Origin of the sequence: Komagataeibacter medellinensis NBRC 3288 (assembly GCF_000182745.2) — a bacterium.
GTDB classification, from domain to species: Bacteria; Pseudomonadota; Alphaproteobacteria; order Acetobacterales; family Acetobacteraceae; genus Komagataeibacter; species Komagataeibacter medellinensis.
Genome location: NC_016027.1, coordinates 2,003,259 through 2,059,868, shown reverse-complemented (window position 1 = coordinate 2,059,868; position 56,610 = coordinate 2,003,259). Strand labels below are relative to the sequence as shown.

The window sequence follows — 56,610 nt, the reverse complement described above, 5'->3', positions numbered from 1 at the left end:
CCTCGTTCGACCATGGTCGCAAGACAGGCCCGCCCAAATAGGACTGGCCCAGTCGGATAAAGAGGTTGGCTTCCATAATAACGGTTACGGCAGTTTTCTACGATCCAGTCTATTGCTTTTTTCATTTCAGGCCGATTAGGTAAAGACCAGATCAGACCATTTTGCAGGGTAGCCCAATTGAGAGTGATAAATGGAACATCACGAAAGGCAGCAAGCCCCTTTGTAATCGGTATATTCCATTTATTCATTAGTCTTATACCAATATCTACATACATTCCTCCTTGTATATACAATATGCATAAACGTGCTAAATCGCATTTGTACGCATAAGGACGAATTTTATCGTAGGCCCAGAGAACGTCCTCTGGGAAATATTCCATTAAAAATTGACGTATTTCCTGCCCAGACCAGATCTTATGCGGAGTATCCGGGTATATTTCTTTAATATAATCTATATTGTTCAAGACAAATTTTGGAAGATTTTTAGGTATATTTCCATCTTCCAAGATTATAATTTGATGTACTCTGTCTATTTCGTGGTATTTTTTCATTGTCTTTCTATCGTTTAATATTTAATGGGAAAGATTTGTTTTTATTATACCCGAAAGACGTCTGTTGTCCATTCCCCATTCCCTTATAAAATATCACGAATAAAAGGCAGATAAATGGCGCCAGGGCCTGTTAGGCCTTGATGTAACCTGCTGTAGCGGCGACAAGGATGATGAAAAGAAAGGATGAAGTTGTTTTCTAGCATCAGGTTGCGATAACCCACTGCATTCTTGAACCTTACCCGTAAATTCTCCCTCAGATGTCAATACCTGTAAACCTAGTACGGGCAGATAACTTCAGGATCATTCTTCCTTAGCAGGATGAAATCCGCAATTCCAAGGATCTTTACGGCATTTATGCGAAGCATACCCATGATTACAGATGATATAGGTCGGTGGGTACGGCAGATCATTAAGTAGGGCATATAGACACACGACAGTTCGTGCGCCTGATGCTCCTTCAGCATCCTAAATATCTGGCTCTATGTAAAACGTGCTGTCTCCGGTGGACAGATCTTACTTCAAATCGAGGATATTTCAGGAGCCACAGATCAGGCCTGAGAGGGCCCTACATTAAGATGAACCGACAATAGTAGAATTTTCTAAATCTAGAAAATATAATTTTATCAAAAATGATAACTGTACATTTACTTTGCCATTCCACCGGCTGACATACCAGGAGAAACAATTGTAGTAATCAAATTAAAGAATTTATAAAATTTATTACTTGATGCATTAGCTACATAAATTAAATCTCTATTATGCATCATAAATCTTTGTGCCAAAAAATAGTTGCTAGGATTCATCATATCCAGTTGATAGACTACCGGTGCAACCGATGCATCATTATCGATTGGCAGCCCAAGGCGACGTAGTATATCCGCTTTTTCATATCGAAACACATACACAGCATTAGGATCAGCCCGTGAATCCAGGGGCCCTCCCAAACGGGCCATCGCCTCTGCCATGCTCAGCGTAGGCAAAGTGAAGCGGGTTTGGGTAATATGACCAGTTGCACCAAATACAGAAAAGGTACGAGGCTGGAATATTACCTGGACTCGATCACCCGGTTGCATGAGAATATTCTGGGCCGGGTCATTTTCAATCATCTTAAGCGGAAGTTCGGCAATCCGCCCATTACGTATGAGTCTAATTGTATAATCTTCATCAGACTGGCTGGTATGATCTTCACCACCGGCCAGAGCAATCACATCAAGAATACGCTCACGATTAGGTGTCAGGGGGATACGGCTTGGCATCCGTACTTCCCCATATACCATGACCGAATTGGCAATATCGGCAACAATCCTGACCACAACTTGTGGCGATTGAGATTTCTGCTTAAGTCGAGTTAGAATGGCATCGGCTACTTGGTTCGTGGTCATGCCGGCTACATGGATTTCCCCGGAAAAGGGCACAAGAATATTGCCCTCTCCATCAACAACCACAGGTGGTAACGTAGAAGAAGACGAGGTAGCAGGCAAGGTACCCGTTCCAGAAGAACTGGACGCGGCCATGGTTACACTACTGGCGCTAAAGAGCGAACTACCCACCTCGTACACTGAAACCTGCAGAACATCACCCGGACCAACCGTATCATTCTTACCATGGTCGATCGACGTATTATCGATATCCAGACTGCTGAAAAGCGCCGGGCTTTCGCTATCCAGCAGCGTAATAAGGTCCGGACTGATTTGGACAATCCCGTAGCCGACGGTATTTTTTTTCGGATTTCGCTGAGCCTGATTGACCTGTGCTTCCGTAGGGCCACTATCCGGCAGGGAGTTACATCCGGCCAAAAGCAGGAGCACCCCACCCATTGCAACCAAGCGACTCCGACTACGAGCACGATGCTGAGTGATACTCAGATCTTTCAGGAAACACGTGATGGTCAATGTAACACCCTGGCTAGAGGTTATGAGCGGGCAGACAATTTGGCTGAGTGAAACACACATCCATAGCGAGAAATAAACTGACAAGCGATCCTTTTATCAGTTCAGATTCTGACTGACCATACACATATTGCCCCACCCTCAATCGGCACGAAGCAGCATTTTGCCGTAAAAAATGGATATAACCGTAACACCGAATGACATAGGTCGACAGGTAGGGCAGATCAATACACAGAGCGAAAGCACGGCGAAGAATGCCCTGCCATAGCCGCTACCACTACCAGATTTCTGCTCTTGGACTTTGATCAGACAGCAGAAAACGTATATCGTGCGCTGCCAACCCGATGAACGGCCACAACGCGATCCAACAGGAAGAAAAATCAATATTTCATCCCCCCTTATAAAATAAAATATTTTATAAATAAGGTGTTTAATGCAAACTATACTTTATATTTATATTGTTATAAAATTTTTTCATACGCGATGCTTGCGAATTAACAGAAAAAAACTTGGCTCTTTCCCTTCCTGATTGACATAGAGCACGCCGCGTATCCATATCCATTTCGTCCAATGCACGAATGGCTTCGCCCATCTGTTCAAGATCCAGTGGATTGACCAGTAATGCAGCCCCACCTGATACTTCTTCGGTGGCTCCGCCGCTAGATGTCATGACGGGAACATTAAGGGACATAGCTTCAATAATAGGAAGACCAAACCCTTCTGCCAAGGAAGGAAAAAGCAATGCCCGCGCTTCCGCTATCGCCCGAAGCAGGGAATGGCGGGCACACCAAGGAACACGGATAACTTGCTGCTGACCATGCACCGGAGACAGATCGGGACGGTCATCTCCATCTGGCCCGATGATAACAAGAGGACGGGTAGTCCTGCTTATGCCGTGGGCGATAACAAGGCGGCGGATATTTTTTCGCGCTTCCACGCGCCCTACACAAACAAATGCATCCGCTGGTGCGACAGGTTCAGCTTTTGGCAGCAACCGCGCTTCCTCGTTAGTTATACCTGCACACTGGTACAAATTCGTAATTAATTTTCCATTTATACCAAGATTTTCAATAATTTGCTGTTTAACTGTTTCTGTGACCGTTATAATATGATCTGAATTTTCTGCAACAGAACGTAATACCTTCTTCATCCTGAGTGGATTTATGCCAGTAAGATCAGAATTAATTATCGGTATTATATCATGTATTGTAGTTATATTGACAGAATTCATGATTTTTATCGGAAGCGGATAAGTCCAGTGCATGATGGTTGGCGGTGCCGGAGTCTTCAAGCACAAAGGCTTGCCAAAACACCGCAAATGCGTGTTGCCCATACGGAACATATAGGGAAGATAAGGATGTCCATCCCGATCCCGCCTTATCTTGACCCATGGCCCCAAGGCCCTCAGAATACAAGAAATGGCTGTAAGAGCATTAGGGCGTGCTGGCGTTGCAACTTCCCCTCCAAGGGTCAACCGCAGGAAATCCGGCGTAATGCCCATCTGTTCAAGCGTGCTGGCAAGCCCTGCGGCATAGGTTGCAACCCCAGTCCCCCCAGACAGTGCTGTGCCACGTGTATCAATCCATACGTCTGGCATATGCCACCCCATATCCGGTATCTGGGTGCATGCCATATTCTAGCTTCAGATAACCTACTCCTGAGCAGTCATTCACCCAATGGAGCAGGTCAATACCCCATCCATACGCCTGTTTACAATGCGGCAGACAAACCTATTTCCCTGCCTGTTCGGTAAAATTGATCTTGCCCCGAACGTGCTCTCAGTTTTAAGTTAGGATCTGTGGGTTATTGACATGCTTCCCGAATCTTGGCCAGCGCGACTGGAATTTTGGGGGGCCAAGGCTCAACCGACAGGAGCGATATTGGCGGCTTAATTACCGATGGTACGGTATGCGGTCCGGACCTCATTATCATCCTAACGCCATGATTCCATTTGTGTCCGGGCGTCGTCAAGGCTCATGAACCAGTGCGTGTTCAGACACTTGCGCCCGTGCTGAAAGGCTATCTGGACCCGACGCAGACCACAGGGTTGCCGTTCACGCGCCTGACCGATTCAATCCTGACCTCCAGCGTGAAGCTGATGCACGCAGAACCCGGTTCAGTGGATGACCAAACGGATATCCAGAACGGAACGTCGCATCCGAAACGCCCGCCTTCCGGCAGACCTCGGCAACAGGCGTACCTCCCCGTCGGCCTGCTTCTATACAAACGCGATCTGCGCTTCAGTAAACTTCGATACCTTCATGAAACTCTTCTCATCCCGGCTACGGGATCAGTAAGTGAAGAATTCTAACTCGCAATGGATGTGTTTTTCGGAGAGCACGTCAAAAATGTACTCAGACTGTCAAAACCCGATCACCGCATCCCCACCAAAGGTGAACATGCCATTGTTCCGCCCGCCATTGAACGGTGTGCTGCCATTGAGCGAACGGTCAAAGCGGATTTCCGGGCGGATCTGGAACACGCGCACATGGTGCCCGAGGTTCGGGCGATAGCTCATGTTCAGCGTCATTTCGCCATAGGTCGTGCCGTGGCTTGAAGAAGATGGCCCGGCCATGACCATCCCACCTGTACCGGCAATGGCTTCCATATAAGAGTTGTTGCCGATGAAGGTGGCAACCATGGAATTGTTGTTATCGCGGTAGATTTCACCACGGTAGTTGAAGGTCAGGCTGTCATTGACCTTGTAGCTCAGGAAACTGACAAAGCTTTCCGCATCCGCCCCCGCAAACTGCCCGCGGGCACCGATGCCGCGCACGCCCTCATCATGCAGGTAATTGAACTCGGCCGTCAGCGTCAGGCGGTCATTGACCTGATAGGTGGCGTTGATGTCGTTCCAGAAGCGGTTGGCGTGGTTGGCTTCGTAGTGACCGACCAGACGCCATGAATCCTCCGGCCCCACGCGGCTCAGTTCCACGATCTTCAGCTTGCCATGGGCCAAGTTGTTCAGGTTGAAGCCGAAATAGCCAGCAGGCGCATTGTTGTTGTCCGACCGGCCAAAGGTTGTCTGGTTACCGGTATCAATGCCGAAGGTCACATCCACCATAGGGGTTACGTGCCAGTTGAACATCGCCCCCACATGCTGGAACGGCACGGAATATTCGGATGTATAGGCCAGTGTGTAGAACGCGCGGGAGGCGGGATCGAGCCCTTCAACCCCCATCGGGGCCTGCAGGATGCCCGCCTGCATGTCCAGCCCCCCCTTTGTTACCCACGGCAGGTGCACATCCATATGCGCCTGTGCGGGGATGAGTTGGTAGCGGTTGCTCCATTCCCGGTCACTGATACCCACCAGATGGTAGTAACGGGCATCGGAGCCGTACATCGCTTCAAGCGTAAAGCCGACCTGGTATTTGTTAACGCTGGAGTCGATCGCCTTGCTCAGGGTGAATTCCAATTGGTTCAATTGTACCTGATTGGCATGGTCGGCAAAGAAGTCGCCAAAGTTGTAGCCGGGCTGGGGGCGGGCGGGGTTAGCCATGATGCCGCCTTCGATCTGGCCGGTCAGGGTAATGTCCTTGAGCCAGCGCGTAACCCCGCTATCGGGCTTCAGCCCGGAGAAGACCTGCACCTGTGCTTTTGCGGCAGAAGAGAGTGCCGTCAATCCCGTGGTGACGGCCAGGATATACCCAATCTTGCAACCTGGTTTCATGGCAACCGCTCCCCTGTATGGCAGACCCGGATTGCATCCCAATTGATGCATATTCCTGACAAAATATGAACTTTATTTTATGTTATTTCATCCTCCTGAGAAAACGAAATCCACCGGAATAATTCTTTATCCGCATCGTATTGCAATTAAGCAACGTCTACTGGTTCTTGCCCAGCCACCCCCGACGCCAGAACCAGAGCAGTGGCAGGACCACTGTTGCTGCCATAAGAGCAAGGGAATACCAGTAGCCGTATTTCCAGTTCAGTTCCGGTATATCATGGAAGTTCATGCCATAGATTCCCGCTACCAGCGTGGGAGCCACGCCAATGAAGCTGACCACGGTCAGGATCTTCATGCCGTTATTCTGCTCGATACTGATAAAGCCCAGCGTGGCATCCAGCAGGAACTGCACCTTATTTGCCGTCTGTGAGACAAAATCGTTCAGGGACCGGATATCACGCTCCACAGTACCCAGCCGTGCCTGCAACCGATCGGACAGGTCATGGCGCTTGTTCTCGCCCAGAAAGATCGAGATCCGCTCCAGTCCCAGCAGGCTGTCCCGTACGGAAGACCCCAGATCGCCCGATCGCCCCACCCGGCGCAGCATATTGCGCAACAAAGTCGCTGCCTGCGCCTGGCCCGGCTGCTCGGACTGGAACACATCACGCGACATGCCATCAAGCGACTGACCCAGATGCTCCAGAATATCGGCCAGCCGGTCCACCACAGCCTCCAGCAGCAGGATTCCGGCTTCGTTGGCGCTTAATGGCGTAGTCTGGCCAGCCACCTGCCGGGCCACCACGTCAAACGCGCTGAATCCGGTATAGCGGATGGTCAGCAGCCGCTCGTGCATGAGCACAAACCCAACGGGGGAGACAAAGAAATCATCCGGTGTCTTGCGCACCAGAGGCGTAGAGAGATAAACGGCATCGCCTTCCATGAACAGGCGCGATGAACTCTCGATCTCATCGAGCTGGGAACGGGTGGGAATGCGCAGGCCGGTCACCTCGGCGGCAAGAGCTTCCTCCTCTGGCGTGGGGTTGAGCAGGTCAAGCCAGGCAGCACCTGCGCCATCGGCTGCTGTGCTCACGGTCCGAGCCGGAGCGCCCGGGCGATGCGCTAGAAACATGGGCTGTCTTTCGTCTGTTCCTGTAAGATGTCCATCCATCACGCGGCAGAAAACATGTCAAATCATGACACGCGCCGCGCATGGCCGGGGGGCTGGTATTTTGCCGCTATTGGGTTCAAAACCGGCAGGCGGCCCGGGACGGCTGCATGAAACTGTAGCACAAAGCCACGCCCCTATTTCCTGCGGAGTAGCGAAGTTGAGCGCAACACAGACACCGGCAGGCACCAACAGCCTGCGCAGCGGCCCTGACCATCGCGGCCGTTTTGGCATTTTTGGCGGCCGTTTCGTGGCCGAGACCCTGATGCCGCTGCTGGCCGAACTGGAAACCGCCTACCGGGCCACCCAGGCGGACCCCGAATTCCGTCGCGAGCTTGATTACTACCTGAAAGATTACGTAGGCCGTCCCAGCCCGCTGTGGTTCGCACGCCGCATGACCGAAGAACTTGGCGGCGCCAAAATCTACATGAAGCGCGAGGAGCTGAACCATACCGGCTCCCACAAGCTCAACAACGTCATGGGGCAGATCCTGCTGGCCCGCCGCATGGGCCGCACCCGCATCGTGGCCGAGACGGGCGCAGGCCAGCATGGTGTGGCCACCGCCACCGTGTGCGCGCTGTTTGGCATGAAATGCGCGATCTACATGGGGGCGACCGATGTGGAGCGACAGAAGCCCAACGTATTCCGCATGAAGCTGCTTGGTGCCGAAGTGGTGCCGGTTACCGCAGGTGCCGGCACGCTGAAGGATGCAATGAACGAGGCCATGCGCGACTGGGTAACCAATGTGCATGACACCTACTTCCTTGTCGGCACGGTAGCCGGTCCGCACCCCTATCCCGAGATGGTACGCGACTTCCAGTCCATCATCGGCGTGGAAACGAAAGAACAGATCATGGAAGCCGAAGGCCGCCTGCCCGATGCGATCGTGGCGGCCATTGGTGGCGGGTCGAATGCCATGGGCATCTTTCACCCGTTCCTTGATGACCCCGAGGTGAAGCTGATCGGCGTGGAAGCCGCAGGCTGCGGGCTTGACAGTGGTCTTACCGCCGCCTCCATCGAACGCGGGCGCCCCGGCGTGCTGCACGGCAACCGCACCTACCTGATGCAGGATGAAGACGGACAGGTGACCGAGGCGCACTCCATCAGCGCCGGCCTCGACTACCCCGGCGTTGGGCCCGAACATTCATGGCTCAACGATATCGGTCGTGCGGAATATGTGGGGGCAACCGATCAGGATGCTCTGGACGCCTTTCAGCTGTGTACCCGCACCGAAGGCATCATTCCCGCGCTGGAAAGTGCGCATGCCATCGCCTATGCCGCGAAGATCGCGCCGGACATGGCGAAGGACAAAATCCTCGTGGTCAACATTTCCGGCCGGGGGGACAAGGACATCTTCACCGTAGCCGAACGCCTGGGAGTAAAACTGTGAGCCGCATCGCCCGCCGCTTTGCCAGCCTGCGCCAGCAGGGCCGTGGCGCCCTGATCCCCTATGTCGAGGCCTGCGACCCCGATTACGATACCGCGCTTGCCATCCTGCGCGGCATGCCGGGCGCGGGTGCCGACCTGATCGAGGTGGGCGTGCCCTTCTCCGACCCGTCCGCCGATGGCCCGACCATCCAGAAGGCCGCCCTGCGCGGGCTGAAGGGCGGCTCGAACATGAAGCGCGTGCTGGAAATGGTGCGCGCCTTCCGCGAAGGCAATGACGAGACGCCGATCATCCTGATGGGCTACACCAACCCGATCGAAGCCTACGGGCCGGAACGCTTCTGCGTGGATGCACACAAAGCGGGCGTGGACGGGCTGATCGTGGTCGACCTACCGCCGGAAGAAGCCGACCTGCTGGCAGGACCAGCAGCGGCAGTCGGGCTAGACATCATCCGCCTTGTCGCCCCCACCACGCCGGATGCGCGGCTGCCGGTCGTATTCAACGGCGCATCGGGGTTTGTGTATTACGTCAGCATTACCGGCGTAACCGGCACCCGCACCGCCAGCACCGATGAACTGGCCCACGCTCTGCCGCGCCTACGCAAGGCGACGGACCTGCCGATTGCCATCGGTTTTGGCATCCGCACGCCGGAACTTGCCGCCAATGCCGTGCGCGTGGCTGATGCCGCCGTTGTGGCCTCCGCCCTGCTCAACACGCTTGAGGGCACGCTGGACGCAGAGGGGAAGGCGACCGCCCGCACCATACCCGCCGTGCTGAACCAGTTGCGCGGCCTGGCCGATGCTGTGCATGCTGTCAGCAAGACCGCCTCAGAATAGTAAAAGTTTTTGGGTGCCGCCTTTTTCAAAAAGGCGGTGTCTTTTTGAAGTTTTTTGAAAAAAGCTTCACCAAGAACTTTCTTATGACCTGCAGGACGTTTCACCGGCAACTTTCCGGGAGACGCCCTGCAATGACAATCTGGCCCAATCGTTCATCTGCCTGTATGGAACAGGCCTCCAGAAAGCTTAAGGGAGAGGCAAAATGAGCTGGCTGACCGAATATGTCCGTCCCAAGATCCGCGGCCTGCTCAAGCGGGAAGTGCCGGACAACCTGTGGACCAACTGCGAATCATGCGAGCAGATGATCCTGACCAAGGACCTGCACAAGGCGCTGAACGTGTGCCCGCATTGCGGTCATCACATGCGTGCCAGCGTGGCAGAGCGGCTGGAATGGACCTTCGATAACGGGGAATACACCCGCATCGAACTGCCCAAGGTTGCGGTTGATCCTCTCTCCTTTCGTGACCGCAAACGCTACACCGACCGACTGAAGGACGAGCGCGCCAAGTCGCAGCTGGACGAATCCATGGTCGTGGCCCATGGCCAGATCGGTGGCCACAGCGCGGTTGTCGCCGTCATGGCGTTCGAGTTCATTGCGGGCACGATGGGCGCGGCATTGGGTGAGGCATTCATCGCCGCCGTCCGCCTGGCCATCCTGCAGCAGGCTCCGCTGGTGGTGTTCACCGCATCAGGTGGGGCGCGCATGCAGGAAGGCATGATCAGCCTGATGCAGATGCCGCGCACCACCGTGGCGGTAGACATGCTGCGCGATGCCGGGCTGCCCTATATCGTGGTGATGACCAACCCGACCACGGGCGGCGTTTCCGCATCGTTCGCCATGCTAGGCGACATACAGATTGCCGAACCCAATGCACTGATCGGCTTTGCGGGCCAGCGCGTGATTGAGGATACGGTGCGCGAAAAGCTGCCCGAAGGCTTCCAGCGCGCGGAATACCTGCTTGATCACGGCATGCTGGACATGGTGGTCAAGCGTGGTGACCTGCACGAGACGCTGGGCCGCCTGATCGGCCAGCTCAACTACCGCCACATCACGCAGCACGCTGCCGCCTGATCCCAAACCTGGGCTTTCCTGCATGAACGCACGCACCCTCGGGCCGGAATTCGTTGGCCGGACCGGGCAGATCCTTGAACGGCTGAACCGGCTGTACCCGGCGCTGATCGACCTGTCTCTCACGCGGCTGGAAAACCTTCTGGCCCGCCTTGGCCACCCTGAACGCCACATGCCCCCCGTGGTGCATGTGGCGGGCACAAACGGCAAGGGCAGTACCTGCGCCTTCATGCGCGCTATTGCCGAAGCGGCAGGGTGGCGGGTGCATGTACTTACATCCCCCCACCTTGTGCATGTGACCGAGCGCTTTCGCATTGCAGGCCAGATCGTGCCCGAGCAGGAACTGGCAGCGGTGCTGGAGGAAATCGAGCAGATCAACGCCGATGCCCCGATTACCGTGTTCGAGGTGCTGACGGCGGCGGGTTTCATGCTATGCGCGCGCCACCCGGCGGAACTGGCCATTGTGGAAGTAGGGCTGGGGGGGCGGTACGATGCCACCAACGTGCTTCAGCACCCGGCGGCCTGTGCCATTACCGCCATTTCGATGGACCATGAGGCCTTTCTGGGCAACACGCTTACGGCCATTGCCACCGAGAAGGCCGGGATCATCAAGCCCGGCGTGCCCGTAGCCACCGGCCGCCAGCCTGCCGAGGTGATGGACGTGCTGGTCCGCACGGCAGATGAAAAGGCCAGTCCCCTGTACCGGCGGGACCATGACTGGTCGATTACCCCACATGCGGAGGGAACTGGCCTGCAGTATCGCGACGCTCATGGCACGCTTGACCTGCCGCTGCCCGGCCTGCCGGGTGCCCACCAGATTGACAATGCAGGGCTGGCCATTGCCACCCTGCGCGCCAGCGGTCTGGCCCTGCCCGATAAGGCATGGGCCGGCATTGCACAGGCAAGCTGGCCCGCGCGCATGCAGCGCCTGATGGGCAAACTGGCAGCGCTCCTGCCCGATAGCTGGGAGTTGTGGCTGGATGGCGGCCATAACCCCGGTGCGGGCGAAGTGCTGGCCCACGTCATGGCGGCATGGCCGGACCGGCCCACGCATCTTGTCATTGGCATGAAGCAGACAAAAGATGTCACCGGCTTCCTGGCCCCACTGCTGCCGGGTGCGGCCAGCATTCAGGCCGTGGCCGAAGAAGGCCAGCATCTGGCCCAGCCAGTGGCAGATATTGTGGCCGCATCAGGTGGCAAGGCCACTGCTGGCCCCACGCTGCATGCGGCACTGGCTCATCTGGCGGCGAGCGCAGGCCCCAATCCTGCTCCGGCGCGGGTCATCATATGCGGCAGCCTGTATCTGGCCGGCGTGGCGCTACAGCTTGATGGCTGGCAGCCGCACTAACTACTTAACAAAACAGAATAAAAGTTTTTGGGTGCCGCCTTTTCCCAAAAAGGCGGCGTTCTTTAAAGCTTTTTGAAAAAAGCTTCACCAGAAACTTCTTTACTGGTTATCGGGCAGCGGCCTGCCGCGACCGATCTCGCGCAGCGGCAGGCCAGCCATCAGGCGCTGCTCGATCTTTTCAAGCGGCATGTCCCGTGTTTCGGGAATGAAGCGCCATGTCACCAGCACGAAGAACAGGTTGAACCCGGCAAAAAGCCAGAAGGTCGGGCCGTTACCCAGCCATTGCAGCAGTGACAGGAAGCTCGCGCCCACGATCATATTGGCGATCCAGTTTGTGAGCGTGGAAATGGAAATGCCAAGGTCGCGGCCCTGCAACGGCTGCACCTCCGAACACAGCACCCAGATCAGGGGACCGGCCGACATGGCAAAGCCGGAGATGTAGATCAACAGCATGAACACCGCGATAATCTGCTCAGTCTGCCCCAGATGGGGCCGGTTGAGCATGAGCCCAAGGCAGCCCATGCCCACTGCCATGATCAGGAAGCCGGTATACAGGATCGGCTTGCGGCCCCAGCGGTCCACCAGCCCAATGGCGATGAAGGTGGCCAGCATGTTCACCAGCCCCACCATGGCCGTGCACCACAACTGCGCCGGGCCGACATAGCCCGCCAGCGCGAAGATCTTGGGCGCGTAGTACATCACCACATTCACGCCAGCGAGTTGCTGCATGACCTGAAGTATCATGCCCAGGAAGATGGAGCGGCGAAAATTGGCGTTGTTGCGCAAAAGACTCCAGCCGCGCTGCTTCTGCTGGAGCTGGCGGCTGATGTTCTGGATTTCCTGCATGGCCACGCCATGGTCGTTGCGCAGGTCCTCCAGCACAGCAAGCGCTTCCTTACGGCGGCCACGCATCATGAGCCAGCGCGGGCTATAGGGCAGGAACAACACGCCGACCAGGAACAGCACGCCCGGCACGGCGGCAACTGCAAACATGCCGCGCCAGTTGCCGGAATAGCTGAACATGGTGTTGCTGAGGAAGGCGATGAAGATGCCTGCCGTGATCATGAGCTGGTAGGTCGAGATCATGGCCCCGCGCGTCTGCTCGCTGGCAATCTCGGACAGGTAGAGCGGCGCAGTAAAGGCCGCAACGCCAATGGCCAGCCCCATGATCAGTCGGCCTGCAATCATGGACGGGACGGACCATGCCAGCGCGCAGGCCAACGAACCCGCAACGAACACGGCAGCTCCCACTAGCAGCGCGTGCTTGCGCCCGATCTGGTGCGACATCCACCCCCCGCACAGCGACCCTACGGCGGCCCCCGCCATCATGGCGCTGACAATCCATTCCTGCTGGAACGTCGTGGCATGGAAGTTCTTGGCCAGCAGATCCAGCGCACCGGAGATGACCCCGATATCCAGCCCGGACATGAGGCCCGCAAGCGCTGCCAGGCAGCCGATTATCAATGTGCGCAGCCGGGCCGTATCGAAACTGGCGGTGGCGGCTGTCTGATTGTCCATTATGGCCGGTCCTTTAAATATTTTTCTTGTTGCCGATGATCGTATCATTCGGAGCGGGTCAGGCCCGTCAGCAGAAAAAACGATACACCATATCTTCGCGTCCGGTCTGGATCTGATTCCAGCAGTTCATCGATTAAAAATCGTTTTACCCGAAAAACAACCAGGATTTCGCCACTATGCCCTGAAACGCCATCCGGTTCCATGACTTCCATCATGTTTGCAAGCCATGGCGCAACCCCGGGGCGTTCCGTCAGCACCAATGGCGCACGGGGGGAAAACACGACCGTGCCACGGGCCTCGATCGTCTCCATCTCGTCATGTTGGGTTACATGGTACAGGTAGCTGTCCGGGCCAACATCCGGCCGCCACCCCCGCATGTTGACCCGTGCCAGCCCCAAAGCTGCATTATCGAGATAGGTGAGCCTGCGCCCGGTTGCCGCAGGGGTGGCAAACAGGTCGGGCTGGGGCAGGGCGGACGACACGGGTGGGGGCGTGGCGTCCGGCCGCGATGGGCGCCGCCGTGCCCTGCGGGCGCGCGGCAGGGGCGCAAAAGGCAGCTCCCCCATCCCACCTTTTCGGCGTTGCGCCATGTCCGTGCCTCAATCCATGCCCGAAAACGGTTATGATCCGACCGGCCGGAAAGAACCGGTCAGGCGCAGGCGGCGCACACGCCTTCCGCCTCGATCGTGCTCTGCCTGACCGTAAAGCCGCGCGCACGCGTGACCTCGACCAGGGCTTTGAGGATATGCGGGTCATCCAGCTCCGTTACCCGCCCACACTGGCTGCAGATCAGAAACTGGGCGGCATGGACATGGTCGTGCCCGTGGCAGACATACCCCGATTCCAGCATGTGTCGGCAGCCCACAAAGGCAGACAGGCGTTCGATCTTGTGGATTAGCCCCTGCTCCATCAGGAAATCCAGTGCCCGGTAGACCGTGGGCGGAGCCACCGGCTTGCCCCGGCTTACCCGCAGCTGCTCCAGCAGGTCATAGGCCCCCAGCGGGCGATCAGCCACCAGCACCAGATCCAGCACAAGGCGACGCATTTCGGTCAACCGCACACCGCGCTCGTGGCACAAAAGGGCGGCCTGGTCGAGCAGGGCCTGCGTGCCCGCTTTGGCCCGGGAGCCAGCCGTATCCATCTGTATCGCACGGGTCACTGCACGCCCTCCTGTATCCGGTTGCCAGCAGGCCCCTGCGCGGGGGTGCAGGGATCAATCTGGCAGGTGATCCACCCACATGGCCATCAGCGCCACGAACAGGGCAAGCCCTGCATGTATCCAGATCAGCCCGCGCAGCGTCAAGACAGGAACCCTGCCCGCCTGCGTGCCCTGTGTATCCTGCATGCTCCACGTCCCCCAATCTGGTGTTCCGGTTGAGCCTACGCAGGAAGGCTGGATTTTCCCTTAAGAAGGAAGCAGGACATAAATCCCTGATAAGGAATAGAATTTTTTGGGTGCCCCCTTTTTTCAAAAAGGCGGCATTCTTCAAAGCTTTTTGAAAAAAGCTTCACCAAAAACTTCTTTATGATTGACCTGCGTTATTCGTGGGGCAGGGTGTGGTAGGTGCGATTGAAATAGACCAGTCCGCCGCGCGGCGTGCTGCTACGCAGGCTTTCCACCACGCCAAACATCACGCTGTGGGTGCCCACCTCCACAATACGTTCGATCCGGCAGTCCAGTGACAGCACGGATTCCTCCAGCACCGGGGCACCACTGGTCAGCGTGGACCAATGGCCAGAGCGAAAGCGCTCTGCCTGCTCCACAGGGCTTGCGAACACGCCCGAGATATCCTGCTGATCGCCTGCCAGCACGTTGATGCACATGGCCCCATCCACCCGAAAACGATCCCGCACACGCGAAGAGCGATTGAGGCAGGCCAGAACGGTCGGCGGCGTATCAGTGACTGAACACACGGCAGAAGCGGTAAAGCCCGCCGGATCTTCCAGCGTGCCAGTTGTCACGACATTTACCGCAGCGCCCAGCCGCGCCATGGCGTTACGAAAGGTAAGGGCGTCGATCCCCATAGTCTGCTTGCCTCGGTCGCTATTGCATGCCTGTGGTCCGCACGCAGCCGTGACGCGGGACAGAAGCCGGGGTAGCGCATTCTACCGTGAATGAACACCGCAAACGCGCAAGGAGTCGCACCATGGACCCTGAACTGATCGAGATCACCCATACCGGGCGGCTGGGCCGCATCACGCTCAACCGCCCCCGTGCGCTCAATGCCCTGAGCATGGACATGTTCCGCACCATTGGCACCAGCCTGCTGGCCTGGCGCGATGATCCCGCCATTGAGACCGTACTGCTGGACAGCGCCAGCCCCAAAGCCTTCAGCGCGGGCGGCGATATCCGCGCCATCCGCACCCGGCTGGAAACCGAAGGCGTGGCTTCTGCCGCCGCCCCCTTCCGCACAAGTTACCGGATGGCCTCCCTGCTGGCGGGTTATCCCAAGCCGGTCGTCTCCTTCATGGACGGGATTGCCATGGGCGGCGGCATCGGGCTGGGAGGGCATGTACGCCACCGGGTGGTGACCGAACGCTCCGTCCTTGCCATGCCAGAGACCGCCATTGCCCTGACACCGGATGCCGGTGGCTCGTACCTGCTTTCCCGCGCGCCGGGCCTGAGCGGGCTGCGCCTGGCCCTGACCGCAGGCCGCATGAACGCCACCGCCGCCCTTGCCGCAGGCTTTGCCGACCGGCAGGCGCGATCGGACCAGTTGGGTAGCATAAGGGACGCCCTGACCCGCCTGCCCGCAGGCGTGGTGATGGACAGCCTGCCGCCATGCCCCGCCCTTGATACAGGGCCGGATACGGCAGAGATTGCCCCCGTTTACAGCGCACCCGATGTGCCCGAACTGATGGGTCGGCTCAGCGCCCATGGCGCGGACTGGGCACAGGCGGACCTTGCCGCCATGCAGCGTGCCTGCCCGTTCTCGCTGTGCATCACCTTTGCCGCCTGGCACGCGGCACGCAGGCAGCCGGATCTGGACCATGTGCTGGAACAGGAATTCCAGCTTGTGTGCCACATGCTCGCCCGCCCCGATTTTGCCGAAGGCGTACGCGCCCTGCTGATTGACAAGGACAACGCACCCCGCTGGGCACCGGCCGACATTCGCGACGTTTCCCTGCACGAGGTTGCCGCCTGTCTGCACACCCGCACGGCCTTCTCGCTCGACCTGCCGCTGGCCTGTACGGATAGCAACTAATTATTATCACACGTAAGGTATATCAAAATGCCCTTTTCAAACCACTACCATCCCGCTACCCATCACAGCAAGCTAGGCACTGAATTCTATGACGTGGTGCAGGCTGCCCGTTTCCCCACCCACATTCTGCGCTACCGTAATGATGACGTTTCACCGCGCATCGGCCTCGACACGCTTGATAATGAAGAATGGGTCCGTCACTTCGGTCATTTCGACCCGCTGCCCGGCTCACTGCCCCAGCCGCTGGCGCTGCGCTACCATGGCCACCAGTTCCGGGCTTACAATCCCGATCTGGGGGATGGGCGCGGCTTCCTGTTCGCGCAGCTCATGGACGCAGTGGATGGCCGCCTGCTCGATATTGGCACCAAGGGCAGCGGCACTACGCCGTGGTCACGCGGTGGGGACGGGCGGCTGACGCTAAAGGGCGGCGTACGCGAGATCCTGGCCAGCGAGCAGTTGGAGGCGCTAGGGGTGCGTACCTCACGCACACTGAGCATAATCGAGACGGGGGAAAACCTGCACCGTGGTGATGAGCCTTCACCCACGCGCTCTTGCGTGCTGGCGCGGCTGAGTCATTCGCACATCCGCATCGGCACGTTCCAGCGCCTGGTGGCCCTTCAGGACACGGCCAGCCTGAAGGATCTGGTGACTTACGTGATCGAGACCTATTACCCCCATCTGGCCCATGAGGCCGATCCCGCCGCAGCCCTGTATGATGCCGCCACCACCCGTATTGCTGAAATGACGGCACAATGGATGGCGGCGGGATTCGTGCACGGGGTACTCAACACCGATAACATCAACTTGACCGGCGAAAGTTTCGATTACGGACCGTGGCGCTTCGTGCCTACATTCAATCCCACCTTCACCGCTGCGTATTTCGACCATTCCGGCCTGTACGCCTATGGCCGCCAGCCCGAGGCGATGATGTGGAATGTGGCCCGGTTGGGGGAGTGCCTGATCTCCCTTTCCTCCCTTGAGAATATCCAAAGTATATTTGATGATTTTTGGGATCGTTATGAACGTTTTCTTGATATTTCAGTGATCTTGCGCCTTGGCCTGAAAGAGATTTCAAGAAAATCTTCACGCAGCCTGCGCACTGATCTGTTTTCTTTCATGGAGGAAAGCCAGATTGGGTTTGAATTTCCGTTTTTTGACTGGTATGGTGGGATCAAGAGCCAGAAACGTGCTCTGTCAGGACCGCGTGCCAACTTCTATGCGCAGGACAGCTTCAGAACTTTGCAGGACTGGATCATGCAACATGAACCAGCGCCCGGCATTGCCCTGTCGCATCCGTATTTTCAGGGTGCAGGGCCACATATGATGCCGGTGGAAACGGTGGAAAACCTCTGGCAGCCCATCGCTACGGCGGATGACTGGTCCGCCCTGCACGATGCCATGCGCCAGATCGCCAGCATGAAGTCGGCCCTGACCCCGGCCCTGCGGCCCGACACCGCCACGCCGTAGGGGAACCAACCGGCGGGGCGCGAATTTATAACAAGCAAGAAAGGAAAAAGCCCCGCATGAACACCCAGATACCCACCGCCCAGCCAGACCAGCAGACCGAGCCACTACCCGATCTGTCACAGATCGACATTTCTCCCAACGCGCGCAAGACCCTGTGGCTCGCAGCCATCGTGGCCGCCATCTGTGGCGGCCTCTATGGTTACGATACCGGCATCGTCTCGGGCGCGCTGCTGCTGATCACGCATGATTTCCAGCTGAGCAGTTTCCTGCAGGAAATGGTGGCCTCCGCCATTCTGGCGGGCGCGGTCATCGGCTCACTGCTGACGGGGTGGATGTCGGAACATTACGGTCGGCGCAAATCCATCATGATCGTGACCGCGATCTTCGTGCTGGGTGCGCTGGCGTGTGCCTTCTCGCCCGATGTCTATACGCTCATCGCCTCACGCGTGTTTCTTGGCCTGGCTGTTGGTGGTTCCACGCAGGTGGTGCCGATGTACATTTCCGAACTGGCACCTGCCCACAAGCGCGGGCACATGGTGACCATGTTCAACATCGCCATCGGCATTGGCATATTCGCCGCCAACATCATCGGCTTTGCCGCGCGCGATGCATGGGGCTGGCGGCCGATGGTGGCGATTGCGGCCATTCCGGCGGCGGTGGTGTTCATCTCCATGTTCTTCCTGCCCAAAAGCCCACGCTGGGCGGCGGAACATGAAAGCTTTGATTCCGCACTGGAGCAGTTGCAGCGCATCCGCACATCCGAACGCGACATCCGCCGTGAGATGCGCCGCATCCACGCCAATGCGAATGAGGAAACCGACCCGCGCGACATCGGCTGGCGCGGCATCCGCCAGCCCTGGGTACGCCCGGCCCTGATCGCGGCCCTTGGCGTTGCCTTCTTCACGCAGGCGGGCGGCCTTGAGATGATGATCTATTACGCACCGACCTTCCTGTCTGATGCAGGTTTTGGCAGTTCCTCCGCCCTTATGGCCAGCATCGGCATCTCGATCATCTATCTGGTCATGACCATTCTGGGCTCGAACATCGTTGACCGGATTGGCCGCCGCCGTCTGGTGCTGGTCATGGGGCCGGGCAGCGTGCTCAGTCTGATCGGGCTTGGCATCATGTTCCTTGTACATCCGGCACCGGACAGTGTGGGCAGTTGGCTGATCATTGCCTTCATGCTGCTGTTCATGGTGTTCAACGCCGGTGGTATCCAGGTCGTGGGCTGGTTACTGGGGGCCGAAATGTTCCCGCTTTCCATGCGCGGCAATGCCACAAGCCTGCATTCCGCCATGCTGTGGGGCAGTGACCTGCTGGTAACCAGCACGGCACTGACACTGGTGACCAAGATCACGCTGGGCGGGACCATGTGGTTCTATGCCGGTGTGAACCTGCTTTCGGTCCTGTTCGTATATTTCATGGTGCCTGAGACGCGCGGCGCATCGCTTGAGGATATTGAAGAGGCACTGCGTGAAGGCCGCTTCCGCCCTACGCGCGGCAATACCGCCATTTTGGAAGAAGAAGAGTAACCAACTGTTTTTAAAAAGTAATGAAAGTTTTTAGTGAAGATTTTTGAAAAAAAGGCGGCACCCGAAAACTTCTTTCTTTTAAACACAGTCTCCAGAGCCCCTCCGGCCTGTTGCCCTGATAGAAGCTTTCCTGATTGCGGATCGGGAAAGCTTTCTTTATGCGGGCCGATGACTGGCCGGGCAGGGGCTTGCGCAATGCCGCGCCCCTGATCAGGATGCGGCTGGCAGCCACGGGAATGATGGACAGGTCATGATTGACAACATGCAGTTCGGGACCATCGCCGTGCTTGGCGATGTGATGCTGGACCGGTACATTTCCGGCACTGTCAGCCGCATTTCGCCCGAAGCGCCCATTCCCGTCGTGCTGCACGAAAAGCTCACCACCGTTGCGGGCGGTGCCGCCAATGTCGCGACAAATGCCGCAGCGCTAGGTGCACGGGTCCTGCTGACGGGCCTTGTGGGGGCGGACGAATTCGCACCTGAACTGATCCGCACACTCCGGCGCTGGGAACACATCAGCACCGACGGGCTGGTTACGGATGCAGGCCGCCCCACCATTACCAAGACCCGTGTGATGAGCGGCCGCCAGCAGATCGTGCGGATTGATAACGAGGACACCACACCACTCAACCCGGCCATTACAGCGCAGCTTGTAGAACAGGCCCATGCCGCCATTGACCGGGCCGATATCGTGGTCTGCTCAGATTATGGCAAGGGCGTGCTGAATGATGTTGTGCTGGCAGCGATCTTCGCGCGCGCCCATGCCTGCGGCATTCCGGTCATTGTCGATCCCAAGCGCAGTTCCTTCGCGGCCTATCGTGGCGCGGACCTGATCACCCCCAACCGCCATGAGTTGGCGCGCGCCACCGGCTTGCCGCTGGATACGGATGCGCAGGTAGTGGCTGCGGCACAGGTCGCCAGCGCCCAGTTTGGCGGCAACGTGCTCGTGACCCGATCAGATGAAGGCATGACACTATGGCAGACGGACGGAACCGTGACCCACGTTCGCGCCAAGGCTGCCGAAGTATTTGACGTATCGGGAGCAGGGGATACCGTGGTGGCAACGCTGGCCACTATTCTATCGGCTGGCCAGCCGGTCGAGACGGCAGTGACCATTGCGGGCACAGCGGCCTCGATCTCGGTGGGCAAACTGGGCACGGCCACGGTCTCACGCGCGGAACTGGGCCGGGCGCTGATGCGCGATACACAGGATTCTGGAAAGCTGGTTACACTGGCGCAGGCTGCCGCCATTACCAGTGACTGGCGGCATCATGGCATGCGGGTCGTGTTTACCAATGGCTGTTTCGACCTGCTGCATCCGGGACATATCTCCCTGCTACAGGCAGCGGCGGCAACGGGGGACAAACTGATTGTCGCCCTGAACACGGACCATTCCGTCAAGCGCCTGAAAGGCGAAAGCCGCCCCATTCAGGATGAACAGGCACGCGCCGCGGTAATCGGCGCACTACGCGTGGTTGATCTGGTAGTACTGTTTGATGAGGACACGCCACTGGAAGCCATCCGCACCATCATGCCCGATATTCTGGTCAAGGGTGCTGATTACCGCGAAGATCAGGTGGTGGGCGGCGATATCGTCAAAGCTGGTGGCGGGCGCGTGGTGCTGGTTGATATCGTATCGGGCCGATCCACTACCGCTCTTGTCAAGGCTGCTGCCCGCCCCTGACAAACGGATAAGAAGTTTTTGGTGAAGCTTTTTCCAAAAAGCTTCGAAAGACGCCGCCTTTTTGAAAAAAGGCGACACCCAAAAACTTCTGTTCCTTATTGATGTTTCCAGCTCACACCACAGGCGCATCCGCCTTCAGTTCAACTTTGGGAATGGAAGAGACAGGCAGCCCGAACACCTGCTGGTAAAAGGCCAGTTCCAGTTCCCACGCCTGCCGGATGGTCGTTTCCTGCCTGAATCCATGGCCCTCGCCCGCAAATTCATACAGCGCGCAAGGCACACCCTGCGCCCGCAGGGCCGCCACCATGGACTCCGCCTGTGCGGGCGGCACCACTTTGTCATCCAGACCTTGCAGGAACAGGACTGGTACCCTGATATCCGCCACCTGCGTAATGGGGGAACGGGCCAGATAGGTAGCTTCATCGGCAGGGTAGGGGCCGACCAGCGTATCAAGATAGCGGGATTCAAACTTGTGGGTATCGCACGCCAGTGCCCGCAGGTCGGTCACACCATACAGGCTGGTGCCTGCGGCAAACAGGTCCGAACGCGCAAGGGCCAAAAGCACCGTAAGCCCGCCCGCACTGCTACCGCGTATGACGATGCGGGCTGGGTCCACCCACCCCGCATCGGCCAGATAGTGGCAGGCGGCAACGCAGTCATCCACATCCACCCCCCCCCACTGGCCCTCCAGCCGCTGACGATAGGCGCGGCCAAAGCCGGTGGACCCCCCGTAATTGACATCAACCACCGCGAACCCGCGCGAAGTCCACCATTGCACCTTGAACGAAAACGCCGTGCTGGCCCGCCCGGTGGGGCCACCATGGGCCATGACAACCAGCGGTGGCTTCTCACCCGCTTCCCCACGATAGCGGGCGCTGGCCGGGGCATAAAAAAAGGCGTGTCCTGTCCCTTCCTTGCCCGGCAGGGGGAAGCGAACCGTCGTGGCGCGGGCAATATCATCTGTTGCAAGGGGGAGCGTAGCCGCACGGCGCAACACATGGACCGCCTGCCCCGGCTGGCCACAGACCACCGCCGCTGCATCATCGGGCGGTGCATCGAGCCATGCGAACCCACCCCCTGCAACCGGAAGCGGGCAGGCTGACGGATGGCCCAGCGCCAATGGTGTTACCGCACCATCACGGATGGACACCATGCGGGGTTCGCCCTCGCTGATGACCATGGCGAGGATGCTGCCGTCATCAAGCGGCACATAGCTGCGCAGGCCAAACACCCAGTGCGGCTGGCCGATCTCGGCCTGCATGGGGGCCAGCGCCACCGGGGCCGCACCGGTCGTATCAAAGCGGTAGAGGTTCCACCACCCGCTGCGATCCGACAAGGCAAGCAGGTGTCCATCGCGGTCCCAGCAGGGTTCGATCACGGATTCCGGCTGCCCGTCCTCCCCGGCAACACTCCACGGTGCGGCAAGGCGGGGCGGGTCATCACCTTCCTGCAGCAGGGAGGCCGCGCGCAGGCGCGTGCTGTCCCACGGCATGGCCGGATGGTCCCATTCGATCCACGCCAGGTACCGCCCATCGGGCGAGGGGCGGGGAGAGGACAGGAAATCCGGTCCCATCACCAGTGGCGTGCCGGTGTTGAAGGCCGGGTCACTGGTATCCATGCAGTCCAGCACGACAATGGCGGCAGCCGCTTCCTCGTCCTGCGCGCGATGATCTTCACGCACGCAGAAGACGAAGCGCCCGTCAGGGCTGAAGGTCAGGTCGGCATAACGCAGGCCCGCACCCGTGCACAGGCAGCGCGACTGCCCGCCTTCCATCAGCCACACGCTGCCATCGCGCCGGTTGCTGAACACGATGCGCCCCCGGCACACGGCATAGGCGCCACCGCCGTACTCATGCACGCGGGTGCCGACATCAAAGGGGGCAGGGGTCATGTCCGCCACATGGCCCGCGCGGGCGCGGACCAGCACGCGGCGCCCCGCTTCGGTCGGGCGGCCTTCCACCCAGTACACATCACGCCCGTCCACCCGTACATCGGACAGGGAGACCGTCTTTCCCGCCACCAGTTCCGCGCTGACGGGCGAGTTCCAGGTGCCATAGGGGGCTGTTACGGGGCCGGGCCTGTCGCTGCCGCCGGACTGGGTCATGTGTGTGCTCCTGGCATTTGTGCGTGACAATGGGATCGGGATTGCGCAAACCGCGTTTCACGCTCTGGGTCCGTACCCTACATAATCCTTTTCTTTATGACAGGTAATCCGCTGCTCCAGCATCTTGAACATCTTTTCCAGCATTACGGCTACGGGGTGATTGGCGTCACCATTATGCTGGAAAGCATGGGAATTCCGCTTCCGGCGGAGACCCTTCTCATCTCCGCCTCCATCTACTGCGCCGCCACCCACAAGATGAACATCACATGGGTGGCAACGGCGGCCATCATCGGGGCGATCATGGGGGATAACCTTGGCTACCTGATCGGCCGGTGGCTGGGCTACCCCCTGCTTGAGCGCTTGGGGGGCAGGGTAGGTCTTACGCCCACCCGCCTGCAAGCCGGGCGCTTCCTGTTCAGGCGGTATGGCGGAATTATCGTGTGCCTTGGGCGGTTCATCGCCATACTGCGCGTGTTCGTGGCGCTGCTGGCGGGTGCGAACCACATGCCGTGGCTCCGCTTTCTCGTGTGCAATGCAGTGGGGGGGGCGGTGTGGGCGGGCGGATATGCCTATGCGGCCTATTATCTGGGTCACAAAATAACGCGTATTTCCGGGCCGGTGGGCATAACACTGGCGGCCTGTAGCGCGGTGGTGGCAGTCGGTGTTGTGATTTTCCTGCGCAGGCAGGAACACCGCCTGACCGCCGAGGTGGAAGCCGCTGCCCGGCGCGAGATGGAACAGTCACAGCAGGAGGGTGAGACATGACCAGACACTGGAGCCTGAAACAGGCACCCCGCATGGATGGCCGTCTGGCCCTGGTAACGGGGGCCACGGGCGGACTGGGTTACGAGACAGCACTTGGTCTGGCCAGCCGTGGGGCTACCGTCATGCTGGCAGGCCGCAACCCTGAAAAGGGCATGGCCGCATTGGTACGCCTGCAGGGTGACGTACCGGGAGCCAAGGCCTCCTTCCGCCTGCTGGATGTGGCCAGTCTGTCTTCCATTGCCACCTTTGCCCACGAACTGGCGCAGGAAACCGACAGGCTGGATGTGCTGGTCAACAATGCAGGCGTGATGGGCACGCCGCGCCGACTGGAAACGTGCGACGGGTTTGAACTCCAGTTCGGCACCAATTTCCTTGGACCCTTCGCGCTCACGGCCCGGTTGCGTCCATTGCTGTGCGCCGCACCGCAGGGGGGGCGGGTGGTCACGGTGGCCAGCCTTGCCGCCCTTGACGGGCAGATCGTGTTTGATGACCTGCAGGCCCGCAGGCGCTACGCCCCGTTCCGCGCGTACCGACAGAGCAAGCTGGCCGACCTGATTCTGGCGCTGGAACTGGACCGACAGGCCCGCACCCATAACTGGAACCTGCATTCCATTGCCGCCCATCCAGGCTGGGCCATGACGGATATTTCCACCAGCCGCCTGTCCACAAAACAGGGATTGCAGGAAAAGCTGACCCGTCTTGGCGCGGTCTGGGCGTTTAAGCTGATGGGCCAGTCCGCCGCCCATGGCGCACTACCGATCGAATTTGCTGCTATGGCACCGGAGGCCCGCGATGGCGGCTATTACGGTCCTGACGGGCGCGGTGAACGGCGGGGACATGTGAGCGAGGCGTTCATTCCCCCTGCCGCGCGCGATCTGGGCATAGCCCGGCGCTTGTGGCAGGTGGCCGAGCGGCTGACCGGCACATCGCTATCGTAATCAGCTGATAGAAGTTTCTGGGTGCTGCCTTTTTTCAAAAAGGCAGCGTTTCTGAAGCTTTTTGGAAAAAAGCTTCACCAAAAACTTCTTTTCCTTCAACGGCGGGTGAAGGTCCAGTACAGCGGCTTGCGACCGGCAGCAAAAGCTTTTGCCTCATAGCGGGTCGGCGGCCAGCCTTCGGGGCGGACGGTAGCGGGCGGTGCCGTCTCGAACAGGTCCTGCGCACTCATCACTTCCTCCACCCATGCCTGATAGGTGGGATCATCACTTGCCACGCGCCAGGTCGCACCAGGGCGCAGGATGCGGGCGGCCATCTTTACCGTCTCGGGGTGGACGAAGCGACGCTTGGCATGGCGCGACTTGGGCCACGGATCGGGGAACATGAGGAACAGCCGGTCGATCGAGGCATCGGGCAGGCCGCGCAGCAGGATACGCGCATCTTCATCCCAGATCCGCAGCATGTCGGGCACGGGCGCCGTTGCTTCCTCATCATCAGGCACGACACGCGACAGCAGGGAACACAGGCCGTTCTCGAACACCTCACACGCAATATAGCCCACATCGGGGTTGGCTGCGTTCTGGGCCAGCGAATGCTCGCCCCCGCCAAAACCCACTTCCAGCCAGATCTGCTTTGGCGCATGGCCAAAGGCTGAAGCCGGGTCCGCTATCGCCGCCTCGGGGAAACGCATGCGCGGCAGGGTCTGGTCCAGAAGCCGCTGCTGGCGGGGGCGCAGCGGATGGCCGCGCTGGCGCCCGTAAAGCCGTTCTGGCGATGCCTTTACATCCACGGAGGCGGTCATGTGTCCGAAAATCCTGCTCCTGCTGCCGTAGTGCACGGCATGATTGAAAAACGCAGCGGGGGCCGCCACGACCGGCTTTTGCAAGCAGTCATGGCAGGCCCCCGATAACTAAAGAAGTTTTTGGTGAAGCTTTTTTCAAAAAGCTTCAGGGAACGCCGCCTTTTTGAAAAAAGGCAGCACCCAAAAACTTTTATTATTTTTTAGCGGTTGAAGGCACCACGCAGGGCATCGACCAGATCGGTCTGCTCCCATGTGAAATCGTCCTTCGCCGCATCCGGCGTACGGCCAAAGTGACCGTAAGCGGAGGTCTGGGTGTAGATCGGGCGGTTGAGGCGCAGGTGCTTGCGGATGCCGCGCGGGCTGAGGTCCATGACCTCACGCAACACGCGACCCAGCTTTTCCTCGTCCACATCCTTGCCGGTGCCGTCCAGGTCAACATAGACCGAAAGTGGGTGCGACACGCCAATAGCGTAGGAAACCTGCAAGGTGCAGCGATCGGCAAGGCCGGCAGCCACGACATTCTTGGCCAGGTAGCGGCAGGCATAGGCGGCCGAGCGGTCAACCTTCGTCGGGTCCTTGCCCGAGAACGCGCCGCCACCATGCGGGGCCGCGCCACCATAGGTGTCCACAATGATCTTGCGCCCGGTCAGGCCGCAGTCACCATCCGGCCCGCCAATGACGAAGATGCCGGTGGGGTTGACGTAGAACTCGCTCTCCGGCGGCATCCAGCCCTCGGGCAGGACATCACGCACGATGCTGCCCAGCTCCTCACGGATGGTGGCCTGGCTGGCCCCTTCAACGTGCTGGGTGGAGATCACGACAGAGGTGGCACCCACCGGCTTGCCATCGACATAGCGCAGGGTGACCTGGCTCTTGGCGTCAGGCTGCAGTGCTGCCGCACGCGGGTCGCCCGCCTTACGCAGGTCACGCACGCGATGGAGAATGTCATGCGCATAGAACAGCGGCGCCGGCATCAGGCTTTCGGTCTCACGCGTGGCGAAACCGAACATGATGCCCTGGTCGCCTGCGCCTTCGTCCTTCTCGCCCGCGCTGTCAACGCCCACGGCGATATCGGCGGACTGCGCGTGGAGATGGTATTCCACCTCGGCATTGCGCCATGAGAAACCGGCCTGATCGTAGCCGATATCCTTCACCGCATCACGCGCGCCTTCGATCAGCAGTTCGGGAGTGACAGAGGCCGGCCCACGGACTTCACCCGCCAGGATGATGCGATTGGTGGTGACCATCGTTTCGCACGCAACGCGCGATTCACCGTCTGCCGTCAGGAATGCATCCAGAACGGTATCACTGATCCGGTCGGCGACCTTGTCAGGATGCCCTTCGGATACGGATTCCGATGTAAACAGAAAATCGCCTTTATTACGCATGATGGTCCTGTCTGCCTCATATGAAATAGGGTAATTGACGCCTGCGGAACCCGGCGCATGATCGCATGCGTTTGGCCGAAAGCAGTTCAGGCGTCAAGCCATTTCCCCGAATGGCACCCTCCCCATGCGGTCAGGGCGGGTTTACTCCGCCACGGACTTCAGGCCCAGCACGTCTTCCATGTCATACAATGCTGGCCTGCGCGTGCGCAGCCAGTGCGCGGCCCGCACGGCGCCGGTAGCATAAACCCGGCGGTCAAACGAGCGGTGGGTCAGGCTGATCTGTTCGTGGGTGGAGGTGAAGATGACCGAATGTTCCCCCACGATCTGCCCCCCGCGCAAGGCCGCGAACCCGATTGCGCCATCGGCGCGCGGGCCGGTATGGCCATCGCGCCCGCTTTCAATATGATCTTCCAGCTTGATGCCCCGGCCTTCAGCCACAGCACGCCCCATGGCCAGCGCCGTGCCCGATGGGGCATCGACCTTCTGGCGGTGGTGCATTTCCAGTATCTCGGCATCGTAATCACTGCCGGGCAGGGCCGCCCCCATCTGGCGCGCAAGGCGGGTGACGAGCGTGACGCCGGGGGAGAAATTGGCCGCCTGCACCACGGCAACCCGCCCGGCCGCAGCATCAACCGCCTGCTGCTCCGCCGCTGAAAGGCCGGTCGTGCCCAGAACCCATGCGGTGCCGGATGCCGCCAGTGCTGCGCCGTGCGCCACAACCGTGGAGACATGGGTAAAGTCGATCACCACATCGCAATGGTGCGCAAGCTGGCTGATATCGCTGTAAACCGGGCAGTCGATCCCGGTCACGGGCGCGCCATCGCGCGTTGTGCCACCAGCCAGCACGCCGCCACCGGCGACCACTTCCTGCGCCAGAAGGCGACCGACGCGCCCGTTCAGACCCGCGATCCCGATACGCAATGGCTGCGCGTTCATGCCGTATTCTCCACCAGTCCAGATATAAAAATGGCGGCGCGACCGGGGGATCGCGCCGCCTGAACCTATCCATGGTGCGAGTTGGGGGGATTCACCATGAATGGCACCTTGGACCCTACACCTGAATAATCAATCTTTTCAACCACCCGGCATGCAGGCCTGGGTGGAAGGAAACGGGCTTACAGCTTGCCCTCGAAAAAATCCTTTACCTTGCTGAAGAAACCCGTGCTCTCGGGGCTGCCCTTGGCATGACCCGATGCATCGCCCTCGAATTCCTCCAGCAGTTCACGCTGGCGTTTGGTCAGGTGGCGCGGCGTTTCCACCACAACCTGAATATACATGTCACCGCGTGCGGAGGAACGCAGCACCGAGAACCCCTTGCCACGCAGGCGGAAGTGCTCGCCGGTCTGGGTACCAGCCGGGATCTTGACCTTGGAGCGCGAGCCATCGACCACCGGCACCTCGATTTCAGTGCCAAGGGCAGCCTGCGCCATGCGCACGGGCACGCGGCAGTAGATGTTGGAGCCATCACGCTGGAAGATCGGGTGTGCTTCCACCGAGACATGGACATACAGGTCACCCGCCGGCACGCCTTTGCCACCCGCCTCGCCTTCGCCAGACATGCGGATCCGGGTGCCGTCCTCAACACCTGCGGGAATAGCTACTTCGATGGTACGGTTCTTTTCCACCGTGCCCGCACCATGGCATTCCTTGCACGGATTGCGGATCAGACGGCCCGTGCCATGACAGGTGGGGCAGGGGCGTTCGACAAAGAAGAAGCCCTGCTGGGCACGGACCTTGCCCGCGCCATGACAGGAAGGGCAGGTCTCGGGCGGCTGGTCCTTGTCGGCCGAACCGGTGCCATCACAGCTTTCGCATGTGACGCGGCTGGGCACGGTGATCTTTTTCTTCACCCCGGCAAAGGCTTCGGCAAAGGTGATGGTGACCTGCACCTGCAGGTCGGCACCCGAACGGCGGCCACCGCGCTTGCCGCCCATCATGTCGCCAAACATCTGCTCGAAGATATCGCCCAGACCGCCGCCACCGAAGTCGAACCCGCCAGCACCGGCACCCGGGCCGCCGCCTTCAAACGCCGCATGGCCAAAACGGTCGTAGGCCGCGCGCTTGTTGTCGTCTTTCAGGACATCATACGCTTCGTTGATTTCCTTGAACTTGCCTTCCGCTTCCGCATCGCCCTGATTGCGGTCGGGGTGGTATTTCATGGCCAGCCTGCGATACGCCCGCTTGATTTCGTCGCCATTGGCATCGCGCGAAACCTCAAGGACTGAATAATAATCTATCTTGGTGGCCATGGGGATCCTCTAGCAAACGCGGCGGCCCATCTTCATGCGGCGCGCGCTTCGCGTTCCGGGTAATGGTTGTTCAGAATACGAAAAGCGCCCGTCTTCACAGAAGCACGGGCGCCACCCTGGTGGAAGGGCAGGGCGACCACGCGGGCCGCCCCTCCCTTCCGGAGCCTGTATGACGCCTTGCGGCGATCAGGACTTCTTGGAGTCGTCCACGTCTTCAAAGTCGGCGTCGACCACTTTTTCGTCCTTGGGCGCACCGCCGGGGGCTGCACCCGGTGCCGCACCTTCGGCCTGGCCTGCCTTGTAGACAGCCTCACCAACCTTCATCGCAACCTGCGTCAGACGATCGGTCGCCGTTTTCAGGGCTTCGGCATCGGTGCCTTCCAGCGCCTTGCGGACATCGGCAATCGCCGCTTCAGCCTCGGTCTTGTCAGCAGCCGGAACCTTGTCACCGGCTTCGGACAGGGACTTCTCGACCTGATGGGTCAGACCTTCGGCCTGGTTACGGGCCTCGACCTGTTCCTTCTTGGCCTTGTCGGCGGCAGCATTGGCTTCGGCGTCCTTTACCATCGCCTCGATGTCGGATTCAGACAGACCACCAGACGCTGCGATCTTGATCTGCTGCTCCTTGCCGGTCGCCTTGTCCTTGGCCGAGACGGACACAATGCCGTTGGCGTCGATGTCGAACGTCACCTCGATCTGCGGCACACCACGCGGGGCGGGGGCGATGCCGGTCAGGTCGAAGTTGCCCAGCAGCTTGTTATCAGCCGCCATCTCACGCTCGCCCTGATAGACCTTGATGGTCACGGCGTTCTGGTTGTCTTCCGCCGTGGAGAAGGTCTGGCTCTTCTTGGTCGGGATCGTGGTGTTACGGTCGATCAGGCGGGTGAACACGCCACCCAGCGTCTCGATACCCAGCGACAGCGGGGTCACGTCCAGCAGCAGCACGTCCTTGACGTCGCCCTGCAGCACCGCACCCTGCACCGCGGCACCAATGGCGACCACTTCGTCCGGGTTCACATTACGGGCAGGCTCCTTGCCGAAGAACTGCTTAACGGCCTCGATCACCTTGGGCATGCGGGTCATGCCGCCAACCAGGACAACCTCGTCAATCTCACCAGCAGAGACGGACGCATCCTTCATCGCCGCACGGCAGGGCTCCAGCGTGCGCTGGATCAGGTCATCGACCAGGCTTTCCAGCTTGGCGCGGGTCAGCTTGAGCACAAGGTGCTTGGGGCCAGATGCATCAGCGGTGATGAACGGCAGGTTGATCTCGGTCTCCTTGGAGGAGGAGAGTTCGATCTTCGCCTTTTCCGCCGCTTCCTTCAGGCGCTGCAGGGCCAGCTTGTCCTGACGCAGGTCGATACCCTGGTCACGCTTGAACTCATCGGCGAGGTAGCTGATGATGCGGGCATCGAAGTCTTCACCACCAAGGAAGGTGTCACCATTGGTGGACTTCACCTCGATCACGCCATCGGAAATCTCAAGGATGGACACGTCGAACGTGCCGCCGCCAAGGTCATAGACCGCGATGGTGCCGCCGTTCTTCTTCTCCAGCCCGTAGGCCAGCGCTGCCGCCGTCGGCTCGTTGATGATACGCAGCACTTCAAGGCCAGCAATACGGCCCGCATCCTTGGTGGCCTGACGCTGGGCATCATTGAAGTAGGCCGGAACGGTGATGACGGCCTGCGTCACCTTCTCGCCAAGATAGGACTCAGCGGTTTCCTTCATCTTGCCCAGAATAAAGGCGGAAATCTGTGCCGGAGCGTATTTCTTGCCCTGTGCTTCCACCCATGCGTCACCGTTGTCACCCTTGACGATCTCGTAGGGAACGAGACCCTTGTCCTTGGTCACGGTCGGGTCATCATAACGGCGCCCGATCAGGCGCTTGACCGCATACAGCGTGTTGGACGGGTTGGTGACGGCCTGACGCTTGGCGGACTGACCGACCAGCATTTCACCGCTGTCGGTAAACGCTACCATGGACGGGGTGGTGCGTGCGCCTTCGCTGTTCTCGATAACGCGGGTCTCATCACCCTCGCGCACGGCAACGCAGGAATTGGTTGTACCAAGGTCGATACCGATAACCTTGCTCATATGGATACTCTCCTTTTCAGCGGCCTGTCCGGACCCGAAGCATCGGGACAGACCCTTTCTTTCATATCGTCCGGGGCACTGGGTGGACTGTCTTTCCACATCCGCCCGTATCCCCGGCTGTTATTACCGATGTAGGCAGCCCCGGCTTCCCTTTCAAGGGGATCGGGCCGCCTGCGCGCAGGATTTCAGCTCCCCTGCGCCGGTCCTTTGGAGACGACAACCATGGCCGGCTTGAGCAGCCGCCCGTGCAGTGTCCAGGCCGGTGTCCACGCTTCCATCACGGTGCCATGGTCATGTTCGTCGCTATGCTGCTCGGACATGGCCTGATGCAGGTTGGCATCGAACGGCTTGCCCTTGGCATCTTCCGCTTTGATGCCGTTACGCTCGAGGATACCGACGAAGGAGCGCTCCGTGCTCTCGATCCCTTCACGCATGCGGGTCAGCAGGCTGTCCTCACCTTCGGTGGCGGGGGGCAAACTGGCGACTGCGCGCTTGAGGTTGTCAGCGGCCTCGACCACATCCTTGGCGAATTTCTGCACGGCGTACTGCCGCGCATCTTCAACCTCGCGCTTGGCGCGGCTGCGCACGTTCTGGGTCTCAGCTTCCGAACGGACCCATTTGTCACGCAGGGTCGCGACCTCGGCCTCAAGCTCGGCGATGCGGGCCTCAAGCGGGCTTTCCTGCGCCGGGGCGGCACCGGGGGCTTCCGGCTGGGCTTCGGCGTGGGGATTGGGGTTGCCGTGACCTTCGGGGGTTCCGGCAAAGGGGTTGGGGTCTGTGTTCTCGCTCATGCTCTTACAAGTAGGTAACGGCTGGCCGATGGACAAGGCATTGCGCTCCCGGCAGGCATGCCGAATTTGCGCAACATACCCGCCGTGAACGGGGCAGCCGGAATGACGTTATCACTCCAGTGAAGCAGGAACCCGCATCCCCTCATGACATGCGGGCGGATATGACGCTATGCTGCAACCGCCTGCCGGGCAAGGTACCGGCGGTCATGACCGGATCGGTACAGGAGCAAAAAGAGACCCCCCATGGAGCCAACGAAACAGACAATCGTGCTGGTTGACGATGACCGGAACATCCTGACCTCCGTGCAGATGACACTGGAGGCGGAAGGCTTCATTGTCCGCACCTATACCGATGGGGAAAGTGCGCTGCACGGTCTGTCGTCCCGCCCGGCGGATCTGGCCGTTCTTGACATCAAGATGCCACGCATGGACGGGATGGAGCTGCTCCAGCGCCTGCGCGCGCGTTCGCAGCTGCCGATCATTTTCCTGTCTTCCAAGGATGAGGAGGTGGACCAGCTCATGGGCCTGCGGCTGGGCGCGGATGACTACATCACCAAGCCGTTTTCCCAGCGCCTGCTGCTTGAGCGCATCCGCGCGCTGCTGCGCCGCAACGAGGTCAGCCGCAGCGAGGCCGCCGGCATCTGCCCCACGGGCACCATGGTGCGCGGTGCCCTGTCGCTGGACGAGACCCGCCACCAGTGCCTGTGGCATGGCCGTGACATCCAGCTTACAGTCACCGAATTCCTGCTGGTCAAGGCGCTGGCCGCGCGTCCCGGGCTGGTCAAGTCGCGTGACCAGCTGATCGATGCGGCGTATGGCGAAAACATCTATGTCGATGACCGTACAATCGACAGCCACATCAAGCGCGTGCGTAAAAAGTTCCGTCAGGTGGATGACGAGTTCAACCAGATCGAGACGCTGTACGGAATCGGCTACCGCTACAAGGAAGAATGATCCCGCCGGATGCCGCGTTTCCCCCTGTCTTCCCTTCCCCTGCCGCAGCCCCTGCGCCGGCTGATCCCGCGCCGGTGGAGCGGGGACAGCCAGAACAGTGTTGCGGAATTCATGGAATACCGGACCCGGCTGGTTTCCCCGCTCATGCGGCGGATCCTGCTGGTCAACACCCTGCCGCTGGGGCTGCTGGCGCTAACGCTGCTCTATCTTACGCAGTTCCAGAACAGCCTGCTTGAAGCCGAGGTCTCGGCCCTGCGCGAGCAGGCCCGCATCTATGCAGGTGCGCTGGGGCACAGCGCCATGGCCACAGCGCGCCATGACCCGGTTCTGGAACCCGCACTGGCGCGACCCCTGCTGCTGCGCCTGACCGAACCCAGCCCCAGCGCCCATGCCCGCCTGTTCGCACCCGACGGGCAGGTCGTGGCCGACAGCCGGGCCGACCAGCCCGTGCCCCCAGGTGCACCGGTGCGGGCCACACCGCTTTCCAGCACCGAGGAAGAGGATCATTCCCCCCCACCCTCCCCGCCTTCCATTAACATGGGGGAGCGGCTGTACAACTGGCTTCTGGCGCAACTGCCCACCCTGTCGGGGGAGCGGATCATGATGCTGGACACGCCGGATTCCGATCCCTCCATCCAGCCGGTCACCCAGCCCGATGGCACGCGGGTGATGGAAATTCCGCCCTATATCCGCCGTAACGCCAACCACCAGCTTATGGTGACCGTGGCCGAGCCGGTCATGGATGATGCCCAGACCACGGTGGGCATCATCCAGCTGACAAGGGAAGCGCGGGATGTGGACCGCTCGCTGTTCGCTGTGCGCTCGTCCATCCTGTCGCTGTTCCTGATGGCGCTGGCGCTGACCATCCTGCTTTCATGGTATCTATCACTCACCATTGCACGCCCGCTGCTGCGGCTTGCAGCATCCGCCCATATCATGCGCGAATCTTCGGGCCGGACCGACATGGTGCCCGACCGCCTGCTGGCGCGCGGTGACGAGATTGGCGAGGTCGCCCGCGCCCTACAGGATAGTGCGAGCGCACTGTGGGCCCGCATGGACGCCATCGAGCGCTTTGCCGCCGATGTCAGCCACGAGATCAAAAACCCGCTTTCCTCCATCCGCTCGGCCATCGAGAGCCTGCTGCGCATCCAGGACCCCGCACGCCAGCACCGCCTTATGTCGATCATCAATGACGATGTGCGCCGACTCGACCGGCTGATTACCGACATTGCCGATGCCAGCCGCGTGGATGCCGAACTCTCACGCACCCGCACCGAGCCTGTAGCCATCGTGCCGCTACTTTCGGTACTGGCCGAGATCCATCAGGCCACCCGCCAGCCGGGTCAACCCTACATGGTCGTGGCCAGCAGTGGGGACAGCCCCGAACGTCGCCTGACCGTGCTGGCGGTGGAAGACCGGCTGGTGCAGGTGCTGCGCAACCTGATCGGCAATGCGATTTCGTTCTCACCACCCGATGGCAAGATCCTGCTTAGCGCGGTGCCAGCGGGTAACATGGTGGAAATTGCGGTCAGTGATGATGGCCCCGGCATTCCGCAGGCCAAGCTCGACAACATTTTCGACCGTTTTTATTCCGAACGGCCCAGCAGCGAGAATTTTGGCCAGCATTCCGGCCTTGGCCTGTCGATCAGCAAGCAGATCATCACCGCCCTGCGTGGCACCATCAGCGCGGAAAACCGCACGGACGCCGATGGCCATGTGCAGGGCGCGCGCTTCGTGATCTGCCTGCCCCGGGTGGACGTGAAGGCGGAGGTCAGCCGACCTCATCCGTAGCCTGGCTGTAGCGGCGGTAGCGAAAAGGCGGAGGCTGGGCGGGCAGTGTTTCCAGCACCTTGAGCACACGTTCATGATCGGGCGCGCGGCTGCATACCGGGTCGGTTGCGGCCGCATTGCCCGCCAGCGCCAGCGCCTGGCAGCGGCAGCCGCCCCAGTCCTTTTCCCGCTGATCACAGCTGCGGCAGGGCTGGGGCATCCAGTCCGTGCCCCGAAACATGGTGAACAGCGGGGCCTCACGCCAGATATGGTCCAATGTGTCGGTCCGCACATCGGGGAAAGTTACGTTGGGAATGGTCTCGGCCGCATGGCACGGCAGCACCCGGCCCGAAGGCGAGATATTGATGAACCGCCGCCCCCAGCCACCCATGCACGGCTTGGGCCGGTCGGCATAATAGTCCGGCGTCACGTAATCGATGCTCAGCCGACCTTCATATTTCCTACGCGCTGCTTCCACCGCCTGCGTGGTCTGCTCAAGCTGGGCTGGCGTGGGCATCAGGGCCGCACGGTTGGCAAGGCCCCAGCCATAATACTGGGTATGGGCGATCTCGACCCGGCGGGCACCCATTTCCACCGCGGCTTCAAGCATCTGCGGCACGCGGGCGGCATTTTCACGGTAGATGACGAAATTCAGCGTCAATGGCATGCCATCGGCCGCGATCAGCCGTGCGGCTTCGATCTTGCGGGCCTGCGCACCCTTCATGCCGCCAACATGCTCGGCATTTTCCGTGTCGATATCCTGAAAAGACAGCTGGACATGATCCAGCCCGGCTTCCACCAGCACGGGGAAGGTCTTCTCATTGAGCAACACACCAGAGGTGATGAGGTTGGTGTACAACCCCAGCCCCACCGCATGGCGGATCAGGTCGGGCAGGTCGGGACGGCTCATCGGTTCCCCACCCGAGAAATGAACCTGCAGCACGCCCATCTCGGCCGCCTGATCCAGCACGCTGATCCACTCGGCGGTGGACAGTTCGTTGCGGCGCGGTTCCAGCGCCAGCGGGTTGGAACAGTACGGGCACTGCAACGGGCAGCGATGCGTCAGTTCCGCCAGAAGGCTCATGGGGGAGAGAAGCGTGTCTGTCATGATACGACCAGCACCTGCCGGGTTATGAGGTCACTGACCATGACATGGACATCCCGACCGATCACATCAACCGGGGCGGCAAACTGGCTGGCCAGTCCGGCCACGATCTGCCCCACCGTACGGGTGCCATCAACCAGTTTCAGCACCTCAGCTGCGATAGGATCTGGAATGAAGGCGCGTTCCGGGGCCTGAATGATCCACCGTTCGCGCACGCGGTCATGCTGTAGCCTGACCCCGCGCGCGAAGCGAACAACACTGTCGTCTGTCAGCCCTGTGGTCATGCCGCATCCGGGCGGAAGGCGCCGGGGGGAATGCGAGCAGGATTGACGTAGGCATATTCCAGCTCATCCAGCATGGACCACAGCACGCCACACTTGAACTTGAGCGCACCCAGCACCGCTTGCTGCTGTTCTGGCGTGCGGGCATGTTCCTTTACATAGGCCAGTGCAAAGTCGGAATCACGCGGGGCCTGCGTCAGGCGTGGCTGGAAGTAGGCCAGCGTCTCGGGCGTGATGAAGTCGTAATGGCGCAGCATGCCCGCCACGCGCTCACTGATGATGGTAGGCGAGAACAGTTCGGTCAGTGACGAGGCAATGGCTTCAAGGATGGAGCGGTCGCGCACGAACGCCACATAGGCATCGACCGCAAAGCGCGTGGCGGGCAGCAGCCCTTCCAGCGATTCAACATAGGCGCGGTCCAGCCCCAACCCGTCGGTCAGCTTCAGCCAGCGCGCGACACCACCGGTGCCCGGTGCATCGCCATCATGATCCACCAGACGCCGGCGCCACTCACGCCGCAGTTCCGCCGTGGGCAGGCGGGCGAGCAGGGTCGCATCCTTGGCCGGGATGCTGGCCTGATAGTAGTAGCGGTTGAGCGCCCATGCCTGCACCTGCGCGCGGTTCAGCCTGCCATCATGCAGCGCGCGGTGAAAAGGGTGCAAGTTGTGGTAGCGTTCCGCCCCGATGGCGCGCAGTGCGGCTTCGAGTTCATCGGGGGAAAGCAGTTTTCCGCTCATGCCGTAATCCTCATCCCGTCATGGGAAATTTCCCACCCCGCCGCCTCGACGGCAGCACGTTCGGGCGAATCCGCCAGAAGAACAGGGTTGGAATTGTTGATGTGTATGAAAATCCTGCGCTGTATGCCCAGGTCACGCAGGGCGGCGATGGTGCCGTCCATGCCATCCATGGACATGTGGCCCATGCGGCGGCCGGTTTTCTCACCTAGTCCGGCACGGACCATCTCGTCATCCACCCACAGCGTGCCGTCAAAGAACACGTCATCTGCCCCACGCAGGCGCACACGCAGGTTATCGGTCATGCGCGCGCAGCCGGGCACGAAGCAGACACGGTGTTTGCCATCAGATATTTCCAGCCCGACCGTCTCGCCATTTTCGCATATGGCCGCCGGGTCCGGGCCGGACTCGGCATAAAGCGGCACCTTGCCCGGCACCGCAAACGGCACGATGGTCAGGCCCGCAGGCGTGCCATCGGTCAGTTTCAGCGTTACGGGCTGGTCAAGCGCCATGGGCGTGCGGGTCACGACCGCGCGGTTCAGGGCTTCAAAAATTGGGTTGGCATCCAGCATGGACAGCACTTCGGGCGTAGCCAGCAGGGTAAAGGGCTGGCGCTCACGCAGCGTGAGCAGGCCGGTGATGGTGTCCACTTCCCCACCCGTCAGGATGACACCGGCGATGGGCGTGGACCGCAGACCTTCGCTGGGGTGCAGGGCGGGAGTCTGGTTTATCTGGGTCCGCAGATCAGGGGATGCGTTGACCACGAACCAGTTCTTTCCATCCCCACTAATGGCGATGGAAGCCTGTGTGCGGGGCAGGGCTGCCGGATCGCCGGCCCTGGCCCGCCTGCAACCGGGAGCGTTGGAATTCCATTGCGGAAATCCACCACCCGCCGCCGCGCCGAGAACGATAATGTCGATCATGGACGCAGAGTGTAAAAGAAAAACGCCGCCTGTGCGAGACAGGCGGCGTCATTCATTACTTCTTTTCGCCACAGACGTAGCTGTTGATCTCGGCGCCCAGGGGGACTTCAACAATCTTGGGGGTGTTCCAGGCCATGGGATTCTCCATTGGTTACGGTATCGGAAGGCAGGCGCCTTCCCTCCGTGGTATTTGATCCCTGTCCAACCGTGCTTTCAAGCACTGAGTCCCTCCATGGGCGGCGATAAAATTCACGTTAGCGTGTACCCGCCATGCCCTTGCAATGGCTGCGTAGCGGGGATGTGCCAAAATCCTTGGTCGTAAGCTTACGGTACCGTCATAAAGGGTACAGCACGGACACAAGGCCGGTCCGGCACCGCAGGCGCGCTGGCCGCAACACGCCACGCCAGCCACACGCCAGGACCTGATCGATGCCGCCCGAGACCGAGCCTACTCTCCCTTCCTACGAGCAAATCCAGCAACAGCGCGCCAACGAAGCCATGCGCCACAGCCGGATCGATACACGCACTGCCTGCCTGCTACTGCTCAGCGTGCTGGCGGTTTTCTACACGCTGTATTTTGCCTCTGCCATCATCCTGCCCATGATCCTGGCGCTGGTGGTCAACCTGCTGCTGTCAACGCCGCTACGCTTTTTGCACATGCGCCTGCGCCTGCCCAAACCACTGGCGGCGCTGTGCCTGATCCTGTGCGTGTTTGGCATGGTGGGTGCGGTGGGCACCGCTATTTCCGTGCCAGCCACCGGGTGGCTGGAGCGCGCGCCCGATGCGCTCAATACCCTGCGTGACAGGCTGGCCTTCCTGCGCGGGCCGTTCCAGCTGCTAACCAGCGCGTCCGAACGTATCCACAATTTCATGACCATCGCGAACGGTCATGGCGAACCCTCAGCCTCCACGGCCACGACGGCAAGCGGGCAGGTGATCGTTGTCGCCTCCCCCACCGCCACAGGGGGGCTGGACCGCTTCAGCTCTTCCATCCTGCTGGGCACGCAGGCGTTCATGGGGCAGTTCTTCACTATGATTCTGATGCTGTTCTTCCTGCTCGCGCAGGGGGACAGCCTGCTCAGGCGCTTTGTGGAGATCATGCCCACCTTTGCCGACAAACGGCGCGCGGTGCAGATCGCCTACCAGATCGAGCGCAATGTCTCGCAGTACCTGGCCACCATCACCATCATCAACAGCCTCGTGGGGCTGGTGAACATGGTCCAGTGCTGGCTGCTGGGCATGCCCAACCCGCTGCTGTGGGGAGTGGTGGCGTTCCTGCTCAACTACATCCCCATCATCGGGCCGATGATGGGCATCATCATCTATTTCCTTGTCGGGCTGTTCGTTTACCCATCGGTCTGGCAGGCGCTGCTACCACCGGCCATCTACCTGTGCATCCACCTGACGGAGGGCGAGACCATCACCCCCATGGTGCTGGCGCGGCGCTTCACGCTCAACCCGGTGCTGGTCATGGCATCGCTCATGTTCTGGGACTGGCTATGGGGTATCTTTGGCGCGTTCCTGTCCGTGCCGCTGCTGGCCGTGTTCAAGATTATCTGTGACCATGTAGATATCCTGACCCCCATCGGCCATATCGTGGGCGGACCCGCGCGTACGGCCACGCCCAAACCGCGCCTGCCCGAGAGCACCCTGCCCCCGGAAGGGCAGGACGATTAGAGCATGTCCACCAAAGAACCAGTTCGGTGAACATGCACTGGTCTACTGTTTTACCAGCATCTTCACCTGTCTGAATGCACAGATTGAAACAGGATCTGCTCTAGCCGTTACCTGCGGCCAGCACTTCAAGCTTGGCTATTGACACGATGGTAATGGCATAGCCCTTACCCACCTCGATCATGCCCTGGGCACGCATCCAGCTAAGCGTGCGGCTGACGGTTTCGATGGTCAGGCCAAGGTAGTCGGCAATGTCGCCGCGCGTCATGGGCAGGTGCAGGCGACCACCATTGCCATCCTGCCCCGGCAGCACGCCCGTCTGCATCTGGTCCAGCAGGAAGCTGGCCACCCGCTCGCGCGCGGTCTTGCGACCCAGCAGCAGCATCTGGTTCTGGGCGGCGACGAGTTCGTTAGACGCCTCTTCAAGCAGGCGGCGCTCAAGCTTGGGAAAGTCATCGAGCAGTTCGGTCATCTTCTCACGCGAGAAGCGGCAGACACGCACCGTATCGACCGCTTCCGCGCCAAAGGCATAACTGTCCGATACCGCAAGCCCGAGGAAATGACCGGGTGCCGCGAAACCCGTGATCTGGCGGCGCCCGTCAGGCAGGGCCTTGAAAAGCTTGACCGTGCCGGAGGTGACATTGAAAAAATCGGTAGCAGGCGCGCCCTCTTCTATGAAGCCGCGACCGGGGGGAACAATGGCTTCCACCGCCACTTCCGACAGGCGCGAAATGTCACCCGGTTCGATCACGCTGCATATACTGTTGGGTCGCACGCTACAGGTGGAGCAAAAATCCGTCTGCACACCAGACGACCCGATCACGATACGCCGAGGCCTTGATTCAAACTGACACGAAGGCATATCCGACATCATTATTTCCAATCACTCTCAGGCGCCTGCGTTCCGGCGCCTCGAGTAACCGGAGATGCCCTGGCCCCCTAGAAATACACTCAAATGCATTTGCCAAGAGTCAGGAGTATGGCGGATGGTTTGATGTAAATCAATGCATGCCAAAGGCGAATATACGGTAAACACTGCAAGTCTTCATAAAAAATTCCAGCCTGAGGAAATCCAGCTGCGTGCACGCTCCCCCACCGCCCATGGTCAGACGACTGGAGCCTGCGGACGTGCCGTTGCTATACCCTCTGATCCGGATTTCCTTCCCCCACATCACCCTGCAGGAATGGGGGCGGATCGGCCGCAGGCTGGCCCGTTCCGGCCCCCGTGTGCGTGAAGGCATGCTGGTTGCCCGCTATGGCCCCGCACGCCCGCCATGCGGCATGGCCACGTTCCGGCGCGGCTTCGACCTGTGCTCGGGCGATACACTGACCTCCGATTACATCATCGCACTCAGCTATACGCAGGAACAGCAGATCATGAATGCCCTGCTACCCGCCATGGAAATCCTGGCACGTGAGTTGGGCTGTACTGCAATACGAACATTTTCCTATAGTAAACCCGTGCTCAACCGGGACAGCACGGTACGGAAACTGTGTTCATCCGGCCACATTACCGAAAGAACAGTCCGCCTGGACCGTAACAAGCAAATACTTCAGGGTCTTTGATTGATTCATATCAAAGCCCGATGCTAGGTGGCCGTGATTTCTGCACTGATCAAATCAGGTTGAATATTCCTAACATCGTCCGCATTCACAACGGATGAAACGAATCAAGGTCTGCACACGATGAAGAACATTCGCAAATACGCCATGTCGGCAGCACTGGGTGCTGCGGCCCTCGCACCCGTTGCGGTCCATGCGCAGACCGCCACACCTTCCACTTACGTCAATGCCCCGATTGCCAACCCCGTTGCCGTGGCGCAGCCCAAGGGTCATTGCGGCATCTTCCAGACCTGTGCCTCCACCAAGATCGGCCTGGGCCGCGGTGACTTCATGATCCGCCTGTCCGCCGTGGGCGTGCTGCCCGAAGATCGTGACAGCAAGGTCTGGGTTGGTGGTCAGGCACTCGCCGGCACGCGCGTCAAGACCACCAATCAGGTCATGCCGGAACTGACGTTCGAATACTTCGTGACCGACAACATCTCGCTGGACCTGATTGCCACCAGCACCCGCCATGAAGTCTCGGCCGAAGGTGGTGCGCTTGGCTCCCCCAGCAAGCTGGACGTCGGCAGCGCGTGGGTCCTGCCCCCCACCATTACCGTTGCGTGGCACTTCCGTCCGCACAAGCGCCTGAACCCGTATGTGGGTGTTGGCGGCACGTTCATGTGGTTCCACAACATGAACCCCAATGGCCCGACCATTCAGCGCCTGAACTCCGGCTTCACCGGTGGCCCGTCCATCAATGCCGGTGTGGATTACCAGCTGGTTGGCAACTGGTTCTTCAACTTCGACGTCAAGCAGATGTTCGTGCGCATGCACGCCTGGGCAAACGAAGATGGCAACAACCCCGCCACCCGCATCAAGGCCCACGACTCGCTTGACCCGACCGTCGTCTCCGCTGGTATCGCCTACCGGTTCTGATCGCATGAACGCGGCGGACAGCACCCTGCTTTCGCGCTACGGGGGCAACCTGCCGCGTTATACCAGCTACCCCACCGCCGCGCAGTTCAGCGATGCGGTGGGCCCTGCGGACAGCCGCGAATGGCTCTCCGCGCTGCCGGCCTCGCAGCCACTTTCCCTTTATCTTCACGTTCCCTTCTGTGACACGCTGTGCCGGTTCTGCGGGTGCAATACCGCCGTACTGCGCAATGCGAATGCCCGCGCCGCCTATGGCGCGCTGCTGCTGGAAGAACTGCGCCGGATTGTGGCCATCATCGGCCCGCAGCGCCGCATCAGCCACCTGCAATGGGGGGGCGGCACGCCCACCACGCTGCCCGCTGGCACGATGCGCCGGGTCATGCAGGCCATACGCCAGAACTTCATCATCCTGCCCGATGCCGAGATCAGCATTGAGGTCGACCCCCGCCACCTGCCGACCGGGTATCCTGCGCTGCTGCATGAACTGGGCTTCAACCGCGCCAGCATGGGCGTGCAGGATCTGGACCCCGATGTGCAGGAAGCCTGCGGACGCATCCAGACCTGGGAACAGACGCGTGACTGCCTGCATGCCCTACGCGCGGCAGGGGTGGGGTCAATCAATATCGACCTGATCTACGGCCTGCCCCGACAGGATACGACAGGTGTTGCCCGCACGGCACAAGCCGTGGCCAGCCTGCATCCCGACCGGCTGGCCGTGTTCGGCTATGCCCATGTACCATGGAAACAGAAGCGCCAGTCCCTGATGCCCACGGGCCAGTTGCCTGATCCCGCCCAGCGCGTGGCGCAACGTGAAGCCATTGATGGCGTGCTGCACGCGGAGGGCTTCCTGCCCGTAGGGCTGGACCATTACGCAAGCCCGACCGACAGCATGGCCTACGCCATGGCCAAAGGCACGCTGCACCGCAATTTCCAGGGTTACACGGTTGATGCCGCCGCTGCCCTGATCGGGGTCGGCGCATCCGCCATTTCAGCCCTGCCGGGCGGCATGACGCAGAATGCCGTCTCGTCCGCAGCCTATGCCCGGCTCATGGCACAGGATACCGACAGCCTGCCGGTTGTACGCGGTGTGGCGCTGGATGCCGATGACCGCTTGCGTGCCGCTATCATAGAACAGGTGATGTGCACCCTGCAGGTCGATCTGGATCAGATTGCCTCATGCCACGGCCTGCCTGCCAGCAGCCTGGACCCCGAACTGACCCGTCTGGCCCCGATGGCGGATGACGGGCTGGTACAGGTCACAGGCTACCAGATCCGGGTTACGGATAAAGGACGGCCCTTTGTGCGGCATGTGGCCGCCGTGTTTGACCGCTATCTGGATGCTGGCAGCGCCACCCGCCACGCCAGCGCCCTGTAGCCCGAAAAACCGTAAAGAAGTTTTTGGTGAAGCTTTTTTCAAAAAGCTTTAAAGAATGCCGCCTTTTTGAAAAAAGGCGGCACCCAAAAACTTCTATTCCTTTGTATACCGCAACATGAATAGCGCCATGCAAACCAACTGCGTCATTGCCGCCCTGCAGGCCAGCCCAACCACTGAATGGCCTTATCCCCACTGGCAGTTGCACGACGTACTGCCCGCCCCGGTGGCCACAGCCCTGATGGCATGGCGGCCCGATGCGCGATTTATCGGCGGAGATAGTGGCGGCCAGCGGTCAGGGCGCAACGGGCAGCGACTGTTCATCACCCCGGCCCTGCGCGCGACAAGTCCCGCCATGGACCGTCTGGCCCGGCTGTTTGATGCTCCGCAGACCCGTGCTGCGTTCAGCACCCAATGCGCAGCACGCCTTGAACACGCCGCCCTGCGCCTTGAACTGTGCCTTGATACCAACGGGTTCTGGCTCGAACCCCATACCGATATCGGCGCCAAGCGGCTGACGCTGCTCATAGCGCTTTCCATGGGGGCGCAGGCAGCACAGTGGGGCACGGACATCATGACGGCCGGGGGCATACCCGTGGCCCGTGCATCGGGCGCGTTTAATTCCGGGTTGCTGTTCATCCCGTCCGCCCGGTCATGGCATGGCTTCGTGCCGCGGCCACTGAACGGCGTGCGGCGCACGCTCATCGTCAATTACGTCGGCCCCGAATGGGAAGCTACGGACGAACTGGCCATGCCCACCCATGCATGCCGGGAAAAGCCAGATTGCGCCCCAGCGGAAACGGAATGCATGACAAGCCTTTATTCAGGCACCAAACGGTTCTAGGAAGCACGTCTACCCGGTGTAACTTTTATCCCATGTCATCCCGGTCATGACGCAAGAGGACAACAGAGGTATGAGCGAGACCACGCGCGAGACTATGGAATTCGATGTCGTCATCGTTGGTGGCGGCCCGTCGGGGCTGGCTGCCGCGATCCGGCTGCGACAGGTCGCCCCGGAGGCCAGTGTTTGCCTGATCGAAAAAGGCAGCGAGATTGGCGCCCATATTCTGTCCGGTGCCGTGATCGAGCCGCGTGCGCTGGAAGAACTCCTGCCCCACTGGCGTGAGGAAGGCGCCCCGCTCAACACGCCAGTGACAGAAGAGCAGATGCTCTACCTGACCCGGACGGGCAGCATGGAAGTGCCCTACCTTGAGCGTGTGATGCCGCATATGAGCAACCACGGCAACTACATCACCAGCCTGGGCGACCTGTGCCGCTGGCTTGCGGGCCGGGCGGAGGAACTCGGCGTCGAGATCTATCCCGGCTTTGCCGGTGCCGAAGTGCTGGTGGATGACAGCGGCCGCGTGACCGGTGTAGCCACGGGTGACATGGGCGTGGGCCGTGACGGCAAGCCGGGTGACAATTACGCGCCGGGCATGGAACTGCGCGCGAAATATACCCTGTTCGCCGAAGGCTGCCGCGGCTCGCTGACCAAGCAGGTCACCGCGATGTACAACCTGCGCAAGGGCGTGGACCCGCAGACCTACGGGCTGGGCATCAAGGAACTGTGGGAAATCCCCAAGGAAATGCACCGCCCCGGCCTGGTGCAGCACAGCTTTGGCTGGCCGCTTGATGACCGGACCTATGGCGGAGCGTGGATGTACCATTTTGGGGAAAACCTCGTCTCCTACGGGTTTGTGGTGGGGCTGGATTACCCCAACACATGGCTCTCCCCGTTTGATGAGATGCAGCGCGTGAAGCTGCACCCGGCCTTCCGCCCGTATTTCGAGGGTGGACGCCGCATCGCCTATGGCGCGCGCGCCCTGTCCGAAGGCGGCATCCAGTCCATCCCGCGCCTGACCTTCCCCGGTGGGGCGCTGATCGGTGATACGGCAGGTTTCCTCAACGTGCCCAAGATCAAGGGTACCCATACGGCCATGAAGTCCGGCATGCTGGCCGCCGAAGCTGTGGCCGAAGCACTGGCCACCAACCGGGTCGAACCCGGCTCCTACACCCGGCGCGTCAAGGATTCGTGGCTGTGGGACGAATTGCGTGCAGTGCGCAATATCCGCCCGGCCTTCGCCAAATTCGGCATGAAGGGCGGCGCGCTGTATTCCGGCATCGACGCCATGCTGCTGCGTGGCCGCGCACCGTGGACGCTGCACACTCGCCATGCCGATAACGAGGTACTGGAACCCGCCTCGATCTCACCCAGGATCGACTACCCCAGGCCGGACGGCAAAATCACCTTCGACCGCCTCTCGTCCGTGTTCCTGTCCAGTACCAACCATGAGGAGGACCAACCCGTCCACCTGAAGGTCCGCAATATGGCGCTGTGGAAGACGGTGAACTGGGACGTGTTCCGCGCACCCGAAAGTCGTTACTGCCCGGCGGGCGTGTATGAAGTAGCCGATGAAGAGACCGATCCGAAGCTGCAAATCAACGCCCAGAACTGCGTGCACTGCAAGACCTGTGACATCAAGGACCCGACCCAGAACATAGACTGGGTCACGCCGGAGGGTTCAGGTGGGCCGAACTATCCGGGTGGGATGTAATTGGGCGGCGGGTACGGTATGTATCCGCCACACCGATTGCCCTTATCCGAAGACAGACAGGCAAATATGCAATGAAGGTTCTTGTACCCGTTAAGCGCGTGATTGATTACAACATCAAGCCGCGCGTGAAGGCCGATGGTTCCGGCGTGGAGACCGCTGGCGTCAAGATGTCAATGAATCCGTTTGATGAGATTGCGGTCGAGGAAGCCGTACGCCTGAAGGAAAAAGGCGTGGTAAGCGAGATCATTGCCGTCTCCATTGGCGAGGCCAAGGCGCAGGACACGCTGCGCACGGCCATGGCCATGGGTGCGGACCGCTCCATTCTGGTGGAAACCGACGTGGTGACCGAACCGCTGGCGGTAGCCAAGGTGCTCAAGGCGCTGGTGGAAAAGGAAAAGCCTGACCTTGTGATTCTGGGCAAGCAGGCGATTGATGATGACATGAACGCCACCGGCCAGATGCTGGCAGGACTGCTGGACCGCCCGCAGGCCACCTTCGCCTCCAAGGTGGACGTTGCCGATGGCGCGGTTACCGTAACCCGCGAGATTGATGGCGGCGCCCAGACCGTAAAGCTGGCGCTGCCTGCCATTATTACCGCCGACCTGCGCCTGAACGAACCGCGCTATGCCTCGCTGCCCAACATCATGAAGGCACGCAAGAAGCCTATGGAAAAGATCACGCCGGCCGACCTGGGCGTGGACATGACGCCGCGCCTGAGCGTGGTCTCGGTTACAGAACCACCGGAACGCAAGGCGGGCATCAAGCTCGACTCGGCGGCGGAACTGGTGTCGCGTCTGCGTAACGAAGCAAAGGTGATCTGATCATGACCGTACTTGTTTTCCTTGACCATGAAGGCGGCGTGATCCGGCAGGCTTCGCGTTCGGCCATTGCGGCGGCGGCCAGGCTGGGTGATGTCGATGTGCTGGTCACCGGCCCTGACGCGGCAGCCGCCGCAAATTCGGCTGCGGCCATTCCCGGCGTGAAGAAAGTACTGCAGGTGACCGATACCACCGGCAACAGCGAACTGGCAGAGCCGGTTGCCGCCCTGCTGGCGCAGCTTGCGGATGGTTATACCCATATCCTCGCCACGTCTTCGGCCACGGCCAAGAACGTGCTGCCGCGTACGGCGGCCCTGCTTGATGTGCAGCCAATCCCTGATATCGTGGCCATCAACGATGCCGACACCTTTGTCCGCCCGATCTATGCGGGCAGCGCGCTGGCAACGGTAAAATCGGCGGATGCGAAGAAGGTGATCACCGTGCGTGCCTCCTCCTTCGAGCCGGTGGCGGCCGAGGGCGGCAATGCGGTGATCGAGGACGTGACCCTGCCCGCAGGCCCCGGTGGTTCGACCTTTGTCAGCACCGAACTGTCCAAGTCCGAGCGGCCGGAGCTGGAATCCGCCCGTGTTGTGGTCTCGGGCGGTAACGGCATGCAGAATGAGGAAAACTTCAAGCTGCTCGAACCGCTGGCCGACCGGCTGGGTGCCGCCATTGGCGCTTCCCGCGCAGCGGTGGACAAGGGCTTTGTGTCCAACGAATACCAGGTTGGCCAGACCGGCAAGATCGTGGCGCCGGAACTGTATATCGCGCTGGGTATCTCGGGGGCGATCCAGCACCTTGCGGGCATGAAGGACAGCAAGGTGATCGTGGCTGTCAACAAAGACCCCGAAGCGCCGATCTTCCAGGTGGCTGATTACGGGATTGTAGGCGATCTGTTCACTATCCTGCCGCAGCTTGAGGCGGAACTGGACAAGGCGGGCTGAAGCCCACGTCATCTATGTCTTGATAAAAAGAATAAAAGTTTTTGGGTGCCGCCTTTTTTTCAAAAAGGCGGTGTTCCCTGAAGCTTTTTGAAAAAAGCTTCACCAAAAACTTTTTACGATTACAGGCTTTTCAAACAGCCTCAAAAGGGAGTGCGGGCGCAGGTCCGCATCCCTTTTTTTATGCGTGACTATTCATTTTCCAGCACGGCATGGGCGCGGGCCACGACCGTATCGTATTCTTCCTGTGTCAGGTCACCGCGATGCAGCATTTCGCTGGCGCGGGCCAGGGCATCGCGTGCATGAGTCACATCGGGTATGGGGTAACGCCGACCGGGCAGGGCGAAGGCGGAATCAGGCAGAGCATTGCGTTCGGCGGCAGTCAGTCTGGACATGGGTATGGCTCCCTACACAAAAATGGTGCCAGCAGGTCGCCAGCACGCCACAGCGTAGTGAAAGCCGGAACGCACCAGATGCGTAAAAGACGGATGGCTCCCCATTACTTATGCCATACGCAAAAAAACAGGGCCTCCCAATAAAGGAAGACCCTGTCAGTGGGACACTGACGCATCTATGCACAGCATCCAACCCGGTATTCTTACCGGATATTTTTGGTATTTATGGAAGCCTGCTGGCCTCGTGTAATTCTATATGGCAGAATTATTTTAACAGGTCAACAATAAATATAAATAAAAACACGATTTTACTTTTTTTGCACTGCACAATTCTTCCTGTTATTTTGCAGTGCACAATGTGCGGTTAATATATAAAGAACAACGCGCCACTTTCCTGCCATCGCACAAAAAACGGTGCAGGCTGGGGCCTTGTGCCGGATTTCATTGCCCCGCATCATATCGGCGCCACACTGGCAAAAAGCTCACGAACGCCCAGCAGACAGGACACCCTAATGGGGGCAGAACCCGCACCACGACCTCAGGCCAAATTCTGCACGGGCAGTATCTTACGTCATGTCGTGGTGATGGCAGGAACCGGGGCCATCGGCCTCATGGCCGTGTTCGTGGTCGACCTGCTGAACCTTTTCTACATTGCATGGCTGGGCAATCCGGCCCTTACGGCGGCGATCGGCTTTTCGGGCGTGGTGAGTTATGTGCAGATCGCCGTCTCCATCGGGCTGTCGATCGGGATAGGGGCCATCAGCGGTAGGCTGATCGGCGCGGGTCGGATCGAGCAGGCACGGCGCGTCGCGTCCTCGTTCGGTATTGTCATGATGGTGCTCTGCCTGCTGATCGGCCTGATCACGGCGTGGTTGGCCACCTCCATCCTGACGCTGCTTGGCGCAGGCGGGGAAGCCGCGCGCCAGGCCGCCACCTTTCTCGAGATCATATCGCCCGGCCTGCCGCTGATCGCGGCGGGCATGGGGTGCTCGGGCCTGCTGCGTGCCATAGGGGCTGCCCGCATTTCCATGAATGTCACGCTGCTGGGTGCACTGATTTCGGCCATACTGGACCCGCTGCTGATCATAGGGCTGGGACTGGGGCTTGAGGGAGCGGCAATCAGCACCCTGTTTTCACGCGGGTTCGTGGCCTTCATGGGCTTTCACCGCGCCCGCCAGCACGGCCTGCTGGCATGGCCCATCCGCACGCATGTGCTGACCGACACGAAGCTGGTGGGGCAGGTGGCCATGCCTGCCATCCTGACCAACCTGGCCACACCGGTCAGCAGCATATTCGTCACCCACGCCATGGCAGGGTTCGGACTTGCGGCCATAGCGGGGCAGGCCACCATTGAGCGAATCGTGCCAGTGGCCTTCGCGCTCGTGTTTGCACTGACGGGATCGGTCGGTCCCATCATGTCCCAGAACCTTGGCGCGGGCAGGCTGGAGCGGGTGCGGGCAACACTGGTGGCCTCGCTATGGCTGGTGGCAGGGTGTGTCGCGCTGACATGGGCCATCCTGTTCCTGACTCAGGACATGGTGATCCGGGCCTTTTCCGCGCAGGGCACCGCCGCCATGCTGATCCACCTGTTCTGCAACTGGACGATTGCGGGTTATGTCTTTATCGGCATGCTGTTCGTGGCCAATGCCGCCTTCAACAATCTGGGCTTTCCGCTTTATTCTGCCCTGTTTAACTGGGGGCGGGCCACACTGGGGACCATACCCTTTGTCTGGTTCGGCATGAAATTCGGCCCCGGAGGGGTGCAGGTAGGCCAGGTGCTGGGAAGCGTGCTGTTCGGCTCCTGCGCGGTCATGACCGCCTTTACCGTGGTGCGCAGGCTGCATCCGGGCGACCGGGCCACGGAACATGCCATGCCCGTCATTCCCCCTCCCCAGACCGGCGAGGCCGGACTGATCGAACTGGATGAACTCGATCATTCCACCTGAGCGGACGGGCATGCCGTCATCCGTAAAGAAACCAGTCAATGACATTGGCAAAGGAAGGGGCATGGTCATCGGGTTGCAAAAGGATGGCCTGATGATCCCTGACCGGCCATTCAATGCCCAGTGTCTCGTCATTCCAGCGTATGGTGCGTGCACATACCGCCGTCTCTGGCCGGGTGTCTCGGTGCCTGACCTCCGTATCATCAGCCAGGCTACACAGACCATGCAGGAAGCCGGGAGGAAGCCAGAACTGGCAGGCATTTTCGGCACTCAGGGTAACGCCCGCCCATTGCCCGAAGCTGGGTGAACCCGTCCGCACATCCACGCCTACCACCCATACAGCCCCCTGGCTGCACTGCATGAGACGGCCCTGCGCATGGGGCGGTACCTGACAATACAGTCCGCGCACGACATGCCGGTCATACCGCTCGGTCCGGTCGCTACGCATGAAATGTTCGCTCAGGGCAATGCCCTCGTGAACAAGGGCCGCGCAGGCCGCGCGGCGGCTGACCTGCCCATTGCGGGCCGCAGGGGCCAGCAGGAGTGGACCTTCGATCGGCAGGGAACGAAACACCACGCCATCTTCAGCTGATACGGATGGCGCAACAGGTGGGAAAAGGGAAGGAAGAGGCCCGTGCTCAGGCATATCGGCACCGAACAATCGGGGCCTGGCCATTACCGATAGGCAGGCGTTCATACCTTACATGGATCTGCATTCAGGTTGCCCCGCAACCGCGCTGCCCTTAACGGGCCAGCGCGGTTTTCGTTTCATTACTCTGGAATGCAGCTTTTAGCGGGCAGGCGTTACAAACCCATTAAGAGACTGTTTGAAACAACCCATTGATAAGAAACACGACATTTTTCGAAGCTTTTTGAAAAAAGCTTCGCCATAAACTTTCTTATACTTTTCAGACAACTTTCAAGGCGTGATGAAAATACACCAACCATGATAGAAAATCTGTATGCAGTTTATATTGATTTAGGGGGTACCAGATGAGGAATCTGGTGGAGCCAAGGGGAGTCGAACCCCTGACCTCCTGAATGCCATTCAGGCGCTCTCCCAACTGAGCTATGGCCCCACTTGTTCCATCGGCTGACCTGATCTTGTAGCCTGCCGTGGTCCGGTTCGCGGGGTATAACCATACGTCACGGGCAATGCAACCCCCTCCCATCATTTTATTGCACGATACTTCCCTGCGCCCGCAGGGCACCGAGCAGGGGCAGCAATGGCAGACCCACAATGGCGGAATGTTCTCCCTCAATGCGTGAAAAAAGATGGATGCCCGGCCCCTCCAGCCGGTAACACCCCACGCAGGACAGGATGGCATCCCCCTCAAGCTGGAGATAGCGCTCCACAAAAGTATCGCTGAACGCGCGCATATGCAGCATGGGGCGGGCGACATGCTGCCACACCGTGCATCCATCCCGCATCATCACCACCGCCGTATGCAGGGTATGGGACTGCCCGCGCAACTGGCGGAGGTGGGTGCGCGCCTGTGCCCTGTCTGTCGGCTTGTCGAACCATGTGCCGTTACACGTCAGTATCTGATCCGCCCCGATCACGAGCGTGCCGGGGGGGACAGTCATGGCCTGTGCCTTTGCTCCGGCCAGTTCGAGTGCCGTCCGGTCGGCATCCAGCCCCTGCGCCCTGCAGGTGGTGCGAATGGCGTGCTCATCCACATCCGCGGCCCGGTATGCCGCCCGGATCCCGGCCGATTCCAGCATGGCGCGCCGTGCACTGGAGCGGCTGGCGAGTACTATCGGCGGCGACTCCGCCTGTAACGATGCGGGTTTTAGTACTAAATTCGAGTCGTCAGCCATCACGCGTTCCGTACTGTGGAAGTGAAAGATAAAATTCGGGCAGCAGGAGTACTGGGGTACATGGGGATAGTACTCCAAATGATTCTCCGTCGTACCGAGTACCGGGGACAATGGGTACAGGTCCATTCGCGGTGGGTTGTACACAGCCTTATGTCGGTACAATCTGGATAACCGCCCACACCCACGGAAAACCTTGGAGTCGGAAACTGTACACCCTGTGGGAAAAGTGGGGTACATTTTCGGAAACGTGGGTACCCCATGACTCACAGCACTTAAAACACCTCAAAAAATTTCTTTCTCTTTTCTTTTATTGTTTTGAAAGAGGCGCGCGCGTTGTCCCTGCCCGCTATCCGTGGCTGGGAAAGTACGAGATAGTCCGGCCACAACGAAACAGAACGACGGATCAATGACTGAAACACGCAAACCCCTGCTCGCCACCCTGTTGGGAGAGGCAACATGGCCACCTCCGGTATGGCTGATGCGACAGGCGGGCCGGTTCCTGCCAGAATTCCGTGCCCTGCGTGAAAAGGCCGATTTCATAACCCGTTGCATGACCCCCGATATGGCGGTGGACATCACGCTACAGCCCATCCGCCGTTTTGGCATGGATGGAGCCATCCTGTTTTCCGATATCCTCATCCTGCCATGGGCGATGGGGCAGTCGCTGGAGTTTGTGCATGGACGCGGCCCGGTGCTGGGGCCAGTGCGCTCGATGGCGGATCTGGAGCGTCTTGATCCCCAGCGCGTTGCAAAAGCGGTCCAGCCAGTCATGGAAACGCTGGGGCGGCTGCGCAAAGCTGTTGACGGACCCGAGGCGATCGGTCCGGCCAGACCTGGACAGGTCACGCTGATCGGGTTCGCGGGTGCGCCGTTTACGGTGGCCTGCTACATGGTGGAAGGTCATGGTTCGCGTGAGTTCGAGGAGACACGCAGGCTGGCCTATACTGATCCTGTCTTCTTTGACCGGCTGATTGACCTGCTTACCACATCCACAGCCGACATGCTCTGTGCCCAGATCGAAGCCGGGGCCGAAGCCGTGATGCTGTTTGACAGCTGGTCCGGCCTGTTGCCGCCCTCGCAGTTCCGCCAGCATGTCATCGAACCCGCGCGGCGTATTACCGAAATCATCAATGCCCGCCACCCCGGCGTGCCGGTTATAGGCTTTCCCCGGCTGGGCGGGCTCATGGCCATCGAATACGGGCACAAAACGGGCGTGAACGCCATGGCGCTCGATACCGGGGCTGACATGAAGGCCGTGGCGGAAAAGGTACCCGAAACGCTGGTGCTACAGGGCAATCTTGACCCCATCCGCGTGCTGGCAGGCGGTGAAGGCATGCGCGCCGAAGCCCGCGCCATCCGTGATGCCATGAAGGGGCGCCCCCATGTGTTCAACCTTGGCCATGGCGTGATCCCCTCCACCCCGCCCGAACATGTGGGCGACCTGATCCGCACCATAAGGGATGTCTGAACATGCTGCCTGCCGCACTGCGCCCCGATGGCGCGCTTGAACTGGTCATTTTTGACTGTGACGGGGTCCTGATCGACAGTGAAGGCCCTTCATGCCGCATGATTGCCCATGACCTGCGTCAGTATGGCCGCGAGATCAGTGATGATGAGGCCATCCACCGCTTCGCAGGCCACGCGTTGACCGCGCTCAAGCACGAGATCGAGCAGGCGGAAGGCATCGCCCTACCCGGGGACTGGCCTGCGCGGATGCAGCGCAACCTTGTCACCCTCATGCGCAATGAGGCGGAAACCATTGATGGCGCCCCTGCCATGCTGCGTGGTGTGGCAGGCCTCGGCCTGCCATATCGGATCGGTTCTAATTCCTCGGTAGCAGAGATGGAGGCCAAATTCGGCCGCACGGGGCTGGATGTGCTGATTGCACCGCAATACATCCATTCCGCGCGTGACATGGGCCAACCCAAGCCTGACCCTGCGGTCTATCTGGCCGGAGCCAAGGCGCAGGGCGTATCGCCTGGCAACTGCATCGTGCTGGAAGATACCGATACCGGAGCGCGCGCCGCACAGGCAGCCGGTATGGGCTGCGTACTGCTGCGCCCAGCCGACCTGCCCGCACCAACATGGCCGGGGCTGCTGCGCATTGCGCATCTGGATGAATTCGTGCCGCTGCTGCGCCGCATCCTGACCACCCAGGGCAGGGGAGAGGGCGCGCATGCTTGACGTGCTTGCGCCGTGGATGCTGTGGCTCAAGGCGTTTCACATCATGTCGTTCATTGCGTGGATGGCGGGGCTGTTCTACCTGCCGCGCCTGTTTGTCTATCATTGCCAGGTGGCAGCCGGATCGGCGGAGTCCGCGCGATTCCAGGTGATGGAATACAAGCTGCTGCGCTTCATCACCACGCCTGCGATGATCAGCACGTTTGTCTTTGGTGGCCTGCTGTCATCCATTCCGGGACTGGTGGACTGGCATTCCGGCTGGTGGCTGACCAAGCTGGCCTGCGTGCTGGCCATGGCGGGTTTTAACGGGGCCTGCGGGCGGTGGCGGCGGGATTTTGCCAATGACCGCAATACGCGGCCCGAACGGTTCTACCGTATGGCAAACGAAGTGCCGACCGTTCTCATGATGATCATCGTGATCATGGTGGTGGTCCGCCCGTTCTGAGTGAACGGGCGGCACATCTGTTCTGGCTTAAAGCAGGGACTGGCCCTGCTTCATTACCGCATTACACACCTTCTTGGTGATTTTCTGCTTCAGGTTGCCCGTAAGCGAGGAGAGCGAAAAGGTGTTGCCATTGCCGGTATCGAGAATACCGTTCTGGCCGTTGGAGTACTGGCTGCCTGATGTATCAAGCCCGGATTTCTGCTTGAGCGAGGACAGCAGCGTGGAAGGACTGTTGCCGTCCAGGTAGTTGTTCTGCACGCAGTAGCTCAGCAGGCCCGTGACGTTGGGCATGGGCAGGGACGAGACGGAGGGAATGTTGATCCCGCTGCCCGAAAGCAGGCTCGCAGCATTACCCAGCCCACCGGAAGAGGAGCCGCCACCCAGACCGCCAAAACCCTGAGCGTGAGCCGGTGCGCCCGACAGTGCCGCCGCGAGCGGCAGGGCTGCGATCATCGCCAGAAAACGGTTCGATTTTTTCATTTAAACACAACTCCTGAAATCCGGCCGACGGGACCCCACGGCCTTCGGCCGATCATAACCTTCGCGCTGGCTGCGACGATAGCCTGCAGCCATGGCATTTATGCAATTCCGACCATAAGCATGCCGTAGATTTTGGCCAGCAGCGGCGTCAGCACGTACTGGATCAGCAGCAGCAGCACGAGCGGGCTGAGGTCAATATTGGCGATGTTGGGCAGCATGTTGCGGATGGGCTGCAGGACGGGTTCTGTCATGCGATACAGGAAGTTCGAGATGTTCCACACGATCCGGTTGCGCGGGTCCAGGATGCCAAACCCCAGCAGGAAGCTGAAGATGCACGCCGCCAGCACCACCCAGGTGTAGAGTTGGATAAGCTCAAACAGCAGATTGAAAATGATGGAAACCAACGGGCCAACTTTCATGAAGCACGGAAAGCTGAATCTAGTGTCCGCAGGGTTCCCATACAACCACCATGAGCACGCTGTAGCGGACAGAAAAAGCGGGCAGGGGCAAGAATGCTTCTTGACTTGCCGCGTACGCGGGGTATTTATCGCGCGAGGATTGTGGGGCTGTAGCTCAGATGGGAGAGCGCCTCGTTCGCAATGAGGAGGTCAGGGGTTCGATTCCCCTCAGCTCCACCACTCTCCTCGATTTCCAAAAATAATCCGCTAGACCGTTTCTAGGCCATGGCACGGGTCGTGCACGGGCTGGGCGATCAGGTCGATTGCCACCAACTGTCCGGGCTGTGAAAATTCATTGACCAGCCTGAGCGTGGTTGCCGGGCAGGTCTGGCTGAACAGGTCGTTGAGCAGCGGGAAGCAGGTATTGAAACCATCGGTGGTAGAAAGCGTGAAGATGATACGGGTCACGTTTTCCGCCGTCATGCCCTGTTCGGCCAGACGGGTCATACCCGCCCCCAGTGCCCGGCGGATCTGGGCGAACAGTTCGGGAGAAAAGCTGCCGGTCTGGGGATCCGCGCCAGTCAGATGCCGGATTTGGATCTCTGCCGGGGGGGGGAATGGTGTATTTTCTTCCATTAACGGCAGAATCACAAAGTGGTCATGTTTTGTCCATAAAAAAAATTTCTTTCCTTCTGTTGATGGCGCTGCGTTAAGCCTTGCGCATGTGTGACCTCACCCAGATCCATGCATCCTGTGCCGCGCGGGGGGAGCAGGGCATCCTGCTTGTCGGCCCATCCGGGGTGGGCAAATCAGACCTGCTGCTGCGTCTGGTACAGGCGGGCTTTGATCTGGTGGCCGATGACCGTGTCTGCCTCAATGGATCATGGGCCA

The 56,610-nt window shown here is 60.1% G+C and carries 55 protein-coding genes, 2 tRNA genes and 1 pseudogene (2 of these 58 running past the window's edge); 26 read left to right on the top strand and 32 right to left on the bottom strand.

Features of this window, described 5'->3' with window-relative positions:
• From GLX_RS17305 to GLX_RS09615, 6 genes and pseudogenes are all read right to left on the bottom strand, one after another.
• Window positions 1–551: the 5' end (the start) of a glycosyltransferase family 32 protein gene (locus GLX_RS17305; RefSeq protein WP_014105778.1), read on the bottom strand. It extends 976 nt beyond the left edge of the window; 551 of the gene's 1,527 nt are visible here — the first part of the coding sequence; it begins with the start codon at window positions 549–551; its stop codon lies beyond the left edge, outside the window.
• Window positions 552–1,195: 644 nt separating this feature from the next.
• Window positions 1,196–2,368 (bottom strand): polysaccharide biosynthesis/export family protein, encoded by a 1,173-nt coding sequence (locus GLX_RS17300; RefSeq protein ID WP_193360685.1) that lies wholly within the window; start codon window positions 2,366–2,368, stop codon window positions 1,196–1,198.
• A gap of 502 nt (window positions 2,369–2,870) precedes the next feature.
• Window positions 2,871–4,037, bottom strand: coding sequence for a glycosyltransferase family 4 protein (locus GLX_RS17295; protein ID WP_148268578.1), 1,167 nt, complete (start codon window positions 4,035–4,037; stop codon window positions 2,871–2,873).
• Between the two features lie 550 nt (window positions 4,038–4,587).
• Window positions 4,588–4,703, bottom strand: a pseudogene (locus GLX_RS18130) (transposase); the annotation flags it as partial.
• A 99-nt stretch (window positions 4,704–4,802) separates the two neighbouring features.
• Window positions 4,803–6,110, bottom strand: a complete 1,308-nt coding sequence (locus GLX_RS09620; protein WP_041247328.1) for an outer membrane beta-barrel protein — start codon at window positions 6,108–6,110, stop codon at window positions 4,803–4,805.
• A gap of 157 nt (window positions 6,111–6,267) precedes the next feature.
• Window positions 6,268–7,239, bottom strand: coding sequence for a magnesium transporter CorA family protein (locus GLX_RS09615; protein WP_041247327.1), 972 nt, complete (start codon window positions 7,237–7,239; stop codon window positions 6,268–6,270).
• 196 nt (window positions 7,240–7,435) lie between these two features.
• Here GLX_RS09615 and trpB point away from each other — a divergent pair, with 196 nt between their 5' ends.
• The 4 genes from trpB to GLX_RS09595 all read left to right on the top strand — a co-directional run bounded on the left by trpB (window position 7,436) and on the right by GLX_RS09595 (window position 11,915).
• Window positions 7,436–8,665, top strand: coding sequence for a tryptophan synthase subunit beta (trpB, locus tag GLX_RS09610; RefSeq protein ID WP_014105773.1), 1,230 nt, complete (start codon window positions 7,436–7,438; stop codon window positions 8,663–8,665).
• Window positions 8,662–9,498, top strand: a complete 837-nt coding sequence (gene trpA / locus GLX_RS09605; RefSeq protein ID WP_014105772.1) for a tryptophan synthase subunit alpha — start codon at window positions 8,662–8,664, stop codon at window positions 9,496–9,498. Before trpB ends, trpA begins: the two co-directional genes overlap by 4 nt.
• A gap of 202 nt (window positions 9,499–9,700) precedes the next feature.
• A complete protein-coding gene (accD, locus tag GLX_RS09600) occupies window positions 9,701–10,570 on the top strand; it encodes an acetyl-CoA carboxylase, carboxyltransferase subunit beta (RefSeq protein WP_014105771.1) in 870 nt (289 codons plus the stop codon).
• Window positions 10,571–10,592: 22 nt separating this feature from the next.
• Window positions 10,593–11,915: a bifunctional folylpolyglutamate synthase/dihydrofolate synthase gene (locus GLX_RS09595; RefSeq protein WP_014105770.1), complete on the top strand. Its 1,323-nt coding sequence runs from the start codon at window positions 10,593–10,595 to the stop codon at window positions 11,913–11,915.
• Window positions 11,916–12,014: 99 nt separating this feature from the next.
• Here the strand turns inward: GLX_RS09595 and GLX_RS09590 are convergent, their stop codons facing one another.
• The 5 genes from GLX_RS09590 to GLX_RS09575 all read right to left on the bottom strand — a co-directional run bounded on the left by GLX_RS09590 (window position 12,015) and on the right by GLX_RS09575 (window position 15,458).
• A complete protein-coding gene (locus GLX_RS09590) occupies window positions 12,015–13,433 on the bottom strand; it encodes a sugar porter family MFS transporter (protein ID WP_014105769.1) in 1,419 nt (472 codons plus the stop codon).
• Between the two features lie 44 nt (window positions 13,434–13,477).
• The gene (locus GLX_RS09585; RefSeq protein ID WP_041247326.1) at window positions 13,478–13,999 is read right to left on the bottom strand and encodes a hypothetical protein; all 522 of its coding nucleotides are present in this window, start codon (window positions 13,997–13,999) and stop codon (window positions 13,478–13,480) included.
• 83 nt (window positions 14,000–14,082) lie between these two features.
• Window positions 14,083–14,592: a Fur family transcriptional regulator gene (locus tag GLX_RS09580; RefSeq protein ID WP_014105767.1), complete on the bottom strand. Its 510-nt coding sequence runs from the start codon at window positions 14,590–14,592 to the stop codon at window positions 14,083–14,085.
• A 54-nt stretch (window positions 14,593–14,646) separates the two neighbouring features.
• On the bottom strand, window positions 14,647–14,778 hold the full coding sequence (locus tag GLX_RS19225) for a hypothetical protein (RefSeq protein ID WP_267128677.1): 132 nt from the start codon (window positions 14,776–14,778) through the stop codon (window positions 14,647–14,649).
• 194 nt (window positions 14,779–14,972) lie between these two features.
• Window positions 14,973–15,458, bottom strand: coding sequence for a flavin reductase (locus GLX_RS09575; protein ID WP_014105766.1), 486 nt, complete (start codon window positions 15,456–15,458; stop codon window positions 14,973–14,975).
• 122 nt (window positions 15,459–15,580) lie between these two features.
• On the opposite strand from GLX_RS09575, the gene GLX_RS09570 reads away from it, so the two are divergent.
• The 3 genes from GLX_RS09570 to GLX_RS09560 are packed head-to-tail and all read left to right on the top strand — an operon-like array spanning window position 15,581 to window position 19,638.
• Window positions 15,581–16,639: an enoyl-CoA hydratase/isomerase family protein gene (locus tag GLX_RS09570; RefSeq protein WP_014105765.1), complete on the top strand. Its 1,059-nt coding sequence runs from the start codon at window positions 15,581–15,583 to the stop codon at window positions 16,637–16,639.
• Window positions 16,640–16,666: 27 nt separating this feature from the next.
• Window positions 16,667–18,106 (top strand): protein adenylyltransferase SelO, encoded by a 1,440-nt coding sequence (locus GLX_RS09565; RefSeq protein WP_014105764.1) that lies wholly within the window; start codon window positions 16,667–16,669, stop codon window positions 18,104–18,106.
• Between the two features lie 56 nt (window positions 18,107–18,162).
• Window positions 18,163–19,638 (top strand): sugar porter family MFS transporter, encoded by a 1,476-nt coding sequence (locus tag GLX_RS09560; RefSeq protein ID WP_014105763.1) that lies wholly within the window; start codon window positions 18,163–18,165, stop codon window positions 19,636–19,638.
• Between the two features lie 10 nt (window positions 19,639–19,648).
• Here GLX_RS09560 and GLX_RS18125 read toward each other — a convergent pair whose 3' ends face one another.
• The gene (locus GLX_RS18125) at window positions 19,649–19,870 is read right to left on the bottom strand and encodes a hypothetical protein (RefSeq protein ID WP_148268577.1); all 222 of its coding nucleotides are present in this window, start codon (window positions 19,868–19,870) and stop codon (window positions 19,649–19,651) included.
• A gap of 18 nt (window positions 19,871–19,888) precedes the next feature.
• On the opposite strand from GLX_RS18125, the gene rfaE1 reads away from it, so the two are divergent.
• Entirely contained in the window at window positions 19,889–21,322 is a 1,434-nt protein-coding gene (gene rfaE1 / locus GLX_RS09555) for a D-glycero-beta-D-manno-heptose-7-phosphate kinase (RefSeq protein ID WP_014105762.1), read from the top strand.
• 112 nt (window positions 21,323–21,434) lie between these two features.
• On the opposite strand, the gene GLX_RS09550 is transcribed toward rfaE1, so the two are convergent.
• On the bottom strand, window positions 21,435–23,426 hold the full coding sequence (locus GLX_RS09550) for a S9 family peptidase (protein WP_014105761.1): 1,992 nt from the start codon (window positions 23,424–23,426) through the stop codon (window positions 21,435–21,437).
• 96 nt (window positions 23,427–23,522) lie between these two features.
• Here GLX_RS09550 and GLX_RS09545 point away from each other — a divergent pair, with 96 nt between their 5' ends.
• Window positions 23,523–24,191 carry a DedA family protein gene (locus tag GLX_RS09545; protein WP_014105760.1) on the top strand — a complete coding sequence of 223 codons (669 nt, stop codon included), beginning with the start codon at window positions 23,523–23,525 and terminating at the stop codon, window positions 24,189–24,191.
• Window positions 24,188–25,129 carry an SDR family oxidoreductase gene (locus tag GLX_RS09540; protein ID WP_014105759.1) on the top strand — a complete coding sequence of 314 codons (942 nt, stop codon included), beginning with the start codon at window positions 24,188–24,190 and terminating at the stop codon, window positions 25,127–25,129. The genes GLX_RS09545 and GLX_RS09540 overlap by 4 nt, the downstream gene beginning before the upstream one ends.
• 95 nt (window positions 25,130–25,224) lie before the next feature.
• Here GLX_RS09540 and trmB read toward each other — a convergent pair whose 3' ends face one another.
• The 6 genes from trmB to GLX_RS09510 form a co-directional block, all read right to left on the bottom strand.
• The gene (trmB, locus tag GLX_RS09535) at window positions 25,225–25,929 is read right to left on the bottom strand and encodes a tRNA (guanine(46)-N(7))-methyltransferase TrmB (protein ID WP_014105758.1); all 705 of its coding nucleotides are present in this window, start codon (window positions 25,927–25,929) and stop codon (window positions 25,225–25,227) included.
• Window positions 25,930–26,129: 200 nt separating this feature from the next.
• A complete protein-coding gene (metK, locus tag GLX_RS09530) occupies window positions 26,130–27,317 on the bottom strand; it encodes a methionine adenosyltransferase (RefSeq protein ID WP_014105757.1) in 1,188 nt (395 codons plus the stop codon).
• A gap of 141 nt (window positions 27,318–27,458) precedes the next feature.
• A complete protein-coding gene (dapB, locus tag GLX_RS09525; RefSeq protein ID WP_014105756.1) occupies window positions 27,459–28,253 on the bottom strand; it encodes a 4-hydroxy-tetrahydrodipicolinate reductase in 795 nt (264 codons plus the stop codon).
• A 179-nt stretch (window positions 28,254–28,432) separates the two neighbouring features.
• Complete coding sequence (gene dnaJ / locus GLX_RS09520; protein WP_014105755.1) at window positions 28,433–29,566, bottom strand: molecular chaperone DnaJ; 1,134 nt, start codon at window positions 29,564–29,566, stop codon at window positions 28,433–28,435.
• 186 nt (window positions 29,567–29,752) lie between these two features.
• Window positions 29,753–31,660 (bottom strand): molecular chaperone DnaK, encoded by a 1,908-nt coding sequence (gene dnaK, locus GLX_RS09515; RefSeq protein WP_014105754.1) that lies wholly within the window; start codon window positions 31,658–31,660, stop codon window positions 29,753–29,755.
• Window positions 31,661–31,845: 185 nt separating this feature from the next.
• Window positions 31,846–32,451: a nucleotide exchange factor GrpE gene (locus GLX_RS09510; RefSeq protein WP_014105753.1), complete on the bottom strand. Its 606-nt coding sequence runs from the start codon at window positions 32,449–32,451 to the stop codon at window positions 31,846–31,848.
• 243 nt (window positions 32,452–32,694) lie between these two features.
• Between GLX_RS09510 and GLX_RS09505 the strand changes: the two genes are divergently transcribed.
• Complete coding sequence (locus tag GLX_RS09505) at window positions 32,695–33,405, top strand: response regulator transcription factor (protein ID WP_014105752.1); 711 nt, start codon at window positions 32,695–32,697, stop codon at window positions 33,403–33,405.
• A 9-nt stretch (window positions 33,406–33,414) separates the two neighbouring features.
• Complete coding sequence (locus GLX_RS09500) at window positions 33,415–35,196, top strand: stimulus-sensing domain-containing protein (protein ID WP_014105751.1); 1,782 nt, start codon at window positions 33,415–33,417, stop codon at window positions 35,194–35,196.
• Here GLX_RS09500 and pqqE read toward each other — a convergent pair.
• The 5 genes from pqqE to pqqA are packed head-to-tail and all read right to left on the bottom strand — an operon-like array spanning window position 35,177 to window position 38,354.
• Window positions 35,177–36,283, bottom strand: coding sequence for a pyrroloquinoline quinone biosynthesis protein PqqE (gene pqqE / locus GLX_RS09495; RefSeq protein WP_014105750.1), 1,107 nt, complete (start codon window positions 36,281–36,283; stop codon window positions 35,177–35,179). The genes GLX_RS09500 and pqqE overlap by 20 nt on opposite strands.
• Complete coding sequence (gene pqqD / locus GLX_RS09490) at window positions 36,280–36,564, bottom strand: pyrroloquinoline quinone biosynthesis peptide chaperone PqqD (protein WP_014105749.1); 285 nt, start codon at window positions 36,562–36,564, stop codon at window positions 36,280–36,282. Before pqqD ends, pqqE begins: the two co-directional genes overlap by 4 nt.
• The gene (pqqC, locus tag GLX_RS09485) at window positions 36,561–37,298 is read right to left on the bottom strand and encodes a pyrroloquinoline-quinone synthase PqqC (RefSeq protein WP_014105748.1); all 738 of its coding nucleotides are present in this window, start codon (window positions 37,296–37,298) and stop codon (window positions 36,561–36,563) included. Before pqqC ends, pqqD begins: the two co-directional genes overlap by 4 nt.
• Window positions 37,295–38,218, bottom strand: coding sequence for a pyrroloquinoline quinone biosynthesis protein PqqB (pqqB, locus tag GLX_RS09480; RefSeq protein ID WP_014105747.1), 924 nt, complete (start codon window positions 38,216–38,218; stop codon window positions 37,295–37,297). The genes pqqC and pqqB overlap by 4 nt, the downstream gene beginning before the upstream one ends.
• Window positions 38,219–38,273: 55 nt before the next feature.
• The gene (pqqA, locus tag GLX_RS09475; protein WP_010508617.1) at window positions 38,274–38,354 is read right to left on the bottom strand and encodes a pyrroloquinoline quinone precursor peptide PqqA; all 81 of its coding nucleotides are present in this window, start codon (window positions 38,352–38,354) and stop codon (window positions 38,274–38,276) included.
• 293 nt (window positions 38,355–38,647) lie between these two features.
• Here pqqA and GLX_RS09470 point away from each other — a divergent pair, with 293 nt between their 5' ends.
• Window positions 38,648–39,895 carry an AI-2E family transporter gene (locus GLX_RS09470; protein WP_014105746.1) on the top strand — a complete coding sequence of 416 codons (1,248 nt, stop codon included), beginning with the start codon at window positions 38,648–38,650 and terminating at the stop codon, window positions 39,893–39,895.
• A 100-nt stretch (window positions 39,896–39,995) separates the two neighbouring features.
• On the opposite strand, the gene GLX_RS09465 is transcribed toward GLX_RS09470, so the two are convergent.
• Window positions 39,996–40,763: a Crp/Fnr family transcriptional regulator gene (locus tag GLX_RS09465; RefSeq protein ID WP_014105745.1), complete on the bottom strand. Its 768-nt coding sequence runs from the start codon at window positions 40,761–40,763 to the stop codon at window positions 39,996–39,998.
• A 230-nt stretch (window positions 40,764–40,993) separates the two neighbouring features.
• On the opposite strand from GLX_RS09465, the gene GLX_RS09460 reads away from it, so the two are divergent.
• The 7 genes from GLX_RS09460 to GLX_RS09430 all read left to right on the top strand — a co-directional run bounded on the left by GLX_RS09460 (window position 40,994) and on the right by GLX_RS09430 (window position 48,059).
• Window positions 40,994–41,458: a hypothetical protein gene (locus tag GLX_RS09460; RefSeq protein WP_014105744.1), complete on the top strand. Its 465-nt coding sequence runs from the start codon at window positions 40,994–40,996 to the stop codon at window positions 41,456–41,458.
• Between the two features lie 120 nt (window positions 41,459–41,578).
• Window positions 41,579–42,373, top strand: a complete 795-nt coding sequence (locus GLX_RS09455) for an OmpW/AlkL family protein (RefSeq protein ID WP_014105743.1) — start codon at window positions 41,579–41,581, stop codon at window positions 42,371–42,373.
• 4 nt (window positions 42,374–42,377) lie between these two features.
• The gene (gene hemN / locus GLX_RS09450) at window positions 42,378–43,745 is read left to right on the top strand and encodes an oxygen-independent coproporphyrinogen III oxidase (protein ID WP_014105742.1); all 1,368 of its coding nucleotides are present in this window, start codon (window positions 42,378–42,380) and stop codon (window positions 43,743–43,745) included.
• A 127-nt stretch (window positions 43,746–43,872) separates the two neighbouring features.
• Entirely contained in the window at window positions 43,873–44,586 is a 714-nt protein-coding gene (locus GLX_RS09445; RefSeq protein WP_231850321.1) for a 2OG-Fe(II) oxygenase, read from the top strand.
• A gap of 70 nt (window positions 44,587–44,656) precedes the next feature.
• Entirely contained in the window at window positions 44,657–46,297 is a 1,641-nt protein-coding gene (locus GLX_RS09440; protein WP_041247325.1) for an electron transfer flavoprotein-ubiquinone oxidoreductase, read from the top strand.
• 71 nt (window positions 46,298–46,368) lie between these two features.
• Window positions 46,369–47,118: an electron transfer flavoprotein subunit beta/FixA family protein gene (locus tag GLX_RS09435; protein ID WP_014105739.1), complete on the top strand. Its 750-nt coding sequence runs from the start codon at window positions 46,369–46,371 to the stop codon at window positions 47,116–47,118.
• A 2-nt stretch (window positions 47,119–47,120) separates the two neighbouring features.
• A complete protein-coding gene (locus GLX_RS09430; protein WP_014105738.1) occupies window positions 47,121–48,059 on the top strand; it encodes an electron transfer flavoprotein subunit alpha/FixB family protein in 939 nt (312 codons plus the stop codon).
• A gap of 188 nt (window positions 48,060–48,247) precedes the next feature.
• Here the strand turns inward: GLX_RS09430 and GLX_RS09425 are convergent, their stop codons facing one another.
• Entirely contained in the window at window positions 48,248–48,451 is a 204-nt protein-coding gene (locus GLX_RS09425; protein ID WP_007397246.1) for a hypothetical protein, read from the bottom strand.
• 512 nt (window positions 48,452–48,963) lie between these two features.
• Between GLX_RS09425 and GLX_RS09420 the strand changes: the two genes are divergently transcribed.
• Window positions 48,964–50,397, top strand: a complete 1,434-nt coding sequence (locus tag GLX_RS09420; RefSeq protein ID WP_014105737.1) for an MATE family efflux transporter — start codon at window positions 48,964–48,966, stop codon at window positions 50,395–50,397.
• A 16-nt stretch (window positions 50,398–50,413) separates the two neighbouring features.
• On the opposite strand, the gene rfbC is transcribed toward GLX_RS09420, so the two are convergent.
• The 3 genes from rfbC to GLX_RS17290 all read right to left on the bottom strand — a co-directional run bounded on the left by rfbC (window position 50,414) and on the right by GLX_RS17290 (window position 52,215).
• Entirely contained in the window at window positions 50,414–50,971 is a 558-nt protein-coding gene (gene rfbC, locus GLX_RS09415) for a dTDP-4-dehydrorhamnose 3,5-epimerase (RefSeq protein WP_231850320.1), read from the bottom strand.
• A gap of 426 nt (window positions 50,972–51,397) precedes the next feature.
• A tRNA-Ala gene (locus GLX_RS09410) sits at window positions 51,398–51,473 on the bottom strand.
• A 97-nt stretch (window positions 51,474–51,570) separates the two neighbouring features.
• Entirely contained in the window at window positions 51,571–52,215 is a 645-nt protein-coding gene (locus tag GLX_RS17290; protein ID WP_231850319.1) for a Maf family protein, read from the bottom strand.
• 406 nt (window positions 52,216–52,621) lie between these two features.
• On the opposite strand from GLX_RS17290, the gene hemE reads away from it, so the two are divergent.
• From hemE to hemJ, 3 genes are read left to right on the top strand one after another with little or no spacing between them, the layout of a single operon-like run.
• Window positions 52,622–53,683, top strand: a complete 1,062-nt coding sequence (gene hemE / locus GLX_RS09400) for a uroporphyrinogen decarboxylase (protein ID WP_014105734.1) — start codon at window positions 52,622–52,624, stop codon at window positions 53,681–53,683.
• Between the two features lie 2 nt (window positions 53,684–53,685).
• Window positions 53,686–54,399: an HAD family hydrolase gene (locus GLX_RS09395; RefSeq protein WP_014105733.1), complete on the top strand. Its 714-nt coding sequence runs from the start codon at window positions 53,686–53,688 to the stop codon at window positions 54,397–54,399.
• Window positions 54,392–54,841, top strand: a complete 450-nt coding sequence (gene hemJ / locus GLX_RS09390; protein ID WP_014105732.1) for a protoporphyrinogen oxidase HemJ — start codon at window positions 54,392–54,394, stop codon at window positions 54,839–54,841. Before GLX_RS09395 ends, hemJ begins: the two co-directional genes overlap by 8 nt.
• A 27-nt stretch (window positions 54,842–54,868) precedes the next feature.
• Here hemJ and GLX_RS09385 read toward each other — a convergent pair whose 3' ends face one another.
• Complete coding sequence (locus GLX_RS09385) at window positions 54,869–55,321, bottom strand: YjjA family protein (RefSeq protein WP_014105731.1); 453 nt, start codon at window positions 55,319–55,321, stop codon at window positions 54,869–54,871.
• Window positions 55,322–55,419: 98 nt separating this feature from the next.
• Window positions 55,420–55,740, bottom strand: a complete 321-nt coding sequence (locus tag GLX_RS09380) for a YggT family protein (RefSeq protein WP_014105730.1) — start codon at window positions 55,738–55,740, stop codon at window positions 55,420–55,422.
• A 143-nt stretch (window positions 55,741–55,883) separates the two neighbouring features.
• Between GLX_RS09380 and GLX_RS09375 the strand changes: the two genes are divergently transcribed.
• Window positions 55,884–55,959: transfer RNA gene (locus GLX_RS09375), tRNA-Ala, on the top strand.
• A 27-nt stretch (window positions 55,960–55,986) separates the two neighbouring features.
• Here GLX_RS09375 and GLX_RS09370 read toward each other — a convergent pair.
• Window positions 55,987–56,370, bottom strand: coding sequence for a RidA family protein (locus tag GLX_RS09370; RefSeq protein WP_231850318.1), 384 nt, complete (start codon window positions 56,368–56,370; stop codon window positions 55,987–55,989).
• Window positions 56,371–56,441: 71 nt separating this feature from the next.
• On the opposite strand from GLX_RS09370, the gene GLX_RS09365 reads away from it, so the two are divergent.
• Window positions 56,442–56,610, top strand: partial view of an HPr kinase/phosphorylase gene (locus GLX_RS09365; protein ID WP_014105728.1) — the 5' portion only. Its footprint extends 275 nt past the window's final position; 169 of the gene's 444 nt are visible here — the first part of the coding sequence; it begins with the start codon at window positions 56,442–56,444; the stop codon falls past the right edge of the window.

Excerpts from the sequence above, each read along its gene's own strand:
- pqqB (WP_014105747.1), bottom strand. The coding sequence starts at position 38,218 with ATGATCGACATTATCGTTCTCGGCGCGGCGGCGGGTGGTGGATTTCCG.
- pqqA (WP_010508617.1), bottom strand. The coding sequence starts at position 38,354 with ATGGCCTGGAACACCCCCAAGATTGTTGAAGTCCCCCTGGGCGCCGAG.
- metK (WP_014105757.1), bottom strand. The coding sequence starts at position 27,317 with ATGCGTAATAAAGGCGATTTTCTGTTTACATCGGAATCCGTATCCGAA.
- GLX_RS09540 (WP_014105759.1), top strand. The coding sequence starts at position 24,188 with ATGACCAGACACTGGAGCCTGAAACAGGCACCCCGCATGGATGGCCGT.
- pqqD (WP_014105749.1), bottom strand. The coding sequence starts at position 36,564 with ATGACCACAGGGCTGACAGACGACAGTGTTGTTCGCTTCGCGCGCGGG.
- dnaJ (WP_014105755.1), bottom strand. The coding sequence starts at position 29,566 with ATGGCCACCAAGATAGATTATTATTCAGTCCTTGAGGTTTCGCGCGAT.
- dapB (WP_014105756.1), bottom strand. The coding sequence starts at position 28,253 with ATGAACGCGCAGCCATTGCGTATCGGGATCGCGGGTCTGAACGGGCGC.
- hemE (WP_014105734.1), top strand. The coding sequence starts at position 52,622 with ATGACTGAAACACGCAAACCCCTGCTCGCCACCCTGTTGGGAGAGGCA.
- hemN (WP_014105742.1), top strand. The coding sequence starts at position 42,378 with ATGAACGCGGCGGACAGCACCCTGCTTTCGCGCTACGGGGGCAACCTG.
- GLX_RS09460 (WP_014105744.1), top strand. The coding sequence starts at position 40,994 with ATGGTCAGACGACTGGAGCCTGCGGACGTGCCGTTGCTATACCCTCTG.
- rfaE1 (WP_014105762.1), top strand. The coding sequence starts at position 19,889 with ATGATTGACAACATGCAGTTCGGGACCATCGCCGTGCTTGGCGATGTG.
- GLX_RS09505 (WP_014105752.1), top strand. The coding sequence starts at position 32,695 with ATGGAGCCAACGAAACAGACAATCGTGCTGGTTGACGATGACCGGAAC.
- pqqC (WP_014105748.1), bottom strand. The coding sequence starts at position 37,298 with ATGAGCGGAAAACTGCTTTCCCCCGATGAACTCGAAGCCGCACTGCGC.
- GLX_RS09550 (WP_014105761.1), bottom strand. The coding sequence starts at position 23,426 with ATGACCCAGTCCGGCGGCAGCGACAGGCCCGGCCCCGTAACAGCCCCC.
- GLX_RS09615 (WP_041247327.1), bottom strand. The coding sequence starts at position 7,239 with ATGTTTCTAGCGCATCGCCCGGGCGCTCCGGCTCGGACCGTGAGCACA.
- GLX_RS09500 (WP_014105751.1), top strand. The coding sequence starts at position 33,415 with ATGCCGCGTTTCCCCCTGTCTTCCCTTCCCCTGCCGCAGCCCCTGCGC.
- GLX_RS09385 (WP_014105731.1), bottom strand. The coding sequence starts at position 55,321 with ATGAAAAAATCGAACCGTTTTCTGGCGATGATCGCAGCCCTGCCGCTC.
- GLX_RS09575 (WP_014105766.1), bottom strand. The coding sequence starts at position 15,458 with ATGGGGATCGACGCCCTTACCTTTCGTAACGCCATGGCGCGGCTGGGC.
- GLX_RS09440 (WP_041247325.1), top strand. The coding sequence starts at position 44,657 with ATGAGCGAGACCACGCGCGAGACTATGGAATTCGATGTCGTCATCGTT.
- GLX_RS17295 (WP_148268578.1), bottom strand. The coding sequence starts at position 4,037 with ATGCCAGACGTATGGATTGATACACGTGGCACAGCACTGTCTGGGGGG.
- dnaK (WP_014105754.1), bottom strand. The coding sequence starts at position 31,660 with ATGAGCAAGGTTATCGGTATCGACCTTGGTACAACCAATTCCTGCGTT.
- GLX_RS09595 (WP_014105770.1), top strand. The coding sequence starts at position 10,593 with ATGAACGCACGCACCCTCGGGCCGGAATTCGTTGGCCGGACCGGGCAG.
- GLX_RS17290 (WP_231850319.1), bottom strand. The coding sequence starts at position 52,215 with ATGGCTGACGACTCGAATTTAGTACTAAAACCCGCATCGTTACAGGCG.
- GLX_RS09565 (WP_014105764.1), top strand. The coding sequence starts at position 16,667 with ATGCCCTTTTCAAACCACTACCATCCCGCTACCCATCACAGCAAGCTA.
- GLX_RS09570 (WP_014105765.1), top strand. The coding sequence starts at position 15,581 with ATGGACCCTGAACTGATCGAGATCACCCATACCGGGCGGCTGGGCCGC.
- GLX_RS09425 (WP_007397246.1), bottom strand. The coding sequence starts at position 48,451 with ATGTCCAGACTGACTGCCGCCGAACGCAATGCTCTGCCTGATTCCGCC.
- GLX_RS09510 (WP_014105753.1), bottom strand. The coding sequence starts at position 32,451 with ATGAGCGAGAACACAGACCCCAACCCCTTTGCCGGAACCCCCGAAGGT.
- GLX_RS09395 (WP_014105733.1), top strand. The coding sequence starts at position 53,686 with ATGCTGCCTGCCGCACTGCGCCCCGATGGCGCGCTTGAACTGGTCATT.
- hemJ (WP_014105732.1), top strand. The coding sequence starts at position 54,392 with ATGCTTGACGTGCTTGCGCCGTGGATGCTGTGGCTCAAGGCGTTTCAC.
- GLX_RS19225 (WP_267128677.1), bottom strand. The coding sequence starts at position 14,778 with ATGCAGGATACACAGGGCACGCAGGCGGGCAGGGTTCCTGTCTTGACG.
- trmB (WP_014105758.1), bottom strand. The coding sequence starts at position 25,929 with ATGACCGCCTCCGTGGATGTAAAGGCATCGCCAGAACGGCTTTACGGG.
- GLX_RS09590 (WP_014105769.1), bottom strand. The coding sequence starts at position 13,433 with ATGGACAATCAGACAGCCGCCACCGCCAGTTTCGATACGGCCCGGCTG.
- pqqE (WP_014105750.1), bottom strand. The coding sequence starts at position 36,283 with ATGACAGACACGCTTCTCTCCCCCATGAGCCTTCTGGCGGAACTGACG.
- GLX_RS09585 (WP_041247326.1), bottom strand. The coding sequence starts at position 13,999 with ATGGGGGAGCTGCCTTTTGCGCCCCTGCCGCGCGCCCGCAGGGCACGG.
- GLX_RS09380 (WP_014105730.1), bottom strand. The coding sequence starts at position 55,740 with ATGAAAGTTGGCCCGTTGGTTTCCATCATTTTCAATCTGCTGTTTGAG.
- GLX_RS09455 (WP_014105743.1), top strand. The coding sequence starts at position 41,579 with ATGAAGAACATTCGCAAATACGCCATGTCGGCAGCACTGGGTGCTGCG.
- GLX_RS17300 (WP_193360685.1), bottom strand. The coding sequence starts at position 2,368 with ATGGGTGGGGTGCTCCTGCTTTTGGCCGGATGTAACTCCCTGCCGGAT.
- GLX_RS09560 (WP_014105763.1), top strand. The coding sequence starts at position 18,163 with ATGAACACCCAGATACCCACCGCCCAGCCAGACCAGCAGACCGAGCCA.
- accD (WP_014105771.1), top strand. The coding sequence starts at position 9,701 with ATGAGCTGGCTGACCGAATATGTCCGTCCCAAGATCCGCGGCCTGCTC.
- GLX_RS09435 (WP_014105739.1), top strand. The coding sequence starts at position 46,369 with ATGAAGGTTCTTGTACCCGTTAAGCGCGTGATTGATTACAACATCAAG.
- GLX_RS09420 (WP_014105737.1), top strand. The coding sequence starts at position 48,964 with ATGGGGGCAGAACCCGCACCACGACCTCAGGCCAAATTCTGCACGGGC.
- GLX_RS09470 (WP_014105746.1), top strand. The coding sequence starts at position 38,648 with ATGCCGCCCGAGACCGAGCCTACTCTCCCTTCCTACGAGCAAATCCAG.
- GLX_RS09545 (WP_014105760.1), top strand. The coding sequence starts at position 23,523 with ATGACAGGTAATCCGCTGCTCCAGCATCTTGAACATCTTTTCCAGCAT.
- GLX_RS09445 (WP_231850321.1), top strand. The coding sequence starts at position 43,873 with ATGCAAACCAACTGCGTCATTGCCGCCCTGCAGGCCAGCCCAACCACT.
- GLX_RS09430 (WP_014105738.1), top strand. The coding sequence starts at position 47,121 with ATGACCGTACTTGTTTTCCTTGACCATGAAGGCGGCGTGATCCGGCAG.
- GLX_RS09465 (WP_014105745.1), bottom strand. The coding sequence starts at position 40,763 with ATGTCGGATATGCCTTCGTGTCAGTTTGAATCAAGGCCTCGGCGTATC.
- GLX_RS09620 (WP_041247328.1), bottom strand. The coding sequence starts at position 6,110 with ATGAAACCAGGTTGCAAGATTGGGTATATCCTGGCCGTCACCACGGGA.